Here is a 56,475-nt window from a genome sequence, read left to right on the forward strand (position 1 = left end):
CCTGTTCACTTGTTCCATACGCGACGACGCCGGAGCGCGCCGGACGGCGCAATCCCCGCCCCCTGTTCCACACGCGAGTCGCTGGGTCGGGCGAGTGGAACGTTTGAAACACCGTGAAACAGTTTTCATGACCCTGTTCACTTGTTCCATACGCGCTGACACCGGAGCGCGTCGGGCGGCGCAGACGGGGGTTCGGCCTCGGATTGGGCAGGATTGACGGATGGGTCGGGATTCGGGGCATGGGGAATCCGGCAAGGCATTAGGCTACAATTCCTAATCCAGCCTGACGCTCCCGGCAACCCCGCGCGGCGCATTGGGCGCCGCCCCTCTGTTTCGCCCTACTCAGCCGCCTGGGCGGCGCCGTCAGCCCCCAACAGGTAATCGATGTCGCCGCCGTCGAGCGCGCTGACCAGCCCGGTGCCTTCGATGGTGGCGGCGGACAGGCTGCCCTTGCGGCGTTGCAGTTCGATGATGCGCTCTTCCACCGAATTGGCGGCGATGAGCTTGTAGACGAAGACCGGTTTGTCCTGGCCGATGCGGTAGGCGCGGTCGGTGGCTTGATCCTCGGCGGCGGGGTTCCACCAGGGATCGTAATGGATCACCGTGTCGGCGGCGGTCAGATTCAGGCCGCGCCCGCCCGCCTTCAGGCTGATGAGGAAGACGGGAACCTCGCGGTTCTGGAAACGGTTGACCGGCGCGGCGCGGTCCAGGGTGCGCCCGGTCAGCTCGACATAGGGAATGTCGGCCTTCTCAAGCTCCACCTTGATGAGATCCAGCATGGTGGTGAATTGCGAGAAAATCAGGATGCGGCGGCCTTCCGGCACCATTTCCCGCACCATCTCGGTCAGCGCCTCCAGCTTGGCGCTTTCCTTCACCTTGGCGGCGGCGGGCATCTTCAACAGGCGCGGGTCGCAGCAGACCTGACGCAGCTTCAGCAGCGCGTCGATCACCGTGATGGCGTTGCGGCCCAGGCCGCCGCCCGCCGCCCCGCCGACGGCCAGCGCGGCGCGCACCGTCTCGTTCACCGACAGGCGGATCGTCTCGTACAAATCGCGCTGGTCGCGGTCCAAATCGATGCGGACCACCACCTCCGTCTTGGGCGGCAGCTCCTTGGCCACCGCCTCCTTGGTGCGGCGCAGCAGGAAGGGGCGGATGCGGCGCATCAGCAGATTGGCGCGCGTGTTGTCGCCGCGCTTTTCGATGGGCACGCGGTAACGCTTGCCGAACTCCTTGCGGTCGCCCAGCAGGCCGGGCATCAGGAAGGCGAACTGGCTCCACAGCTCGCCCAGATTGTTTTCCACCGGCGTGCCGGACAGGCAGAGCCGATGACGCGCCTGCAAGGCCGCGACGGCGCGGGTCGCCTTGCCGTCGGGATTCTTGATCGCCTGCGCCTCGTCCAGCACCAGCATGTGCCAAGTCAGCCGTTTCAGCAGATCGACGTCGCGCGCCACCACGCCGTAAGTCGTCACCACGATGTGGGCGCGGTCGAGGTCCGACAGCTTTTCGTGACGGTCCAGCCCGTGCAGCACCACCACCCGCAGATCGGGGGTGAAGCGCGCGGCTTCCGCCACCCAGTTCGGCACAAGGCTGGTCGGCACCACCACCAGACACGGGTCGGTCAGCCGCCCCTCATGCTCTTCCATGGCGATGTGGGCCAGAGTCTGCGCGGTTTTGCCCAGCCCCATGTCGTCGGCCAAAATCCCGGCGACGCTGTTGGCCCGCAGGCTTTGCATCCAGGCCAGACCGGCGCGTTGGTAATCGCGCAACTCGCCCTGGAAGCTTGGCGGGGGGTCCATGTCGCCCGGCGCCTCGCTGTCGCGCAGGCGCTTGAGGTAGCCGTCGATCTGCGCGGTTTCCTCGACCCGCCTTGCGATCAAATCGTCGATGTCGAGCAGCGAGTCGGCTTCCGCCAACGGAACCTTCAGCCGGTCGCCGACGGGCCGACCGGTCCCCAGCATGGCGTCCAGCACGCTCATCAAGCGCTCGACCCGCTCGGCGGGCAGCGATAGGACGTTGCCGTCGTCCAGCACGATGTGCGCCCGACCGTCGATGATCCGGGTGGCCGACAAGCCGCCGCGCTCGACCAGTTGGGCCAGAATCGGCAACAGCGGGCGGCGCTCCCCGTCGATCTCCACCCCGACGTCAAGATCGAACCAACCGTCGCCGGCGTCGCGAACGGCGACGTCCACGTCGGACCCCGGTTCGATCACCTTGGCGCCAAAATCGCTGCCGACCTCCACCACCCAACCGGCCTTGGTCAGGGCCGGAATCTCCGTGGTCAGGAAGGCTTTCCACCGTTCGTCAACGTCCCGTCCGGTCAGCCAGTGAACCCGCGTGCCGCGCCCGTTCAGCGTGCCTTTCGGCGGTTCGACGCGCGCCTGGGCGAAGCCAAGGCCGGACAGCCGGTCCAACGCCGCCTGCTCGGTCCGCTTGTCGCGGCGGACGAAGGTGACGTTGCCGCGCTCATCCTCGAACCGGGCGAACTGGCGCTGGTCGTCGGGTTCGATTTCCGCCGGTTCGCCGGGTTCGCCGTAATCAAAGGACAACCGCAGCACATCGACCAGCCCGTCGTGCGGCGTGACCACCCGGCCCAGCAGGGCCAGCACGCGCGGCGCCCGTTCAATGATGTCCGCCGCCTCGGCGGCGCCGCTGCGGATGCCGGGAATGGCGTTGTCGCGGAAGGACGGCGATTGGTTGGTCGCGTTGCGCAACGGGGCGAACAGCCGCGAAGGCGGCGGCGCGACGGCGGCGGGCGCCGCGATGGGCGGAACCGGCTTGCTCTTCGGCACCTCCACCACCTGGAGATCAACGGCGAAGACGCTGCCGCTGGCCGAATCCACGCACCAATAGGATTGCCCCTTGAACAGCGTGCAGCGTTCCGGCAACCCGGTCGGCCGCAGCTTGCGCGTCGCCGGATCGCGGAAGGCGCGCACGACGCGGCCCGGCGCCTCGGTCAAGGGGGTGCCGTCGCGCCAGACCAGCCGCCCGGTTCCCAGCAGACGGCGCAGCAAACGATCCACCGCCTCGCCCCGGCTCTTGGCGACGGGGGTGCGCAGCGTGCCGCCGCCGCCCAACAGCCGGGCGATGGCGCGGTCGGCGTCGCCGCTGATGTCGCGCGGGGCCTTGGCCAGCACGTCGCGCGGGGTGGCGGGTTCGGTGTCCGCCTGCCCGTCCGTCACGAAATCGGCGGAGACGCAACAGGCGACCTCGCCCTGCCCCGGCTCCAACGTCCAACGCAGGCTGCGTTCGCCCTCGGCCTTCGGGGTGGGGTTGGGCGTGGGCAGGCTGGAGGCGGTCGCCGTCGTCGGGGCCGCCGGAACCAGCGGCAGGATCGGCGGGGCGGTCTTCGGCGGCGTGGTCGGGCGCACGAGCGACAAGGTCGGCGGCGCCGCTTTCGCCGCAGAGGCTGGGGGCGTCGCAGGGGCCGTCGTGTTCGCCGCAGCGGGCGACGCCCGATCCGCCAGATCGAAGAGGGAGGCTTTGCGCCATTCCGGGCGGGTGTCCAGCGCCATCATCGCCGCCGCCGCCATATGGGCGCAGGCGTTGCGGCCACAGGTGCAGGTGCGTTCCAGCACGACGCCGCGCTTGCCCTGGATCGGCGTGACCACCACCGCCAGACGGCGGCCCAGATCGTTGACCTCGGCCTTGATGCGATTCGCGCCCGCGTCGGACAGGGTGACGGCGCCCGTCATAATCAGGGTGCGCCCGCGCTGCAAGGTTTTCGCCTCGAAAACGCGCGTCAGATCCTCCTGAGCGAAGGGGACGGCGACGCCAGCCTGGGAGCCGAGCGGCAAAGCATCAAAAAAGGACATGCGATCGGAACGCCGTTCAGCCAGAACAAAACAAAACGGGCCGCCGGAGCAACGGCGTCCGCCCATTCTCGCAAGCCATTACGGCCAAACGGCCCGCGTGCGAAAGACCGTGATAGCACAGGAATGGCGCTGCGGCATCATCAGGGTTGGGAAATCAGCCACGCGGACGAGAAAGGGCGGACGCGCGACCGACGCTCAGCCTTCGACATCGACCTGCGCGTCGGCGATGACGCAGTTGCGCCCGGCCCGCTTGGCCTCGTACAGCGCCTCGTCTGACCGGCGGATCAGCGTTTCCGCCGTGTCGCCCAGGCGACCGCCGACCGAGATGCCAATCGACACCGTCACCGAGATTTCTTCGGCGCCGGCGGCGGACACCGTGAAGGGAACGTCGGCGATGCGCTGGCGCAGACGTTCGGCGACGATCAACGCCGCTTCGCCGTCGGTGTCGGGCAGAATGACGATGAACTCCTCGCCGCCCAAACGCGCCACCAGATCGAAGGTGCGCAGATTGCGGCTGGCCCGCGCCGACACCTCGCGCAGCACCTCGTCGCCGATGGTGTGGCCGTGGCTGTCGTTGACCACCTTGAAATGGTCGATGTCGAACATCAGAACGGCCACCGGCTTTTGGCTGTCGATGGCGCGTTCCAGCAGGCGCGGCAGATGGGCGTTGACGTAGCGGCGGTTGAAAACGCCGGTCAGGCTGTCGGTCAGCGCCATCGACAGGCTTTGCTCGTAATTCGAGCGCAGCCGTTCCTGGTAGCGTTTGCGCCGGATCTGGGTGCGGGCGCGGGCCAGCAACTCGTTCCGGTCGATCGGCTTGATGACGTAATCGTTGGCGCCGAGTTCCAGCCCCTTGGCGACGTGGTTCAAATCCCCCTCGTCCACCATCAACAGGACCGGCACCTGCCGCGTCCGCTCGTGCGAGCGCAATTGCGAGCACAGGCGCAAGCCGTCCTCATTCGCCAAGGTCAGGCTGATGACGACCAGATCCAACTCGTTGGAGAGCGCCCGTTCCAGCGCCTTGGCCCCGGTGTCGGTCGCCATCACGCTGTTGTGGTCGCGTTGCAGGGTTTCCGTTACTTTGTCGAGGTCGAGCGCGGAATCCTCCAGAACCAGGATGCGGGCGCGCTCAAAGGATTCGTTCAGCAACGTGCCGCTGCGCTCGATCACCCCGAATTGGCCGGAGGTGTTTTCGCGCAAACGCCATTCGTCCATCATCATCTTGAGACGAACCAGCGAGCGGACCCGCGCGAACAGGGCGATGTCGTTGACCGGCTTGGTCAGAAAATCGTCGGCCCCAGCCTCCAGCCCGCGCACCCGGTCGGCGACGTCGGACAGGGCCGTGACCATCACGACGGGAATGTGCATGGTCGCGGGGTCGGAGCGAATGCGCTCGCACACCTCGAACCCGTCCATCCCCGGCATCATGACGTCGAGCAGAACGATGTCCGGCGATTCCCTGTGAACCATCTCCAGCGCGTCCGGCCCGTTGAAAGCCGTGATGACGTTGAAATACTCGCGCGTCAGCTTGGCCGCGAGCAGCTTCACATTCGGCAGAACATCATCGACGACGAGCACGCGCGCGGACATGGAGCGATGCGATCCTGTGAAGCTTCGGTTCAAAAAATCAGGCTAGAAAACGTCTAACCGTCTCAAGAAACTTAACCACCGAGATGGGCTTTGCAATGTAATCCTCGCAACCGCCCTGGCGAATCTTTTCCTCATCGCCCTTCATGGCGAAGGCGGTGACGGCGATGATCGGGATGCTTTTCAGCTCCGCGTCGTCCTTGATCCACCGCGTCACCTCAAGCCCCGACACCTCGGGCAGTTGGATGTCCATCAGGATCAAATCGGGGCGATGCTGACGCGCCAGCCGCATCGCCTCCATCCCATCGCGGGTTTGCAGAGTGCCGTAACCATGCGCTTCGAGCAGATCATGGAACAGCTTCATGTTCAGCTCGTTGTCCTCAACGATGAGGACTGTCTTGGCTGACGCGCCGTCGACCATGGTTGACCCACCCGGTTCCACCGACATGCACTCTCCACTCAAGCTTGGCGCCCTGGCTGGCCGCCGGAGAGGGCGTTGACCGGCGCGGCGCGATCAAAGCGACCACACCCCGGTATACCCCTTTTCCCAACAGGTCGCGACGGTTAAATTGCCGTTGACTCCAGGACGCCGACGGATCGGCCAAGGCGAACGCAGACGCCTGATCGGGCAAAACAAAACCGCCCGCAAAAGCGCGGGCGGCCTGTCCTAGTCCCCAGCCCAGTCCCAAGCGGCGACCATCAGCCGCTTACGCGGCGACGTCCGCCTGCGTGGTGGATTTCGTCTTGCGCTTGGCGTCCCGACGGCGGGCGCTTTTGGCCCCATACATCATGCTGTCGGCCCGCCGCATCACCTCGTCCTCCTGGTCTTCCGCACCATAGGGCTGGGTGCCGACCGAGAAGCGAACCGGCAGGGAAACCCCGCCCCATTCCGCGTGGCAGGCGTCGGCGAGCGCCGCCAGTTCGCTGGCGCGGGCCAGACCGCTGGTCACGTCGGTGTTGGTCAACAGCACCGCGAACTCGTCGCCGCCCAGCCGGGCCACCACATCCTCTTGCCGGACGCTGGACACGATCATCAGCGCGACTTGGCGCAGATAGCTGTCTCCGGCGACATGGCCATGGGTGTCGTTGATCGCCTTGAAACCGTCCAAGTCGATCATCACCAACAGACCGCCCGCCGTTCCGGTGCGCCGGGCCGAGGCCAGTTCACGCCGGAAGTGGCTGTAGAAGCCCCGCCGATTCAACAAGCCGGTCAGCTCGTCGGTCATCGTCAGGCTTTCCAGATAGGCGATGCGCTCTTGCTGTTGGGCGATGGTTTCCCGCGCTTCGGCCAGCAGGGCGATGGTCTCGTCAAGCGCCTGCCGCTCCGTTCCCCGCAGCAACCCAACCCGCGAAGCCAGCGCGACCGGATTCCAAACCATCTCGCCGTCGAAGCGATCGCAGGAGTGGGACGTCAGGTCCAAGGCGGCGACAATGGCGTTCATGGGGCGGCTCCTTACTGGAGGTCGATGCTCTTCGTCCCATCCCATGCAGATGATGTGCCAACCCGACAACCTAGGCGATTCCACGCTTTGCCATCCCTGCCGACCTGCGGATTTTTCCCCTCCCCCCTTTGCCGCCCGGCAGCTTCTGCCGCCGCCGGGCAATTTCGTCCTCCCGACCGCCCGCCTCACCCCACCCGGTCCGGCGGCTCCCGCCCGGACAACACCGCGTCGATGTTGTCCAACGCCTTGAAACCCATGGCGTTTCTGGTTTCGACCGTGGCGCTGCCCAAATGCGGCAACAAAAAACTGTTCGGCAGGTCACGATACTCCGCGAACAGGTTCGGTTCGTTCTCGAACACGTCCAACCCGGCGGCGGCGAGCCGCCCGTCGCGCAGGGCGGCGACAACGGCCCGGTCATCCACCACCGTTCCGCGCGCGGTGTTGATGAGGATGGCCCCCGGCGGCAGACGCGCGATCCGTTCGGCGTTCAACCAATGGCGGGTTTCCGCCGTGGCGGGGAAATGCAGCGACAGCACGTCGCTGACCGCCAACAGCGCGTCGGGATCGGAATGATAGACCGCGCCCTCCTCCAACTCCGGGGGCAGTCGCTTGCGGTTGCTGTAATGGATGGTCATGCCAAAGGCCCGCGCGCGCCGCGCCACCGCCTGGCCGATGCGGCCCATGCCGATGACGCCCAACCGCTTGCCGCCGATGTGGGTTCCCATCAATTGGGTGGGGGTCCAGCCGGTCCAGGCGTCGGCCCGGATCAGCCGCTCCCCTTCCGACGCCCGCCGGGCCGCGCCCAGGATCAGGAGCAAGGCGATGTCGGCGGTGGCGTCGGTCAGCACGTCGGGCGTGTTGGTCACGATCAGGCCGCGCGCCTTGGCGGCGGCCAAATCAATGTGGTCGGTGCCGACGGAAAAGGTCGCCAGCAGCCGCACCCGATCCGGCAAGGCGGCGATGGCGGCGGCGTCCAGCCGATCTCCGGCGCAGCACAGCACGGCGTCGGCCCCGCGTTCCGCCGCCCGCGCGGCGATGGCCAAACCGGACAGCGCCTCGTCCGTCGGGTTGAGGATCGCCGTGTAATCGCGCGACGCGCGCGCCTCCACCGCGTCGGGCAGGCGGCGGGTCAGCAGAACCACCGGGCGATTCTCCGCCGAATGGTCGTCTGCCGAACGGGGAATGGCGGAATCGGTGGGGTCTGTCATGCTGGGAATTCCTTTCCAATGATAGGAATTGCGGGTGGCGGGCCTTTCGGTCTGCGTTAAAAACACCCATAATCCAACCAGCGCCGACAATCACCTGTGGATCCCGCCTTGTCCAACCGCCGCACCGCCCACCGTTCCGCTGGTCGCCTGTTTCTGGGCAAGCTTCTGGGCGCGGCCATGGGCGTGGCCCTTGGCGTCGCCGTCACGCTGGTCGCCAGCGCCGACGCCCCCGCGTTGGCCGCCACCCTGCCCTCCGCCTTGCCCAGCTCCAGCGACGTGGCCGCCGCCATTCAACCGCATCGCGCGATCTACACCATGTCGCTGCTGTCGGCCCGCAACAGCTCCAAGGTCAGCGACGTGCGTGGACGCATGATGTTCGAGTGGGCCGACGCCTGCGACGGTTGGACCACCGAACAACGCTTTCAGTTGCGCTTCGTCTACAGCGAGGGCGACGAGATGGCGATGAACACCAATTACACGACCTGGGAAGCCAAGGACGGCCTGCGCTATCGCTTCAACGTCCGCAAGGTCATCAACGGCGAGGTGGATGACGACGTGCGCGGCGAGGCGAACCTGACGGCCAACGGCGGCGTCGGCACGGCGCAATTCTCCAAACCAGAGCCGCAGGAGATCGACTTGCCCGCCGGGGCGATGTTCCCAACGGCCCACACGCTGGCGGTCCTCGACCACGCCCGCCGGGGGGAGCATTTCTTCAGCCGCACCATTTTCGACGGCGCCGACGCCGAGGGCGCGACCGAAGTCTCCACCGTGATCGGCCAACCCAGCCCGGCCAAGAACGCCGCCAAAAGCGCCCTGCTGCGCGACGCCCAAAGCTGGCCGGTCCGCATGGCCTTTTTCCCCACCCACAGCGACTCGGCCCAGCCCGAATATGAAATGAGCCTGCGCCTGCTGCAAAACGGCGTCGCCGAATCCATGCAAATTGATTACGGCGATTTCATCGTCAACGCCATTCTGGAAAAGATCGAGGCTCTGCCCCGCTCCGGTTGCTGACCCGCATTTTGTGAAAATACTTAGGGGTTGATCGCGACTCGCGGCTGCGCTTAACTGTTCACCAGACACTGGTACAATGGACGGAGAAGACCCGCGTCAACGCCATCGGACGTTGCGGGCGCGTTTCCGTCGCAAGAGGGTTCCACCATGAGCAAGAAACACGTCCAGATCGGACAAGTCTTCCAGCCGGTCGGCGCGGCCAAGGGCCGCGCGTGGCGGGTGATGGGGACCGTCAATCTGCTCGGGATCCCGCACGCCCGCATCGTCAGCACGGAAGATGAAGGCGTGTCGAAGACGCTGAGCTGTTCGGTTCTCGTCGACACCGATCATTATCGGTTGATCGCCTCCGCGCCGATCGACGGCATGGCGGCGTAAACACCCCCCGGCCAACCCTGGGCTTCAACCCCGGGTTGGTTCTGGCGCAACCGGCAACGCCGCTGGGAGCATCGCTCCGGCGGCTTTTTGTGTTTCCAGAGACCGATGGTTCAGCCTCACCGGGAATTCCGCCGATGTCCTCCAGCCTTTTCGCCAACCAGGCGCCGCGACCGCTGGCCGACCGGCTGCGCCCCACATGTCTGGCCGATGTGGTGGGGCAGGATCATCTGCTGAAGCCCGACGCCCCCATCGGACGGATGGTCGCCGCGCGCGCCCTTTCCTCGATGGTGCTGTGGGGCACGCCCGGCTGCGGCAAGACCACCATCGCCCGCCTGTTGGCCGAAGCCACCGATCTGCATTTCGAGGCGATCTCGGCCCTGCAAAGCGGCGTCGCCGATCTGCGCAAGATGTTCGAGGCGGCGCGCGGGCGGCGCGCGGGCGGGCAAGGCACCCTGTTGTTTTGCGACGAGGTCCACCACTTCAACAAATCGGTTCAGGACATCTTCCTGCCCTATCTGGAAGACGGCACCATCACCCTGGTCGGCGCCACCACCGAAAACCCCAGCTTCGAGTTGAACGCCGCCATCCTGTCCCGCGTCCAGGTCTTCGTTCTGCACCGCCTGGACGAGAGCGCGCTGGCCGCCTTGCTGGAACGCGCCGAGTCCCATCTTGGCCATCCCCTGCCGCTGACGCCCGACGCGCGAACCGCGCTGCTCGCCATGGCCGACGGCGACGGGCGGTTCCTGCTGAACATGCTGGAGCAAATCAACGCGCTGGCGGCGGGGGAGCCGCTGGACGCGGCGGGGTTGGGACGGGTGTTGCAACGGCGCATGCCGTCCTACGACAAGGCCGGGGACGGGCATTACAATCTGCTCTCGGCCTTTCACAAAAGCCTGCGCGGGTCCGACGCCGACGCCGCGCTTTATTGGATGTGCCGGATGCTGGCGGCGGGGGAGGATCCGCGCGTCATCGCCCGGCGGATGCTGTGCGTCGCCAACGAGGATGTCGGGCTGGCCGATCCCAACGCCATCGTTCAGGCGTTGACCGCCTGGGAAACCTATGAGCGGCTGGGTCCGGCGGAGGGGGAACGGGCGCTGGCGCAAGCCTGCCTGTATTTGGCCACCGCCCCGAAATCAAACGCGGTCGAGGTCGCGTTGGGCGAAGCTCGCGCGCTGGCGCGCAAGACCGGCAGCGTCATGCCGCCGATGCACGCGGTGAACGCCCCGACTCGGGTGATGAAGGATCTCGGTTACAAGCAGGGCTACATCTACGACCACGACACCCCGGAAGGCTTTTCCGGCCTGAATTACTTTCCGCCCGGCGTGGAGCGCCACAGCTTCTACCGCCCGGTGGAGCGCGGGTTCGAGCGCGAGATCAAGAAGCGCCTGACCTATTGGGGGAATTTGCGGGGGCGGCGCTCCTGACCGGACGCGCCGCCAACCCGCGAAAACAGCTCAGCGTCCCCTACTCACCGAACGGCTCTCACCGGACGGTGTTGCAACGCTGGAAGCATTGCTTGAGTTGATAGCTGCAATTGTCCGACGGGGTGAAGGGACCACCGGCGTCCGGGCGTTCCAGACCACTCTGGGTGCGGGCGGCGACCGAATCCATGCACACGTTGTGGCCGCGCTCGCACTGCGCCCGGCAGGACCCGCCGCCGCTGGCGTCGCCGTTCAGGCGCAACGATTGATCGTCGGAGTTGCCCGCGTTGCTGGCCGGGGCCGGGGCAGCGCGCGGAACGGCGGGCTTTGCCGGTGTCTGCGACTGGGTGACGGCGGGCGCGGCCACCGAGGCGGCGCGCGGCGCGGGCTGGTCGGCGCAGGCCGTCAGACCGAGCAGCGCGACGGCAACCAACGGAGCAAAAAGGCGGATCGGACGGAACATGCCACACGGCTCCTGTTTTTCTTGGTACGAAGATGGTATCCGGCGGGGCGGAATGCCACGGTCACGGGTCCATCCCCGGATCGGTCCCAATATGCCGGGAACCAGCCTCAGAAGGGAATGACCCAAATGACACCCAACACCGGGAGCAAGCGCTCCCACCGCGCGCCACGGCTGTTGTTCGCCGGGTTGCTGTTCGCCGGATTGCTGATGCTGGTCGCCCGCACCGCGTCCCGGCCCGACGTCAGCCTCGGTGAAATGCTGATCCCCGCCCTTGGCGGGCTGGCGGTGCTCGCCGCCATCGCCGTCATCGTCCGCCAGGACCGCCGCGAGCGCGACGCTTTGCCGCCCGCCCAACGCGACCGCCAGGACCACGGCACGCCGAACTGACGCTCTCAAGCGCCTCATCGCCGCCCCGGCCACGCCGCCGGGGCAGGCGGCGGCGGGCGTCAGACGAATTTGAAGCTCAGCAAACCGCCGACCACGACGATCAGCAGCACGGTCGTCACCAGCATCAGGCGCTTTTCAATGATCGCCTGCACCTGCGCGCCATAAAAATGCATGAGAATCGCGATCATGTAGAATCGCGAGAAGCGCGCGACGATGGAGCAGAGGATGAACACCGTCAGATCCAGATGGGCGAATCCGGCGGTGATCGTCAGCAGCTTGTAGGGAATCGGCGTGACGCCCTTCAAAATCAGGAACCAGGGGCCGAATTCGGCGAACATGTCCTGAAAGCGCAGGAAGGATTCCTGCGCGTTGTAAAGGTCGATAATCATCCGCCCGACGCTCTCGAACAGATAATAGCCCAGCGCGTAACCGACCATCCCGCCCAGCAACGACGCCAGCGCGCAGATGTTGGTGTAAAACCACAGCTTTTTCGGCTGGGCCAGACACATCGGGATCAGCATCACGTCGGGCGGCAACGGAAAGAACGAACTTTCCGAAAAAGACACGGCGGACATCCACCACACCGCGTCCTTGCGAGCCGACAGGCGCTGAATACGGTTGTAAAGGGATCGTAACATTCCGCCTGCCACATATGAGAAGACCCTCCCACCGGGAAAATTCCCGGTGGGAGGGTCGATCAACACCCGGCATCCATCGGCGCCCGGGGATGAGCGCCGAGTCGATGGTCGGTTTTACTCGTCGCCAGCGCCTTCGGCGTCGTCAGCGGCGTCCTGCGTCGGGCCGGAATTCTGACCCTTGGCGGCGACGTCACGATCCACCAACTCGATGATGGCCATGTCGGCGGCGTCGCCGTAACGGAAGCCAGCCTTCAGAACGCGGGTGTAGCCGCCCTGACGGTCCTTGTAGCGGTCGGCCAGAACGGTGAACAGCTTCGTCACCATCTCGTTGTCGCGGAGCTGCGCGTAGGCGAGACGACGGTTGGCCAAACCGCCCTTCTTGCCGAGCGTGATGAGCTTGTCCACGATGGCGCGCATTTCCTTGGCCTTGGGCAAGGTCGTGGTGATCTGCTCGTGCTTGACGATCGCGTTCGCCATGTTCGAGAACATGGCCTTGCGGTGGCTCGAAGTCTTGCTGAGCTTACGTCCTGAAACGCCGTGACGCATGGCGGTCCTCCTTCATGGCTTGGCCCCCCTCGGGGAGCCGGTCGTGAACCCCGCCGCCCAGTCAAAGCGCTGGTACGGCACGGGGACGGGCGATTGCCCTTTGGTAGAAATTATTGCCCCCTCCCTAGCCCTCCCCCGCCGTCGGCGGTGGAGGGAACCTGCCCCCTCTCCCGCGAAGCGGGGGAGGGTTGGGAAGGGGGATAAGGCGATGCTTAGTACGGCTCTTCCAAACGCTTGGCCAGTTCCTCGATGTTCTCGGGCGGCCAGTTCGGGATTTCCATACCCAGGTGCAGGCCCATCTGGGACAGCACTTCCTTGATCTCGTTCAGCGACTTGCGGCCGAAATTCGGCGTGCGGAGCATTTCCGCTTCGGTCTTCTGAACCAGATCGCCGATGTAGACGATGTTGTCGTTCTTGAGGCAGTTGGCCGAACGGACCGACAGCTCCAACTCGTCCACCTTGCGGAGCAGGTTCTTGTTGAACGGAACCTCCTCGTGCTTCTCCTCGGAGACGGCGTGCGTCGGCTCCTCGAAGTTGATGAAGAGCTGCAACTGGTCCTGCATGATGCGGGCGGCGAGCGCCAACGCGTCATCCGGCTTCACCGACCCGTTCGTCTCGATGCTCATCGTCAGACGGTCGTAATCGGTGACTTGGCCGACGCGGGCGTTGTCGACCTTGTAGGACACCTTGCGGACCGGCGAGAACAGGGCGTCGACCGGGATCAGGCCGATGGGCGCGTCCTCGGGACGGTTCAGGCTGGCCGGGACATAGCCCTTGCCGGTCTCGACCGTCAGTTCCATGTTCAACCGCGCGCCGTTGTCCAGCGTGCAGATGACCAGATCGGGATCCATGATCTGGATGTCCGGGCCGGTTTCGATCATGCCGGCCGTGACCTCGCCCGGGCCGTCGGCGCGCAGGCGCATGCGCTTCGGGCCGTCGCCGCCCATGCGCAGACCCATCGTCTTGATGTTCAGGACGATGTCGGTCACGTCCTCGCGGACGCCGGGAATCGACGAGAACTCGTGCAGAACGCCGTCGATGTGGATCGCCGTGACCGCAGCGCCCTGCAAGGAGGAGAGCAGGATGCGGCGCAGCGCGTTGCCCAGGGTCAGACCGAAACCGCGTTCCAGCGGTTCGGCGACCACGGTCGCGGTGCGGTCGGCGTCATCGCCGGGCTGGATGTCCAGCTTGTTCGGCTTAATCAGCTCTTGCCAGTTCTTCTGAAGCACGGGGCAACCTCAACAGCCATCAGGTGAAAACGAACCCGCAGGAACCCTCCGCTCCCATGCTGAGGAGACCGCGATGGCTGCGGCCTCCTGTCCCGGAGCGGAGGATTCCTGCGGATGCGAAAACCAACAGATCAGACGCGGCGCTTCTTGGGCGGGCGAACACCGTTGTGGGGGATCGGCGTGACGTCGCGAATCGAGGTGATCTGAAAGCCGACCGACTGGAGGGCGCGCAGGGCGGACTCACGCCCCGAACCCGGACCCTTCACTTCGACTTCCAGGGTCTTCATGCCGTGTTCCTGGGCCTTGCGGCCAGCATCCTCGGCAGCCACCTGGGCGGCGTAGGGCGTCGACTTGCGCGAACCCTTGAAGCCCATGGTGCCCGACGACGACCAGGCGATGGTGTTGCCCTGCGCGTCGGTGATGGTGATCATCGTGTTGTTGAACGAGGCGTTCACATGCGCGACGCCAGCGGTGATGTTCTTACGCTCACGACGACGCAGACGCTGCGAGGCGGCGGACGGCTTGGCCATGGAAGGTAATCCTCTGTCTTACTTCTTCTTGCCGGCGATCGGCTTCGCCGGACCCTTGCGGGTGCGGGCATTGGTGTGGGTGCGCTGACCGTGGACCGGCAGGCCCTTACGGTGACGCAGACCGCGATAGCAACCCAGATCCATCAAACGCTTGATGTTCATCGCGACTTCACGGCGGAGGTCACCTTCGACGCGATAGTCGGCGTCGATGGTTTCGCGAATCTTCAGGATTTCGTCGTCGGTCAACTGATTGACACGGCGGTCAGCCGGGATGTCCAGCTTCGCGCAAAGTTCTTTGGCCTTGAAGGGGCCGATGCCATGGATGTAGGTCAACCCGATCTCCACACGCTTTTGCGCGGGGATGTTGACGCCAGCAATACGCGCCACGCCTGCTCTCCTCGATTCCCGTCGACCGCCCGCATGGGCGACCGATGATCCAAGCGTCCCGAATTCAGATCCCCCTGAAACCCGGCACGCAAAACGTCGTTCGTACCCGGATAGGGCACGAGAGGGTGCGACTATAGAAAAAGCCCGGAACTTGTCAAGGCCGAATACCGGCAACCGAGCCCCATTCGTCGCGACGCAAAGCCCTAAACGACCGCGCCGACGAACGCAAGCCCGACTCCGCCGCCAATCGACGTCCTTTCATCAAGCAGACTCTTGATCGCCGCATAATGATGGGCAACAACCACCTCAACGGATTGTTCGACACAACGAACGGCCACGGCGCACCAGTCTCTGCCCCATCACCACACGATCAACCTGCGAAGGCTTGCATTCATGACAACGACTGGCACGACGCCGACCGGCGCATCCCCGACTCCGACCGCCGCCGCGCACGGCGGCCCGGCCCATCCCCCGATCCGCCGCTCCCGCCTGACCAAGATCGTGGCGACCCTCGGCCCGGCCTCCACCTCGCCGGAGATGATCCGCAAGCTGTTTGAGACCGGCGTCGACGTGTTCCGCCTGAATTTCAGCCACGGCAGCCACGCCGACCACGGCGCCCGCCTGAAGACCCTGCGCGAGCTGGAGGCCGAGACGGGTCGCCCCATCGCCATCATGGCTGACCTGCAAGGGCCGAAGCTGCGCGTCGCCACCTTCGCCAACGGCCCGATCACCCTGACCGCCGGGCAGAGCTTCCGCCTGGATCTGTCCAAGGAACCCGGCGACTCGACGCGGGTCGGCATGTTCCACCCGGAGATCTTCGCGGCCCTGACGCCCGACACCGATTTGCTGCTGGATGACGGGCGCGTGCGCCTGCGCGTGGTCTCCTGCGGCCCCGACCACGCCGAGACGGTGGTGGTCTCCGGCACCAAGCTGTCGGACCGCAAGGGCGTCAACGTGCCCGGAGTCGTCCTTCCGCTGTCGCCGCTGACCAAGAAGGACCGCGAGGATCTGGCCTTCGCGCTGGAGATCGGCGTCGATTGGGTGGCGCTCAGCTTCGTCCAGCGGCCTGAGGACGTCGCCGAGGCCCGCCGCCTGATCGGCGGGCGCGCCTCTCTGCTGTCGAAGTTGGAGAAGCCGCAGGCGATCACCCATCTGGCGGAGATCATCGAACTGTCGGACGGCATCATGGTCGCCCGTGGCGATCTGGGCGTCGAGCTGCCCGCCGAAGACGTCCCCACCCTGCAAAAGCGCATCGTCCGCGAGTCGCGCCGGGCGGGCAAGCCGGTGATCGTCGCCACCCAGATGCTGGAATCGATGGTCGGCGCCCCCGCCCCGACCCGCGCCGAGGCGTCGGACGTGGCGACCGCCGTCTATGACGGGGCTGACGCGGTGATGCTGTCGGCGGAAACCGCGTCCGGCGATTACCCGCTGGAAGCGGTGTCGATCATGGACCGCATCACCCGCCGGGTGGAGCATGATCCGCTGTACCGCACCATCATGGACGCCCAGCACCCCGACCCGCAGCAGACCGCCGCCGACGCCATCACGGCGGCGGCCCGGCAGGTCGCCCACACGATCCAGGCGGCGGCCATCGTCACCTACACGACGTCGGGGTCCACCACGCTGCGCGCCGCTCGCGAGCGCCCGGAGCAGCCCATCCTCTGCCTGACCTCGGCGTTGGAGACGGCGCGGCGGCTGCAACTGGTGTTCGGCGTCCACGCCGTCCACACCTCCGACGTCGCCAACTTCTCCGAGATGGTGCAGAAGGCGACTCGCGCCGCCCACAAGGACGGCATCGCGCTGGAAGGCCAACGCCTGGTCATCACCGCCGGCGTGCCCTTCGGCACCCCCGGCAACACCAACATTCTGCGCATCGCCTGGGTCGAGGCGGAGTGATCCGCCCTTCCCCACCCGCTGATTGACACCAGCCCACCCGCCGCGCGTCCCCGCCCGGCGGGCGGTTCTGCGTCAGGCCGGTTCGGACACGCGCGCCGCCTCGGCGGCGGGCGCCGGTTCCAGGGGCGCGGCGGCCTCCGCCGGTTGCACGCGCGCCGACTCAGAGTCCGGGGGCGAATCAGACAGCAGCAAGGCCCGCTCGCGCCGGACATGGGGCAAATCAAAGCTCAGTTTCAACTCGATGTTGCGCCAGACCTGACGCAGCCGCTGGACGTGCAGATCCTCGCCAATCGCCCGGACCACCGACTCGAGATTGTCCAGCGTGACGCCGCGATCCTGCTGGACGATGGCCTTGCCGTCGGTTTTCGGCGTGTTCAGCGCCGCCAGCAGCAGCGGACGCGACTCCGGGCGCTCCATGAAGCGTTCAATGTCGAAGATCGTGCGGATGTTGATGGTCCGCAACGCCTCGATCTGGTCCAGATCCAGCGCCAGAATCAGTTGCGCCTGCGCCACCCAGTCCATTGTTTCATAAATGCCGTAGGGGGTTTCGACGAACAGCAGAATCGGATTCGCCGTCGCCAGATTTTGAACGTCCTCGATTTCAAACTCAGCCAAACGAAATTTGATCGCCGAGTCGATGCCCATAATCATGTCGATGGGGTATTCGCGAACGAAACCTTGGGCGCGCGGGTCGATCCGCCGGATTTGCAACTGCGGAACCCGGCTCAGGAGAGTTTGCAACCCCAGTTTGGGAAAGAACCCAATCAGAAAGGCGAGGATCAGTTCCGGCATCCGGTCGCCGACGGCGCTGGTCGGCGTCGCCTGCGCCATGTCCATATAGCCGTGATGAAGCGTGACCGAGGTGATGCAAGCCAGAATGATGTGCGCCGTCACCCGCAAAAAAGAAATCGGCGACAGGTCATAGTTGGAGATCCGCCGCACCAGATAATCGATGGACCAGACATAGGCGCCAAAGAAGGTGAAGGTCAGAACCGCGATGGTCTGCAACTGGTAATCCAGCATGGTCCGCAAACTGGCCGGATCCTGGGTGACGAGCGTCATGCCGCTGAACAGCGGCTGGAAATGCTCCAACCGCTCCTTGGTCAGCAGCGCGCCGCTGGCGGTGATGAAACCGCTGAACGTCACCATGATGAACACGAGAACGGGTAGAATATACGCCCGCCATTCTGACGGTTGTTTCCCTTCAATGTAATGCGGCAAGGCGCGGTATTTGTAAGCGGCGAATTCAAAGGATGGAATCAGCTTGTCCGTGTCGCTGTCGTTGATGCGGAACACGGTTTCCAGATCGGCGATGATCTTCTGGCGCACGGTCTTGATGTTGCTGCGTCCAATGAAGATCGTCAGCGGCAGCAGGAAGGACAGGCACAGCAAACCCATCATGCTGATGACCCGGAGTTCCCCGGCCATCTCAAAAAACGCCTGCGCCGTCATCCCACACCTTGCGTCTGGACGAAAACAAACACGCGAAAACGACGATTGAATCCGCCGTTCACGCGCTCTCGTTCATCGTTCTACGCTTATTGCGGGATTTTCAGAAGGGGTTTGCAAAAAAGCAGCCTGGTCGCAACGAAAGGATCTTACAAAGCGACCCCAACCCTCATCCGACGGATCCCGTCCGCCTGCTGACGAACCTTGTCGAGATGCGGGTTGATGGCCAGAGCCGCGTCGAACGCCCGCAGGGCGGCGGCGGGTTGATCCACCGCCAGATACACCAGACCAAGCTCGGTCAAGGCCCCGAAATGGCGCGGCTCCAAGCTCAGGGCGCGCCGCAGATCCTCCACCGCCGCCCGGTGATGACCCAACATGTAATGAGCGCTCGCCCGCTTGTTCCAACCTTCGGCGTAGGACGGATCCAAAGCCACCACGGTGTCGAACGCCGCCAAGGCCCCGGCGAAATCATCATCGTTGAAACTGAGCACGCCCGCCCGCATCACCCGGATCATCTCGGCGTTCGGGTTGTCGAGCCACAGATCCCAGATGTGTTCTTCCACCGATTCCGCGTAGGCGGCGTCGGTCGTCGCCCGTAGCGCCTTGAACAGCGGATCCAAACGCACGTTTCCCTGCCCCGCCCCGGCCGGGGCGCCGACGGTCAACAAGACCAAGGCCATCAAGGAAAGGAAGCGTCGGATCACCATTGCATAAATTTGCACCCGGATCCGATGGTTCGCCAATCCCTATTTGGTTACTGACTCTGTCTATTTTCGACAAAAGCAATGAAAAACCGTCACAGCAATCAATTTTGATGACAGAACAGACACAATCACAGGATTCCATGAGTCGCAGACGCGACGACGGCCAGCGGATTGCTCCGCTGGCCGTCGCCAATCACACGATCAACCGATCAAGAACGCCGATCAGCCGTTCTTGCTGCGGCCCGCCACGATTTCGTCGGTGACGTTGCGCGGCACCGGCTCGTAATGGCTGAACTCCATGGTGTAGGAGGCGCGGCCCGAGGTCATGCCACGGAGCTGGCCGATGTAGCCGAACATTTCGTTCAGCGGCACGGTCGCTTCGACGGCGATGTTGGAGCCACGCTCGACCTGACCGACGATGGTGCCGCGACGACGGTTCACGTCGCCGATGACGTCGCCCAGATAGTTGTCCGGGGTGACGACCTCGACCTTCATGACCGGCTCAAGCAGGATCGGACCACCCTTCGGCAGAGCCTCGCGGAAGCAAGCCTTGGCGGCGATTTCAAACGTGAGAGCGTTCGAGTCGACGTCGTGGTACTTGCCGTCCACCAGACGGGCGCGGAAATCGACCGTCGGATAGCCGGCGAGCACGCCGTCTTCCTTCTGGAGTTCCAGACCCTTCTTGACCGACGGGACATATTCGCGGGGAACCGTGCCGCCGACCGTTTCGTCGATGAACTCGAAGCCCTCGCCACGCTCGCGCGGCTCGAAGATGATCTTGACTTCGGCGAACTGGCCCGAACCGCCGGTCTGCTTCTTGTGGGTGTAGGTGTATTCGATCGGCTTGGTGATCGCTTCGCGGTAAGCGACCTGGGGCTTGCCCATGTTGCCTTCCACGCCGAACTCCGTGCGCATGCGGTCGAGCGTCACTTCCAGGTGCAACTCGCCCATGCCGCGCAGGATGGTCTGGCCGGTTTCACGATCGGTTTCCAGACGGAGCGACGGATCGGCGCGAACCATCTTGCCCAGCGCGATGGAGAACTTCTCCTGCTCGCCCTTGGTCTTCGGCTCGACCGAGACGCTGATGACCGGCTCGGGGAAGCGCATGCGCTCCAGGATGACCGGCGAGGAGGCTTCGCACAGGGTGTCGCCCGTCTCGGTTTCCTGCAACGAGACCAGCGCCACGATGTCGCCCGCGCGGGCTTCTTCCAGCGGGTTGGCTTCCTTGGCGAACATCTCGACCATGCGGCCGATCTTTTCGCGCTTGCCGCGAGTCGAGTTCAGGATCGACATGCCCTTCGTCAGCACGCCCGAATAGACGCGGATGAAGGTCATCGAGCCGTAGGTGTCGTTCAGCACCTTGAAGGCCAGCGCCGAGAAGGGCGCCTCGTCGGAGCTGTCACGCTCGCCGTTCGGGTTGCCGTCCTCGTCCACCGTCTTGATGGCGGGCACGTCGGTCGGGGCCGGCAGCAGATCGACGACGGCGTCGAGAACCTGCTGAACGCCCTTGTTCTTGTAGGACGAGCCGCACAGCACCGGGGTGAAGGAGCTGTTCAGCGTGCCCTTGCGCAGGCAGGCGCGCAGGACGGCCGGCGAGGGATCCTCGCCCGAATCGAGGTAGGCTTCCATCGCCACCTCGTCCTGCTCCAGCGCGGTGTCGACCAGATCGGCGCGCAGGGCCTTGATGCTGGCGACGTTGTCCAGGTCTTCCTTGACGGTCAGGTTGAGCTTTTCCGCGAGATCGTCGGTGATCTCCCAGATTTCCCACTTCGCGTCCTTGTCGTCCGAGAACCAGACATAGGCCTTCATCTCGATCAGGTCGACCATGCCACGGAAGTTGTCTTCCGAGCCGAGCGGAACCTGGATGCAGACCGGACGGGCGTTCAGACGGGTGCGGATCATGTCGACGCAACGACGGAAGTTCGCGCCCGAACGGTCCATCTTGTTGACGTAGCAGATGCGCGGAACGTCGTAGTTGTCGGCCAGCCGCCAGTTGGTTTCCGACTGCGGCTCCACGCCCGCCACGCCGTCGAACACCACGACCGCGCCGTCGAGCACGCGGAGCGAACGGTTCACCTCGATGGTGAAGTCGACGTGGCCCGGGGTGTCGATGACGTTGATCTTCTTGTCGCGCCAGAACACCGAAACGGCGGCGGACTGAATGGTGATGCCGCGCTTCTGTTCCTGCTCCATGTAATCGGTCGTCGTCGAGGTCTTGAGATCCTTCGTCTCATGGACGTCGATGATCGTGTGCTTGCGACCCGAGTAATACAGGATGCGCTCGGTCGTCGTCGTCTTGCCGGCGTCGACGTGGGCGATGATGCCGATGTTGCGGATGTCAGAAAGTGGCGTTTGGCGCGGCATGTTGCAGTTCCATTGCAGGTACGCGGCGACCGAGGCACGCCCCATCAGGGGGCGCACGCCTCGGCGGCAGAGGTTGGTCGGGGTTTTACGGGCGATCCGTTAAGGCGTCATTAACATTCCGTAATCCGACGGGCGTCCCGTCGGATTATTGAAGCGCGAGGCCCTCACAGCGTTTGGGCCACGCCGGCACACCCCAACCGAGGCTGCCGGGTTGCCCCGTTTCCCGCCGCCTTACTTGGCGGCAGTGACCTGAATTTCCACGAGATACTCGGGCGCGGCGAGCTTGGCCTCGACCGTGGCGCGGGCCGGCGGGTTGGCCGCGTCGACCCAGGCCTCCCAGGCCTTGTTCATCGCGCCGAAGCTGGCGATGTCCACGAGGTAGATGGTGGCCGACAGAAGCTTGCTCTTGTCGGAACCGGCCTCGGCCAGCAGGGCATCGATCTGGGCCAGGATCTGGCGGGTCTGATTCTCGACATCGGGCGTCGGTTGATCGGCAACCTGACCAGCGAGATAGACCGTGTCCTTGTGGACGACCATCTGGCTCATGCGCGGTCCGGTGTGGAAGCGCTGAATCGACATGACGAAAGGACTCCGGGTTCCGAGGCTAAAGACGCGGCTACCTCTATGCCATTCCCGGCCCAGCGCGAAGAAAAAAATGCGGGAAATCGCGTCAGAGCTGCCCGGCGCGCCCGCCCGCCCCCTCCAAACGGCTTGAATGACGGTTTCGCGACGGTCGGACGGATGCGAACAAAAGGAGAAAAAATCACGCCGAAGCCGTCGCGCGTTCTTGATCCGTTTCTCCGCATTGCGTATCCTTGCGCCATGGCGACCCTCATCATCACGGAAAAATCCAGTCAGGCGAAGGATCTGCGCGCCGCGCTCGGCGAGCGGTTTGGCCGCATCCTGCCCGCCGAAGGCCATCTGTTGCGGCTGGCCGAACCGGACGAGGTTGATCCGGCGTGGAAACGCTGGTCCTCCACCCTGCTGAAACCCGACGGGCTGTACCCGACCAAGCCGGACGGCGGCGGCAACAAGGCGGCCAAGCTTCAGGCGATCCAGGCGGCGTTGAAGGCGTGCGACCAGGTGATTCTCGCCACCGATTGCGACCGCGAGGGCCAATTGATCGGGCAAGAGATTTTGGAGCATGTCGGCTATCGCGGGCGGGTCCAGCGCGCCATCTTCACCGCCCAGGATCCCAAGACGCTGCGCGACGCCTTCGCCAAATTGAAGCCAAACGCCGAACTGCGCCCGGTGTATGAGGCGGCGGTGGCCCGCCAGCAGGCCGACCAGATTTTCAACCTGTCGCTGACCCGCACCGCCACCAAGACGTTGCTGGCCCCCGGCGCGCGCGGCGTCATCGGCGTGGGCCGGGTGAAGACGCCGACGCTCGCCATCGTCTGCCTGCGCGAGTTGGAAATCCGCAATTTCAAGCCGGAGGATTATTTCGAGGTGGTGGCGACGGCGACCGTCGCCTCCGGCGCCTTTCAGGTGCGCCACGCCCCCGCCCCGAAGGACCGGATCAAGGACCGCGCGCGGGCCGAGGCCATCGCCAAGGCCGCCGATCAGCATCGCGGCCCGCTGGCGGTGACGGTGGAGGAGAAACGGCAGGCCCCGCCCAAACTCTATGATTTGCCCGCCCTGCAAAAAACCTGCGGCCAGCGTTGGGGCTGGACCGCCGACCGCACGCTGTCGGTGGCGCAGGAACTCTATGACGGCGAAGGCAAGAAGCTCATCACCTACCCGCGCGCCGAGGCCCGCTATCTGGCGGAAAACCAAATCGCCGACGTTCCGGCGGTGGTCGGGACGCTGACCCGGCTGCGCGGCTTCGCCCATTTGGTCGAGCATATGGACGTCGCCCGCCCGGTGATCCGCAAAGGCAAATCCGGCCATTTCTGCGACCGCGCGCTGGAAGGCGTCTCGCACCACGCCGTCATTCCCAACGTCAATGTGCTGGACGATCTGGATTCGCGGTTGGTTCGGTTGAGCGATGATGAAAAGCGGCTGTTCGCCCTGATCTGCCGCTCCTACCTCGCCGCCGTCATGCCGGATTACGAGTATCGGCAGACCAGCGTCGGCATGGCGGTTCCGCTTGACGGCAAGCCGATTCCCTTCCGCGCGGTTGGCCGCATCCCGTTGAAGCTCGGCTGGAAAGCCGCCTTCGCCTCCGCCGAATCCGACGGCAAGCCGGAGGAGGAGGCCGAACAGACCCTGCCGCCCCTGACCGACGGGGAGGCCGCCGCCCTGTCCAACCCGAAGGTGGAGGCCAAACGCACCCAGGCCCCGCCGCGCTACAACGAAGGCACCCTGGTGGACGCCATGCAAAACGCCTGGCGCTTCGTCGAGGATCCCGCCCTGCGCGACCGGCTGAAGGAGGCCAAGGGCATCGGCACGCCCGCGACTCGCGCCGAGGTCATCAAAGGGTTGCGCAAACAGAATCTTTTGGGGGCCGACGGCAAATGGCTGACGCCGACGCCCGCCGGGCTGCAATTGTTTGAAACGCTGCGCGCCGCCGCCCCGGCGCTGGTCGATCCCGGCACCACGGCCCTGTGGGAAATGAAACTGGACGAGGTGGTGACGGGCCGCGCCGATTTCCGCGCGGTGATCGACGCCATCGCCGGAGAGGCCGACCGCCTGATCGGCGCCCTGGTCGGCCAGCGCGGCCAAACGGTCGATCTGGGCCTCCCCGCCGCGACGGGCCGTTTCGGGGCCAAACGCCGCAGCGCCGGGTTCGCCAGCCCGCGCGCCGCCACAACCGCCGCGCCGCGCAAACGCAGCCGGAAGGCCGCCAGCGCCCCGGCGACGGACGAAGCGATCGCCGCGCCCGCCAAGCCGCGCCGCGCCCGCAAGCCAAAGGCGGAACCCGCCGTCAGCGCGCCGGACAGCGCCAGCGCGCCTGTCGCGCCCGCCTCAGCGGCTCCGCGCCGCAAAGAGCCGACCGACAAGATGCTGGCCTTCGCCCGCAGCCTCGCCGACCGCAAGAAGATCGCGCTTCCTCCCGCCTGCTTGGGCGATTTCGACCAGTGCCGCCAGTTCCTCGACCAGCACGCGCGATGACGCGGCGGGCGGCGAACCGTCCCGGCGTCAGGCCAGATGCGGGTTCTTCAGATAATCCTCGGCCTGCATTTCCATCAGGCGGCTGACCGTGCGCTCGAACTCGAAGGCGTGCGTGCCTTCGGGGTAGAGCCGTTCCGGCGGCCCTTCGGCGGCGATCATCACGTTGACCCGATGCTCGTAGAGGGCGTCGATCAACGTCATGAAGCGCTTGGCCTCGTTGCGCAGCTCGTCCTTCATCGTCGGCACGCCGTCGATCAGCACCGTGTGGAAATGGGTGGCGATGGCCAGATAATCGGCGGCGCCGAAGGGCTTGCCGCACAAATCCCAAAAGCCGACCCAGGCGACGCCCTTGGCGGCCCGTTCGATCTCCACCCGGCGGCCCTGCACCAGCAGGTGATCCGCTTCGGCCTTCGCCCCGCCGGTCAGCGCGGCGAAGGCGTCGGCCATCGCCCGATCCGCCGTCGGCCCCAGCGGGTGGTGGTAGATCGGCACGCCCTTCAGCCGGTCCAGCCGGTAATCGGTCGGGCCGTCCAGCGACAGCACGTCCAGCTTCTCTTTCAGCAGAGCGATGAAGGGCAGAAACAGGTTCCGCTGCAAGCCGTCCTTGTAGAGCATGTCCGGCGGCCAGTTCGACGTCGCCACCACCACCACGCCCAGCTCGAACAGATGGGTGAACAGCCGCCCCAAAATCATCGCGTCGACGACGTTGGTGACGTGGAACTCGTCAAAGCACAGCAGCCACGCTTCCCCCGCCAGCGCGCGGGCCAGTTCGGGCAGGCTGTCGTCGGCCCCGCCCGCCTTCACCTTGCCGGATTGGCGGTGTTCGTGGATGCGCTGGTGAACCTCCAGCATGAATTCGTGGAAATGGACGCGGCGCTTGCGCTCCACCGGCGCGCTGTCGAAGAACAGATCCATCAGCATGGATTTGCCCCGCCCGACCCCGCCATAGAGATACAGCCCCTGCGGCGCGTCGGCGGCGACGTCGGGCGGCGGCGCCGTGCGCAGACGCCCCAACCCGAAACGGTCCAGCCAACCGCCGACCGCCGTCTTGGCCTCCCCTCCCGCCTGCGGCTGGTAGCCTTTCAGCGCGTGATACAGGCTCTGGAACTTTTCAGCGGCCAGTTCCTGGTCGGGGTCGGGGCGGAGTGTGCCGGTGCCGCGCCGGGCGCGGTACAGCGAAAGCGGACCTTCGGTCATGGGAAATCGCGCGCCTTGGCTGACAGGGGTCTCTTACCTAACCGATGCCATGCTGCGGAGCAACGACGGCATGGCTGACCAGCGGCGCCCCTGTCGGGCGCGGCGTCACCCTGCGACAAGGTTAAGCTTTCTTTACCGAATTCCCTCCTTTAATCAGTGCAGCGCTCCCTCCCTGTTTCCCGTTGCCCGCAGGACGCCGCGCCCTTATGGACGATCCCGGATCGACCGACACACCGCCGCCCCACCGGACCACGCGCCGGTTGCCGGTGCTGGGCGGGGCCTTGGGGTCGGTGCGCTTTTTGATGATGGCCTCGGGCTTCGCCTTCATCCTGGTCGTCAACAGCCTGATCGGATACGGCATACTCCAGCGCCATGGCAAATCGCTGGACGCTGGCGAACGCGCCACCCGCGATCTCGCCCGCATGCTGGAGGCGCAGACCCTGCGCACCGTGTTCGCGGTGGATCAGCTTCTCGCCGATCTGGCCTTCGCGCTGAACGCTCACCCACAGGGCCACAGCCGCGACGATCCGGCGATTCATGCGCATCTGCGCCAGCGCCGCGACGGATTTCCGCAGTTGGCCGATCTGGTGGTGATCGACGCGATGGGCCGTGCGCTGCACCATTCCGCCGACGCGCCGACGCCGCCCTTCCCCCTGACCGACCGCGCTTATTTCAACGCGCATCGGACACCGGGAGCCATCCTTTCCGACAGCGGGTTGTACGCCGGAGCGCCGCTGGCCAGCCGGGTGATGACGGGAACCAGCGTCATTCCCCTCAGCCGCCGCTGGTCGCGCCCCGATGGCGGCTTTGGCGGCGTTCTGGTCGCCATGATCGACCCGTCCCGCTTGGCGGCGACGTTGGAGTCGATGCGGATCGACCAGATGGGCAGCGTCACTCTGGCCCTGACCGACGGCTCCGTTCTGCTGGAACGCCACAGCCCCGACGAGCGCGCCAGCCTGACCCAACTGTCGGAATGGCCCGGCGTTGAGGCGGCGCTGGCGGGCAAGGACGACGCCACCATCCGCGCCCTCGCCCCTGACAAACAAGACAGCGTCATCAGCCTGCGGCGGGTGCCCGGATACCCCTTCATCGTCGCCGCGACTCTGCCGCGCGGCGACGCGCTGGCGGACTGGCGGCGCGACACCGCCGCCTGGACCGCCATCGGCGCGGCGATGACCATCGCCATCGCCCTGCTGACCGCCTTCGTCGTCCGCCAGCACGCCCGGTTGGAGGAGGATCAGGCCCAATTGGCCGCCGCCTCGCGCCACATCCGAGGCATTCTGGATTCCATGCTGGACGCCGTCGTCACCTTTGACGCCAACGGTCGGATCCTCACCTTCAACCACGCCGCCGAGCGCATGTTCGGCGCCAGCGAACGCGAGATGATCGGTCAACCGATCGAGGCGTTGATTCCCGACAGCCAGTCCAGCGCCAACGACCGCGATCTGACCGCGCTGCGGCGCGATGGCCACGCCTTTCCCATTGGCTTCATGGTCAGCGAGTTGCAGTTGGCCCAGCCGACGACCGAGGCGCCCGGCGGCGAAACCGACGGCGGCGTTCCCCATGTCTTCGTCGGCGTCATCCGCGACATGACCCGCCGCAAGAGGCAGGAGGCCGAACTCGTCGCCTCCAAAACCCAGGCCGAACTGGCCAATCGGGCGAAAAGCGAGTTCCTGGCGAACATGAGCCATGAGCTGCGCACCCCGCTCAACGCCATCATCGGCTTCGCCGAAATCCTGACCACCGATTTCTTCGGCACACTGAGCGCCCGACAGAAAAGCTGCGTGCAGGACATCCACGACAGCGGCGAGCATCTGCTGTCCATCGTCAACGCCGTGCTCGACATGTCGAAGATCGATTCCGGCCATTACGAGCTGCATGAGGAGGCGGTCGAGGCGCACGACGCGGTGGCGCAATGCCTGATGATGGTCCGTGACCGCGCCGCCGCCAACGGGGTGGAGCTTCACAACGAGGCGACCGCCGCCATCGCCACCCTGTGGGTGGACCGCCGCGCCTTCAAACAGGTGATTCTGAACTTGCTGTCCAACGCGGTGAAGTTCACCCCACGCGGCGGCAGCGTCCGGGTCGCCGCCGCGCGGGACGAGGATGGCGGGTTGCGGTTGACCGTGACCGACACCGGAATCGGCATTCCCGCCGACTTCATGGCCGATCTGTTCCAGGCCTTCCGCCAAGCGGAAAACAGCGCCAACCGCCGTTACGAAGGCACCGGGCTTGGCCTGTCAATCTCCAAGAATCTGCTGGACCTGCATGGCGGGTCGCTGAGCTGTCAGAGCGTGGTGGGCGGCGGCACGACGATGACGGTCCGTTTGCCGCCCGCCCGCATCCTCCCCCTTGGCGCGGCCAGCCACGGTCGCGGTCAGGCGGCGGCGTCCTAACCGCCGCTTGGCCCCGCCTCAGCGCAGACGGGTGGCGGCGAAGCGGCGGGGCGGGTTTACAAAGTCATCCTGCGCGGCGATCAATTGCAACTCACGCGTTCCCATCCGCCGGGTCGTCTCGAAGATGGCGTAGATCGCCGCCGCCGCCTGCTCCAAGGCCTCCGCCGGGTCAAAATTCTTCAGATAATGGGCGAGGAACAGCGCCGCCACCGCGTCGCCCGAGCCGTTGGGCGAGGGATCCAACGCCAGACGCGGAGTCGAGACCAGCCACGCGCCATCCCTGTCATCCACCAGCATTTCGATGCGGTCGGCGGCGGCGTCCTGGCGGGTCAGGCTCGTCACCAGCACCAGACGCGGGCCGCGCGCCCGCAAGGCCGCCGTGGCGGCCAGCGCGTCATCCAGCGTGTGGATCGAGCGGTCGGCCAGATATTCCAGCTCGAACTGGTTGGGCGTCAGCAGATCGGCGGCGAGGACCGCGTGGCTCTTGATGAAATCCGGCAGGCCGGGCCGCACGAAAAAGCCGCGCCCGACGTCGCCCATCACCGGATCGCAGCAGTAGATCGCCTGCGGGTTGGCGGCCTTGACCCGCGCCGCCGTTTCGACGATCACCTGCCCCAGCCCGACGTCGCCCATGTAACCCGACAGCACCGCGTCGCAGCGGGGCAGCACGCCGCGCGCGGCGACGCCATCGACCACGTCGGCGATGTGTTCGGCGCTGAAGACCTGTCCGGTCCAGGCGCCGTAGCCGGTGTGGTTGGAGAATTGGACGGTGTTCACCGCGACGGCGTCGATTCCCAACCGTTGCAGCGGAAACACCGCAGCCCGGTTGCCAACATAGCCGTAAGCGACGTGCGATTGGATCGAGAGGACGGTTTTCATGGGCGAAAGCCTATGCGACCCGCCGCCGCCGGTAAACCCATGGAGCGGGCGGGGAGATGGGCGGAAAGACGCATGGCTGCCATGCCATTGGCGCCGGGCATCCTGCGTGAGAAATCATTCTGATAGTCGAACGAAATATCTTTCTGAATGATTGTTTCGGTTTCTGACCAAATCAGCCGTTCCGACGATGACGGATTCGTCACAAAAAATTGTGCGCTGCAACAAATCATCGCTGGCTCACCGCCGCGCCACGACTTACCGTTTTTGTCATTCAATCACGGCAAAGGGGCGCGGCCATGGCGATCGAGTTCCTGCGGATGAAGCTGCGGCGCGCGTCGGGCGCCATCACCCTGCTGTCGGGCGGCGCAACGCTCCATCCCGATGGCATGATTGATCTTCACGGCGACGCCGCCGATCACGCCGACTCGATCGTTTCGATTCTCGAATCAGTCGCTCTCCACAACGCCGCCGATCCCCTGCCCCACGCCCGTGTTCTCGCCAACGATTGCGCGGGCTGCCCGTTGCTGGCCCGCGTCGGCGCGTCCTGCGCCTGCTTGCAAGTGGACCGTTTGCGCGTTGGCGACGCCGAATCCCTGACGCCGCTGCAACTCCGCCCCGGACGACCGCCCGCCGAACTGCGCGGGGGCCAGCGCGACCGCCCGCCGTCGCTGTGGCCGGACTTCGCCCGCTTCCGCATGGCCCGCGCGCGCGGCGCCGCCGCCACCCTGCTCCGCGAGTCGGCCTGCGCGGCGTAAACGCACCCCACGCGGGCTTGAGACCCTTCGCCCCATGGACAGCGCCGGGCGGCGCGGCTAATCCTGCCGCACCGCCGCTCATCCGCTTTCCGGGGAATCACCATGGCCATGACCGTCCGCCCGCGCCGCAGCGTCCTTTACATGCCCGGCTCGAACGCCCGCGCGCTGGAAAAGGGGCGCGCCCTGCCCGCCGACGGTCTGATTCTGGATCTGGAGGACGCCGTCGCCCCGGACGCCAAGGCGCTGGCGCGCGACACCATCGCCCAGGCCATCGCCGAGGGCGGTTACGGCGGGCGGGAGTTGATCGTCCGCAGCAACGGCCTCAACACCCCGTGGGGGTTCGATGATTTGCGGATGGCCGCGACCAGCGGGGCCGACGCCGTGCTGTTGCCCAAGGTGGAAAGCGCCGACGGGGTGCGCCAAGCCGAAGCCGTGCTGCGCGCCGCCGGGGCGCCGGAGTCCCTGCGGATCTGGTGCATGATGGAGACGCCGCTTGGCGTCCTCAACGCCAAGGAGATCGCCGGGGCCTCCCCCGCCTTGGGCGCGCTGGTGCTTGGCTCCTCCGACCTCGCCAAGGATCTGCACGCCGCCCACACCCGCGACCGGCTGCCGCTGTTGACCAGCCTTGGCCTGTGCCTGCTGGCGGCGCGCGCCTATGGGCTGGCGGCGCTGGACGGGGTGCATTTGGATTTGAACGACGACGAGGGCTTCGCCTTTTCCTGCGATCAGGGCCGCGCGCTGGGGTTTGACGGCAAGACCTTGATCCACCCAAAGACCATCGCCGCCTGCAACGCCGTCTTCGGCCCGAACGCGGACGAAATCGCCCACTCCCGCCGCATCATCGCCGCCCACGCCGACGCCGCCGCGCAGGGCAAAGGCGTGGTGCTGGTCGATGGCAAGCTGGTGGAAAACCTGCACGTCGAAAACGCCCGCCGTCTGCTGGCCCTGAACGAGGCCATCGCCGCCTTGGGAGCGGCGTAACCCCCACAGAAATAGGGTTGAGCGCCGCCGTCAGTCGGCGTTCAGCCCCATCAGGGATTTGGCGAAGGCGTCGGCGTCGAACGGGCGCAGGTCATAAACCCCTTCGCCGACGCCGATGGCGTGGACCGGCAGCTTGAATTTTTCGGCCAGCGAGACGAGAACGCCGCCGCGCGCCGAACCGTCCAGCTTGGTCAAAATCAGACCGTTGACGCTGACCATGTCGCGGAAAATCTCGACTTGGCTGTGGGCGTTCTGGCCGGTGGTGGCGTCCAGCGTCAACAGCGTGGTGTGCGGCGCCGTCTCGTCCACCTTCTTGATGACGCGGACGATCTTGCGCAGTTCGTCCATCAGCCCGGCCTTGTTCTGCAAGCGCCCGGCGGTGTCGATCAGCAGCACGTCCACCCCCTCGGCCCGCGCGCGCTCCACCGCGTCATAGGCCAGACCGGCGGCGTCGGCCCCGGTGTCGCGCGCCACGACCTCGCAGCCGGTGCGCTCGCCCCAAATCTTCAACTGGCTGACGGCGGCGGCGCGGAAGGTGTCGCCGGCGGCCAGCATGACGCTTTTGCCCTCCGCCCGGAATTGGCGGGCCAGCTTGCCGATGGTCGTCGTCTTGCCGGTGCCGTTGACGCCGACCAGCAGGATGACGTGCGGCTTGCGCGCCGGGTCGATCACCAGGGGCTGGGCGATCGGGCTGATGATCTTGGCGATCTCCGCCGCCAGAATGCCCTTGACCTCCTCCGGCGTGATTTCCTTGCCGAAGCGGGTGCGCGCCAGTTCCGCCGTCACCTTGGCCGCCGTGACCGGGCCAAGATCGGCGGTGATGAGCAACTCCTCCAGCTCCTCCAGCGCTTCGTCGTCCAGCTTGCGCTTGGTGAAGATGCCGGTGATGCCCTCGGTCAGCTTGGACGAGGATTTGGCCAAGCCTTCCTTCAGGCGGGAGAACCAGCCCTTCTTGGTCGGCGGCGGCTCGTCGATCACCGGCTCAGGCTCCGGCGCGGCGGCGGGTTCCGGTTCGACGAAGGCCGCGACCTCCGGTTCGGGAGTCGCGGATTCGACGGCGGATTCACCGGGGGCCACGGCCGCCGCCTCATCCAAACGCTCATCGTCGGAAGGAAGAGAATCCGCCGGAGCGTCGGGCTTGCGGGCGTCGTCTTCGGGCTTCTTGCGACCGAACCAGCGCAAAATCATGGGATGTCCGCTTTACAAAGGGGTGCCGGTCAGCGCGCCGTTCGCCACGCCGGTGATGGTGGCGCGCACCAGCGATCCGGGGGGAAGGGCGACGCCCAGGCGGATTTCCGCGAAATGTTCGGTGCGGCCCAGATCGTCCTTTTCGACCAGAACCGACGCGACGCGGCCAACCAGGGTGCCCAGCATCCGCGCCTCGGCCTCCGCGCCAAGGGCGCGCAGACGGGCGGCGCGCTCCTTGCGGACGGCCCCGTCCACCTGCGGCATCCGCGCGGCGGGCGTGCCGGGGCGCGGGCTGTAGGGGAAGACGTGAAGCCAGGTCAGGCCGCAATCCTCGACCATCTTCAGGGTGTTGGCGAACATCTCCTCGGTCTCCGTCGGGAAACCGGCGATGAAGTCGGCGCCGAACACGGCGTCGGGCCGCAGGCTGCGCACGCGCTGGCAAAAGGCGACGGCGTCGGCGCGGCTGTGGCGGCGCTTCATCCGCTTCAAGATCATGTCGTCGCCCGCCTGGAGCGACAGATGCAGATGCGGCATCAGGCGCGGCTCATGCTCGATCAAGCGCCACAGATCCTCGTCCATCTCGATGCAGTCGAGCGAGGACAGGCGCAAACGCGGCAGTTCCGGCACGCAGGCCAGCAGGCGGCGGACCATCTGCCCCAGCGTCGGCGATCCCGGCAAATCCGGGCCGTAGCTGGTGATGTCCACGCCGGACAGCACCACCTCGTTGTAGCCCGCCTTGACCAGAGCCTGAACCTGCTCCACCACCGCGCCGATGGCGACCGAGCGGGACGGCCCGCGCCCGAAGGGGATGATGCAGAAGGTGCAGCGATGGTCGCAGCCCTGTTGCACCTGAACGAAGGCGCGGGCGCGGTCCTCAAAGCCGCCAATCAGATGACCGGCGGTTTCCTTGACCGACATGATGTCGTTGACGAGCACCTTTTCCGTCGGTGGCAGCCCCCAGCTTTCGGCCTGAAGCTTTTCCTGATTGCCGATCACCTGATCGACCTCCGGCATCGCCGCGAAGCGCTGCGGGTCGATCTGGGCGGCGCAGCCGGTGACGACGATGCGAGCGTCGGGCCGTTCCCGCCGCAGCTTGCGGATGGTCTGCCGGGCCTGCCGCTCCGCCTCCGACGTCACCGCGCAGGTGTTGACGATGACGACGTCCTCCAACCCGGCGTTGCGGGCGTGGGCGCGCATCACCTCGGACTCGTAGGTGTTCAGGCGGCAGCCGAAGGTGACGATTTCCGGGTCGCGCGCCGCGATCAGCGGGGCGGTGTCGTCGCTCATTCCGCAACCTGTTCAGCCGACAGCCGTCCGCTGAAGCTGACGGCCACCGGGCCGGTCATCAGGACGTGGTTGTCTTCGGTCCATTCGATGGTCAGCGTGCCGCCGTCCAGGATCACGTCGGCCTTGCGTTCGGTCAGGCCCCGGCGCACCGCCGCGACCTGGGTCGCGCAGGATCCGCTGCCGCAAGCCTGGGTGATGCCCGCCCCACGCTCCCACACCCGCATGCGGATGCTGGTGGGGGACAGGATTTGGGCGAATTCGATGTTGGCGCGTTCGGGGAAGAAGGGGTGATTCTCCAACGCCGCGCCGATGTCCTCCAGCGGAACCGCGTTCACGTCGTCCACGAAAAAGACGGCGTGTGGGTTGCCCATGCTGACGGCCACCGGCCCGGCGTATCCGGCGTGCGCCACCGCCTCGACCCGCAGCGTGTCGGCGGGACCGGCAAGCGGCACCTCCGACCAATCGAGCCGCGCCGGTCCCATGTCCACGGTGATGCGACCGTTGTCGGCGCGGCTGGCGTGGAGAAGCCCGGCGGCCGTCTGGAAGGTGACGCGGTCGCCGCCGCTTTCCTCCATCAACAGCCAGCCGACGCAGCGCGAGGCGTTGCCGCAGGCCCCAACCTCGCCGCCGTCGGCGTTGCGGATGCGCATGAAACCACTGGCGCCGGGCGCGTCGGAGGGTTCCAGAACGATGAACTGGTCACAGCCCACCCCGGTCCGCCGGTTGGCGATCGCCCGCACCTCGGCCTCGCTGGGCTGATAGGGCGTGTTGCGGGCGTCGATCACGACAAAGTCGTTGCCAAGCCCATGCATCTTCAGGAATTCGCGCGTCATGACAGCCCTTATATGGCGAGCGGCGGGCAAGAGTCCATATCGGCAAGCCCGTTCGCCGATCCGGCGCCGGAGCGTCTCCCATGCCAAAACGCGGGGTCGTCGCGCCCGGAGTCCGGCAACCCGCCGCCGCGACAGCAAATCCGTCACACAGCCGGCCTATAAACGGCGCGCCTTTCCCATCACGCCTTTCCCGTCACGCTTGTCCAGGGAGCCGTCGGCATGCCGTCGTTCGTGTCCAACGATGTCGATCTGATCTGCGGCTATCACATTCCCCTGAACGGTCGGGCGACGCCCATCCGCATGGACGACGTGCCGGAGATGCTGGCCCGACCGGACGGGCTGCTGTGGCTGCATTTCAACCTCGCCAGCCAACGGGCGCGCCATTGGCTGGCGGCGCAGGACTGGTTGGACGAGTTCGTCCGCGAGGTTCTGTTGGAGGGCAAGGACACCCGCACGCGGGTGGAAAGCGTCGATGACGGGCTGCTGACCGTGCTCAGCGACATTCATTATGATTTGAAATACGAGCCGACCGACATCGGCACCCTGCGATTGTTCGTCAACGCCCGCCACATCATCAGTTGCCGCCGCCACCCGCTGAAGGCGACCGACCGTCTGCGCCGGGCGCTGGACGACGGCCAACAATTCGACAGCACCGCCGAGTTGCTGGCCGATTTGGTCGAGTATCTGGCCGACACGCTGAACAGCGTGTCCGACAAGCTGGCCGAAGAGGTTGACCGCACCGAAGACGCCATCCTCGCCGAACGTTTCCACACCGGGCGCGGCAGCTTGGGGCAGGTCCGCCGCATGGTGGTGCATCTGCGCCGCCACGTCGCCCCGCAACGGCAAGCGTTGGGCCGCGTCACCCAAGCCCAAATTCCGTGGGCGGGCGAGGACGGCATGGCCCGGATGCTGAACGCCACCGGCAAGCTGGGCGACGTGCTCTACGACATCGAAGCCTTGCAGGACCGCACGAAGGTGTTGCAGGACGAATTGTCCGCCCGCATGGCGGAGGAGCAGAACCGCAGCCTGTTCGTCCTGTCCTGGGTGACGGTGGTCTTCGCGCCAATGACGCTGATTTCCGGCGTCTTCGGCATGAACGTCGCCGGGGTTCCCGGCGTCAGCGGTCATGAATCGGCGTTCTGGTGGGTGATGGCGCTGATCGTCGTGTCGGGGATCGGCATGTGGTTTCTGGTCAAGCCACGCCGGTGAAGCGCTCAGGCTTGCCCCCCGCCCGCTTCACGCCCTGCCCGCTCACGCCCCTTTGAACACCAGATGCTTGGACGCGGCGAAGTTGAAGAACATGCCCGCAATGGACCCGGCGGCCACCGCCAGGAAGGGGTGGGCGGCGACCACATCCACCCCGGCCTCCAGCCCGACCGACACGCCGTAATTGACCACGCCGCCAAAGGCGTTGGCGGCGATGAATTTGGCCCATTGCCGACGCAGCGGCTCATCCGCCGCGCCTTTGAAGGTGAATCGACGGTTCAGAATCCAGGTGGCCGTCGCGGCGGCGAAGAAGGACGGGACGCGGGCGGCGAAGAACTCCAAGCCAACCGCCAACCCGGCGTACAACACCGCCGTGTCCACCAACAGGCCGACGACGCCGACGGCGCCGAACTTGCCGAACTGAACCGCCAAGCGTCCAAGCGGGCTGTCGAGAAGCCCGGCGATCACGGCGCGCGGCCCCCGCCGTTCGCGGCCAGCGGCGGGTGATTCCCCGGCGCCGGAATCGACAGATAGCGCATGCGCTTGGCCTCGCGCCGCCCCAACGTGACGGTGTCGAGGATCAAGCCGCAGGTCAGGCTGAGGAAGGCCAGCAGCATCAGGCCCATGGACAGAACGGCGGTGGGCAAACGCGGCACCAGTCCGGTGTGGGCGTAGGTCATCATCAAGGGCCAGGCCAGAATCAGCGCCAGAAGGGCGAACAGGCCGAAGATGCCGACGAAGAAGGGAATCGGCCGTTCCTCCTTCACCAGAATGATGATGGTCTTGAGGATGCGGACGCCGTCGCGGATGGTGTTCAGCTTGCTGTGCGAGCCGGGCGGTCGATCCTTGTAGGGGGTCTTGACCTCGGCGATGGGCATGCGCAGTTCCAGCGCGTGGACGGTCAACTCGGTTTCCGTCTCGAACCCGCTGGCCAGCGCCGGGAAGGATTTGATGAAGCGGCGCGAGAACACCCGGTAGCCCGACAGCATGTCGCCGATGCGGTTGCCGAAGATGTTGGCGACCATGCCGGTCAAAACCAGATTGCCCAGCCGGTGGCCGGGGCGGTAGGCGGCGACGATCTCCGTCACGCGGGCGCCGTTGACCATGTCGAGCTGATCGTCCCACAGGCGTTTGACCATCTCCGGCGCCGAGGCGGCGTGGTAGGTGTCGTCGCCATCGACCAGCACATAGACGTCGGCCTCGATGTCCGAGAACATCCGGCGCATCACGTTGCCCTTGCCCTGCAACGGCTCGCTGCGGACCACGGCCCCGGCGGCGCGCGCCACCGCGATGGTCCGGTCGGACGAGTTGTTGTCATAGACATAAACCGTCGCGTCGGGCAACGCCGCGCGGAAGTCGCGCACCACCGACGCGATGGCCGCCTCTTCGTTGTAGCAGGGGATCAGAACGGCGACGGTCGGCGACGGCGAGGCGGAACGGTCAGTGTCGGTCAAGGCGAGGCTCATGGTGCGGAACGCTTCGGACGATGGCGGTGACGGGATAAACAGCACAAAGCGAAGGCTTATTCCACCGCAACCCGCGCAACCGCGCAAAGGTTCAGCGTTTCGCCCAGATTGTTCGGCGCCGGGCGGCAGCTTTCCGGGTCCAGGCGCAGGCCAAGCCGCAAGGCCGCCTTGGCCGCGCCCGGCGTGTCGGGAATCGTGCTCAGCATCAGGAAGGCCCCGCGATGGGAGGCGATCTTGTCCTTCAGGATGGCGAGATAGCCGTTGCCGACCGAATCCGGCTGCAAGAAGTTCGACTGGATGCGGACAAAGCTCAACCGCGCGGGAAACGACGGGATGACGTGGGAAATCGCCCAATAGCCGCCCATCAGCACCATGGTTGAATCCGGGTCTTCGATGGGCGGAACCTCCGCCGTCACCCAGCGGCCAGGGCCGTCCGGGTCGGGCCACGCCACGCGGCCCCAGTCCGCCGGTCGCGCCGTGACCTGCACCACAAGCAACAGAAGGATGGCGAGGCGGATCGCCCAGCGGCGGGACAGCGGCAGCATACCAACCGCCATCACCAACGCCAGCGGCGCCAGCATCTCCACCGGCACGAGGTAGCGGTAGATGCAGAACATCGCCACCCACAGCGCGTAGGTGACGGCCAACGCGGTCAGCAGGAAGCGGGTCGCGGGCGCTTCGGTCAGCCACGCGCTCGCCGGGCGGATGCGGCGGATCGCCAGCGCGGCGACGGTCCCCAGCGGGATCAGCACGAACAGCGCCAGAACCCGCAGATCGAACCACGGCACTTCGCCCACCGTCAGCGGGGCGAAGGTGAAGGTGAAGGGAAAGAACAGCCGCTCCCAGCGCGACGGCGGGAAGAAGCTGACATTCACATAGTCGGAGATCGCGGCGAAGGGGGAGCGGAACAGGTGATTCATGTGCGGGAACACCGGATTCCCATAATCATGCCACAGATGCGCCATCCAGAAGCCGCCGCCCAGCCCCAGCCCGGCCAACACGCCAAGGCCAAAAAAGAAGGCCAACCACAGGCGGCGCCAGGGATGGACGGGCAGCGCCAGAAAGGCCAGACACAGGCCGACCGCGTAGATCACCGTCGGATTCTTCAAGCCCATCGCCACCCCGGCGAACAGCCCGGCCAGCGCCACCCGGCCAAAGCTTGGGGCCAACCGCCCGCTCAACAGCCCCGGCAAACCGCGCGCGACGATGACCAGGGCCGCCAACACGCCCAGACTGACCAGATTGTCGTGAAAGGTCGTGCCGATCAGACCCAGCGTGCCGCCGCCCAAGCCCCCCATCGCCGCCAGCAACATCGCCGCGACCACGTGGCGGAGCGGCGAGTCCCCGCGCAGGCAGGCCAGCGACAGCAGGAACAGCAAGGACAGGTTCACGCCCTGGATCGCGCCCCAGACGAACCCGGCGACGCGCGCGGGCAAGCCGTTGGCCAGCGTGTAAAACAGCGCGTCCAACGCCGGGTTGTAAAAGGTCGGCATCTGCGCGGGCAGCAGATCGCCGTCGATCCGCCCGGTCAGCAGGGCGTAGCCGTTGTACCAATGGTAATTCCGCAAATCCCAATTGGCGTCCATGCCGAACGCCAGCGTCAACGCGCCATAGGCCAACGGGGCGAGAAGCAAAAACAGCCTGCCGATCAGGCGGGCGCGGCGGGCGTCGGCGTCGGGCGGAACCAGGGGCTGCATGATGGCGCGGACGCGGGCTGTTGCGGCTGCCCCCTTGGTAGGCCACCGACCATCCCGCCGCAAGCCCGCCGTGCTTCAGGCGGGGCTGCGCCGGGTTCGTCGGATGGGGGCCGTCCTACCGCCGCCCGCGCGCCAACCACAGAATCGCGGCCCCCGCCAGGAAAGACGGCAGCCCCAACGCCAGCAGGATCATGACGAACGCCTCGCCGCCCTTGCCGTCGCTGTAGGCCCAATATCCCCAGACGGTCAGCGCGCTGAAGACCAGCAACGCCCCGCCCAGCAGCCGGGCCACAATCCGCCCGATGGACCGCTTCACCGCCGCCATGCCCGCCGCTCCCGTTTGTGGACCCGAATGATCCGCCCGCCGACGCCCCCCGTCCAGCGCTCCTTCGACGCCGCCAGCCTGACCCAAAAATCAGCGGGCGGCGTCCGCCCTTGGCTCCCCATTGTCGCAAACGGACGAGATCGCCGCCGCAATCCTGCGAGGATCGCCGCGCTGCGGACAACCCGCTCGCCGCGCGCGCGGCGTGGAATCACACGCAGCCTTTTATCAGGGAGCGCCAGATGACCAACACAATCAAAGAACTCGGCACGATCAAGAAATTCGGCCTCAAGGCCGCGACGCCCAGCGACCGCGACATCGACGGCTGGAAGAAGGTCGCGGGCAACCCGACCATGAAAACCTGGGTTGAATACACGGCGGAGGATGGCTCCTCGGTGTCCGGCTGGTGGAGCGCGACCCCCGGCACCTATCACGCCACCTACAGCGATCTCGAATTCGTCCACATGATCGAGGGGGATATCGTCATCACCCCGGACGGCGGCGCGCCCGTCACCGTGACGGCGGGCGACGCGTTCGTCGTCGAAAAGGACTTCGTCGGAACCTGGGAGATCAAGAAAGAGGTGTTCAAGCACTTCACGATCAAGGTGTCGTAAGGCGCAACCGGACGGCGTTGTGGGGCGATCCGTTCCACACCGCCGCCATCGCGCCCCAGCGTCCGCGCCGAGGGAAAGCGTCACGCAAAGGCCCCCAGCGCGGGTTGATCCGCCTGCGCCCGCAGCCAACCCAGAAACTCCGGGGCGTCGGTGCGGTCGGGTTGGCGGCTTTCAAGCAGATGATAGCGCCCGGACACCACCGGCGGGCAGCCGGGAACCACCACCAACCGGCCCATCGCCAGCGACCGTTCGATGAACAGCAGCGGAATCAGGGCGACGCCCAAACCGTCCTTGGCCGCCTGGATGGCGAAATAGGTGTGGTCCACCTCCAACCGGCCGCCCAACGCGTCCAACGCCACGCCGTTCGCTCCGCACCAGCGCGGCCACAGATCGGGCCGGGCGCGGATGGCGATGATCGGCGCGTCGGTCAACGCGGCGGGAAAAGGCCGACCACCCACGCTTCGTTCCGCCAACAGGCGCGGGCTGCACACCGGGGCGCTGCGTTCGGTCATCAGCGGGTGCGGGGTCAGCCCGGCGAAATGTTCGGGATCGCGGCGGATGGCGTAATCCAGGCGACGCGACTGGTCGATGCGGTCGGGCGCGGTGAACAGCGACAGTTCCAGATCGGGACAGCGCGCCTTGAAATCCGGCAAGCGCGGCAAGAGCCAATGCATGGCGAAGGTTGGGATGCAATCCAGATGCAGGACGCGCCGCCCGCTCTCCTCGCCCAGGGCGTCGGTCGCCGTCGCCAACCGCTCGAACAGATCGGCCACCCGCGCGAAATAGCGCGCGCCCACCGGCGTCAAGCGGACCTGCCGTTGCGAGCGGTCGAACAGGGTGTGGCCGATCCGCTCCTCCAACAGCTTGATCTGACGGCTGACCGCGCCGGGCGTGACGCACAGCTCCTCGGCGGCCAAGCGGAAATTGCTGTGGCGGGCGGCGGCGACGAAGGCGCGCAGCGCGTTCAGGGGGGGAAGCGGCGAGGACATCCATTGACTTTTTCTCAACAGACGCCGCAAAACAAGTCGTTTTGCCGCAGTCCGGCCTCGGGTCTAGCCTTGCCTCCTCATTTCGCGGGCGGGAACGGCGTTGGATCACATGTCGCGGCGGTTGGTGGTGGCCTTGGGCCTGTCGCAGCTTTTGTGCTGGGGCGTCTCTTATTATGTGATTGGGCTGTTTGGCGGGGTGATGGCCGCCGATCTGGGGCATGGGCTGACGGCGATTCACGGCGGCTTCACCGTGGCCTTGACCGTTCAGGGGCTGGTCTCCAGCCGGGTCGGACGGGCGATCGACCAGCATGGCGGGCGCCCGGTGATGGTGGCGGGATCCGTGGTGATGGCGGTCAGCCTTCTGGGTCTGGCCGCCGCCCGCGAATTGATCGGCTATTACGCCGCCTGGATCGGCTTGGGGCTGGCGATGCGAATGACGCTGTACGACGCCGCCTTCGCCGCGCTGGCCCGCATCGGCGGGCGGGAGGCGCGGCGGCCCATCGCCCAGATCACCCTGCTCGGCGGCTTGGCCTCGTCGGTGCTGTGGCCGGTCGGGCAGGCGCTGGCCGACGCTTTGGGCTGGCGCGGAGCGCTGTGCGTCTACGCCGGAATCGCGCTGTCCACCATCCCGCTGCACCGGCTGATTCCCGACCACCGCCACGTCGTCGCGCCCGCGCCGGAAAACGGCGGGGACGACGGCCCAGCTCCACGCCCGGCGGGGGCCTCCCCCGCCGTCGCGGGCGTTCTGTACGCCGTGATGGTCGCCTTGACCGGCCTGCTGAATTCGGGACTGTCGGCCCACATGATCGGGTTGATGGCCGGGCTGGGGTTGGCCCCCGCCCTGGCGGTGTGGGTGTCCACCCTGCGCGGCGTCGGTCAGTCGGCGGCCCGGTTGGCGGAGGTTCTGTTCGGCGCGCGGCTGTCGCCCTTTGGTTTGGCGACGTTGGCCAGCGCCCTGTTGGCCTCCTGCTTCCTGACGCCTTTGTTCGGCATGACCGCGTTGATCGGCGTCGCCTTCGCCCTGCTGTTTGGCGCGGGCAACGGGCTGCTGACCATCGTGCGCGGAACCTTGCCGCTGGCGCTGTTCGACCCGGCCAGTTACGGAAGCGTCGTCGGGCGGCTCATCACGCCGGGATTCTACGTCGCCGCGCTGGCCCCGATGCTGTACGCTTTTGTGATCGAGCGGTATGGCGAAACGGCGGCGCTGTGGCTTTCGCTGGGCTGCGCGGTTCCCGTGCTGTTGGCCGCGCTGCTGTTGAAAGGTCTGTTTCATCGTTGATCGGCGGGCGCGCGGCGCGCAAGATTGCTGCGTCGTTCGCGGCAAACGCATGCCTGTTCGCTCGGCTCCGGGCGGCGAGACGGCAAGCTTCCGCTGGCAATGGCCGGTCTGGTCTGCTATTCAGCGACACTCCGCATGCGCACGCTTGCGCCTTCTTGCGCGACAGGATTTTTGGCGATGGAAAAGTTTACGGTTCTCTCCGGCGTCGCGGCGCCGTTGCCGATGATAAACATCGACACCGACATGATTATCCCCAAGCAGTTCCTGAAGACCATCAAGCGGACGGGACTGGGCAAGCATCTGTTCGACGAGATGCGCTACACGCCCGAAGGCGGGGAAATCGCCGAGTTCGTGCTGAACAAGCCGGCCTACCGTCAATCCAAGATCCTGGTGGCGGGCGACAATTTCGGCTGCGGCTCCTCGCGCGAACACGCGCCGTGGGCGCTGGCCGATTTCGGCATCCGCTGCATCATCGCCCCCAGCTTCGCCGACATCTTCTACAACAACTGCTTCAAGAACGGCATCCTGCCGATCAAGCTGCCCAAGGAGCAGGTGGACCTGCTGCTCGACGACGCGTCGCGCGGGTCCAACGCCGTGGTCACGGTCGATCTGGAAAACCAGACCATCACCGGCCCGGACGGCGGTTCCATCAGCTTTGACCTGGAACCCTTCCGCAAGCATTGCCTGCTGAACGGTCTGGACGACATCGGCCTGACGCTTCAGGAAGTGTCGCGGATCGACAGCTTTGAAGGCAAGCGCCGGGCCGAACAGCCCTGGTTGGCGCTCTAACCTCCACCGGATCGCGGGGGTCGGCTTGACCGCCCCCCGTTCCGTTTCCTCTGTTTCGACGTCAGTGTTTGGGAGTGCGCGCGCCATGCCCGCCAATAAGAAGCTTCTGTTCCTCCCCGGCGATGGTATCGGTCCGGAAGTCATGCGCCAGGTCCGTCGGGTCATCGATTGGATGGACCGCAAGCGCGGCGTGACCTTCGACGTGTCGGAAGGTCTGGTTGGCGGCGCGGCCATCGACGCCTATGGCGTGCCGCTGAACGACGCCACGCTGGCCGAGGCGCTGGCCGTGGACGCCGTCATGCTGGGCGCCGTCGGCGGTCCGAAATGGGACAACCCGACCGACTACACCAAGCGCCCGGAAGCCGGTCTGCTGGCTCTGCGCAAGGAACTCGGTCTGTTCGCCAACCTGCGCCCGGCGGTGGTGTTCGACGCGCTGGTCGACGCCTCGACCCTGAAGGCCGACGTCATTCGCGGCCTGGACATCATGATCGTCCGTGAATTGACCGGCGGCGTCTATTTCGGCGAGCCGCGCGGCATCACCGACATCGGCAACGGCGAACGTCGCGGCGTGAACACCCAGGTCTACACGACCTCGGAAATCCGCCGCGTCGCCCGCGTGGCCTTCGAGTTGGCGCGCAAGCGCAACAACAAGGTCCACTCGATGGAAAAGGCCAACGTCATGGAATCCGGCCTGCTGTGGCGGCAGGAAGTGACCAAGCTGCACCAGGAGGAATACTCCGACGTGACGCTGGAGCACATGTACGCCGACAACGGCGCCATGCAGTTGCTGAAGAACCCCAAGCAGTTCGACGTCATCGTCACCGACAATCTGTTCGGCGACATCCTGTCGGACGAAGCGTCGATGATGACCGGCTCGCTCGGCATGCTGCCCTCGGCCTCGTTGGGCGCGCCCGACGCCGACGGCAAGCGCAAGGCGATGTATGAGCCGGTCCACGGCTCGGCCCCGGACATCGCCGGTCGCGATCTGGCGAACCCCTGCGCCACGCTGCTGTCCTTCGCGATGGCCCTGCGCTACTCGTTCGACCTGGACGAGGACGCCAAGCTGATCGAAAAGGCCATCCAGAACGTGCTGGGCGGCGGCATGCGCACCGCCGACATCATGGCGCCGGGCATGGCCCGCTGCTCCACCACCGTCATGGGCGATTCGATCCTGCGCGAGCTGGACAAGGTCGCCTCCTGATCGGTTGATCGGCTTTTAAGAAACAAAGGCCCGTCCTCCGCGCGAGGGCGGGCCTTTTTTCTTGAGACGACGGGGCGCGCGCCAAGACGACGCGAAAGAAACCACTAAATTTGTGGTTATCGCCAATTGCGGGAGCATCGGGCTTTTGCTGTTGCGGCGCTGTGGACGGGTGTCCAAGATTACGGACCTTCGCGACGCCGTGAGCCGATCAAACGCCATGCCCCTGCCCCCGCTTCCCCCCGGCCCGGTTGGCCAGTTCACCGACGCCAAAGCCGCGCTCGCCTGCCTGCGCGACATTTACGACCGCAACACCGGCTTTCTGCGCGACCGCTTCACCGCCTACACCCAGGGCGACGAGGAGGGCGGTCCCAACCGCGCGCATTACCCCTATGTGCGGCTGACCACCCGGTCCAGCGCGGCGGTGGACACGCGGCTGGCCTATGGCTTCGTTGACGGTCCCGGCGCCCACGCCACCACGGTGACGCGGCCCGACCTGTATGAGCGCTATCTGTCGGAACAATTGACGCTGCTGCTGCGCAACCACGGCGTTCCACTGGAAATCGGCGTCAGCGACGAGCCGATTCCCATCCATTTCGCCTTCCCCCAGGGGCTGTATGTCGAAGGCGATCTGCCGCCCGACCGTTTGACCCGCCTGCCCGACCTGTTCGACCTGCCCAATCTGGCGCGGATGGACGACACCATCGTCAATGGCGTCGAGGATCTGGGGCCGGACGCGGTCAAGCCGCTGGCGCTGTTCACCGCGCCGCGCGTCGATTTCTCGCTGCACCGGCTGCGCCACTACACGGCGACGGCGCCCGAGCATTTCCAGAACTTCGTCCTGTTCACCAACTACCAATTCTATGTGGACGAGTTCATCCGCCTGTCGCGGGAGGTGATGGAGCCGACCGACGACCCGACGCTCGCCGCCTACCGCGCGCAGTATGACCGCTTCGTCGAGCCGGGCGAGGGCGTCACCCACAGCCGCAACCGGGGCGACGCGCCGGAGGACGCGGCCCCGAAGCTGGCGCGGATGCCGCAGATGCCCGCCTATCACCTGACGCGGCCCGACGGCAACGGCATCACCCTGGTGAACATCGGCGTCGGCCCGTCCAACGCCAAGACCATCACCGACCACATCGCCGTGCTGCGCCCGCACGCCTGGATCATGCTGGGCCATTGCGCGGGGCTGCGCCACACCCAACGGCTGGGCGATTACGTGCTGGCCCACGGCTATGTCCGCGAAGACCATGTGCTGGACGCCGATTTGCCGCTGTGGGTGCCGGTGCCGCCGCTGGCCGAGGTGCAGCGCGCCCTGGAAACGGCGGTGGAGCGCGTCACCGGCCTGTCGGGCTATGATTTGAAAAGCATCATGCGCACCGGCACGGTGGCGACCATCGACAACCGGAACTGGGAGCTGCGCGACCACCGCGAACCGCTGATGCGCTTCAGCCAGAGCCGCGCCATCGGTCTGGACATGGAAAGCGCCACCATCGCCGCCAATGGCTTCCGCTTCCGCGTGCCCTACGGCACCTTGCTGTGCGTGTCCGACAAGCCGATGCACGGCCAGTTGAAGCTGCCCGGCATGGCCGACCGCTTTTACCGCGAGCGGGTGGACCAGCATCTGAAAATCGGCGTGCTGGCGATGGAGCTGCTGCGCGAACACGGAATGGAGACGCTGCATTCCCGCAAGCTGCGCAGCTTGGCGGAAGCGGCGTTTCAATAGGGGGCGACGCGCTTATTCCGCCGCATTCGACAGGAGCAAGGTCCCTTGCGCGGCCTTGCTTCGGTGCGCGGTGAGTTCCAGATACGTCTGCTCCAAACCAAGCTGTCGCGCCACCATCCTAAGATCAACTCTCTTCAACAACTCCACCGTGATCGGTCGTTTGTCATGCCAAAACACCATCGATTCCAGAAATTCCTGCGTCTCCTTCGCCATCAACAAGCGATGAAGAAAGCGCGCCTCTTGCTCCGACCCGCAGGGTAGAAAATACACAGTGTCATCAAAAACAACAGGTTTGCCGTCCTGCGGGCCAATCACTCGAAAATCAAAACCCCGATAAAACCCAGAAATCGCTATTTTCCAGAGCGAAAAACTGTAATCTCCAACACCAAAGATTGAAAATTCTGGCTTTCCTTTATAAATGGAACTTCCACGCGCTGAAAGCGCTCCTGCATTTTCTCGCAGATACGCCCAGGTCTTTGGAGCCACATTCGCAATCCCCGACGTGGATTCACCAATCGACCTCTGTGGCACAAGCATAAGCATCTGCCGTTCCCGCTTTCTCTTTCCTCCCAAATCAGAGCTTTTAAGCAACGGGTAGAGAAAGCGATCTTCAATCGACACCGTCGCGCCGTAGCCATTGACCAAAACCGAATCGGCGAGCGTCAACTCCATCACCTTGGAGCAATCATGTTTGATGCCGGAACGCCAAACGCAGTGTGAATCCGTCCCACGCAAGGAGCGGTGGCGCACATATCGACCGACGTCGGACACCACCAACCCGTCATGGTAGCCAAACATCCCAGATGGTTCATCATCTTCAAGATTGCTGTAAAACGCGCACTCTCGCGAGTTCCCGCCCGGAGCAAGCTCCAGAACGAAAAAACAAGCGTCCACAGCGGCGCCAAAATGCTTCATCGCATCAATCGCGTGGAGGCTGGCGCGCCGAATCGGCAAATCGGCTTTCCAGGCGTGAATAAGGATTTTGCGCGCAACCGCCACCTTGCACAGCATGGCGATGACGCCCGTCCGCCCAGAAAGCCAGTCAAGATTGCGCAGCAGCATCCACTCGGATATGTCAAAGTTGCTTTTGCCCATCAAGGCTTCAAGACCGACATACCCATGAAAATTTGACTTTCCCGGAAGGTTTGCGCTTCCCAACGCACCCAATGCAGCGTTCGTTACCCACGGATAATTTCCAGCGATCAAAACAGGCTCAGGAAGCCGAGCCACCTCAGCACCCCAATCCGTTTGAAAGAAATCAGCGTGCCGCAGTTGGACCCCCCGCTCACCGCCGCCAATCGCCGACAAGCGGCGGTCAAGCTCATCAAGGTGATCGCGGTTGATGTCCCCCCCAAGAACAGGAACCGAGGGGAAGGCCTTCCTTGCAGCCAGAACAAACGCCCCTCGGCCACAGGTTGGCTCCAACACAGACCCTGGCGCCATGCCCATACGCTGCAACACAACCATCGCGCGAACCGCCAGCGCTTCCGGGGTTTGAAAATCCCCAAATTCGCAAACGGGTTTCACTTTTCTCGGGGGCATGCCAAAAATCCTAACGGATACGTCGGACGCCATCAACGACGCCAGCGCAGTCAATGACCCTTTTGTACTGCAACCGCCATTGCAAAGCGTTTGAGATCGTCAAATAACCTATTTCCGGGCGTTTTTGCATCAATTCTCCTGCAATGCGTTGCGCTTCGATGTCATCAATTGGCAGATTCCTGTCAACCATGAAGGCGATCAAATCCTCCTCGTTTCCATCATGATCCAGAATCTCGCAAAGACCTCGGGTCATTTGGTAATCCGCCGTTCGATCTCGATGAACAAAAATCGTATGGCGCATATCAAGACGCCCAGTGCGCACCTCGGCGTCATCAAATTTCTCATAGACAAAAACAATCAGATGATACCCAAGTCCGAAAATTTTCTGGCGAGCGGATTTGTAAGGGCAGGATGATTGAGGTTGTTTGACGCTCGTCACCTTCATGTCGATTTCAAGTTCTGGAAAATCGATTCCAGCCGCAGAGTTCCCTTGATTGAATTCATATCTCTCCAAAAGAAAATTGGTGAATTTATGTTCGAGATAAGTCCCAACGGCCTTGCCATCCGTCACGCCGAACAGGGATGGCTCATCAAACGTGCTTTCCCTCGCCGCAAAAAGCGCCGCCTCCTCCCACAAAGCGTCAAGGCTGAGCGTTGGTTTCTCTGGGTAACGCAACATGATTGAACAACTCCAGCTCGTGGAAGCGCATTATTTAGGAAGTTCCTCCTCATCCGCCCTTACAGAAACGGCAACGGGTACGCCAGCGTGAAGCCGTCGATGGCCAGCGCCAGCCCGACCGCCGCCAGCGCCCGGCTGACCCACAGGATGAAGCCCATGTTGGTGATGGCGAAGACCGAGGCCAGGACGATGGCCAACTGCAACAGCCCCTCGGCGAAATCGAAATAGGGGTCTTGCGTCGCCGCGTGGTCGCGCTTGGCCTCCGCCGCCTTGGCCTTGGCCAGCAGATCCTTGCGGCTGTTTTTGCCGTCGTCGGCTTCCATCTTGTCGGCGTTCAGGCGGTATTCGGCGGATTTCTTCAACGCGCGGGCTTGGCCTTCGGCGGGCATCCCCGCGCTCAACAGCTCCAGTTCGTCCGCCGCCAGCCGCAGGCTGATCTGCCGTTGGGTCTTCGCCTGATAATAGGCGAAGCTGTCCGACGCCTCGATGGCGCTGGCCATCATGTCCTTGCCCGCGTTGGAACCGGCGACGCTGACGATGGCCAGAACCGCCGCCAGCATCGAAATATAGACGGCGGTCGAAATTTTCAGCCCGCCGTCGCCGTCGTCATGCCCGCGCTTGTGGCGCTCATGCTCGTGAGCCTCGTCGATCAATTCTTTGACTTCCGCCGCGTCCATGACCGCTTGCCTTTGTTGGTTTGAATCCTTGCCGAAGAGTTAGACGAGCGACGCGGCAAAGGAAAGCCTTCGCAAAACCGTCACGCGATCCCGCGCCGATGATCGTTTTCGCCCCTTTCACGACGGCCCGGTTCGGGCTATGTCAGGGGCATGAATCCGCTCGTTCGCCTGCTGACGGAGGCCGGCCCGCTCGCCGCCTTCTTCATCGCCAATTCCCAAGCCGGCATCATGACCGGCACCGCCGTCTTCATGGTCGCGATCACCATCGCGCTGACCGTCTCCTGGCGTCTGGAGCGCCGGGTGCCGATCATGCCGGTGGTCGGCGCGGGATTCGTGCTGATTTTCGGCGGGCTGACCCTGTGGCTGCAAAATGATCTGTTCATCAAGATCAAGCCGACGCTGGTCAATCTGCTGTTCGCCGCCGTGCTGTTCATCGCCCACGTCACCCGCCGCAACGTGATGAAGCGACTGCTTGGCACGGTGCTGGCTCTGAGCGATCAGGGCTGGCGGACCTTGAGCGTCCGCTGGGCGTGGTTCTTCCTGCTGCTGGCCGTGGTGAACGAGGTCGTCTGGCGCAGCATGGACACCGACGCCTGGGTGAATTTCAAGGTGTTCGGCATCATGCCGCTGACCTTGCTGTTCAGCGCGCTGCAAACCCCGCTCATCATGCGCCATCAAATCCCGGAAACCGCTGCGGAGACCGCCACGGAATCGGCGCCGAACGGCCCGTCTCCCTGACCTCCCCCTTGTCGGCGGAGGCGCGCCCCCTCACATCCGGGGCGTGTCTTCGCCGCACACCCACCACAGACCGCTCGACCACAGAGGTTTCACGCTCATGGGCAGTTTCAGCATCTGGCATTGGATCATCGTTCTGCTGATCGTCCTCCTCCTGTTCGGCGCGGGCAAACTGCCCGCCGTGATGGGCGACATCGCCAAGGGCGTGAAGGCCTTCAAGGCTGGCATGAAGGACGAGGAGGACGCCGCCGCCTCGCCGCCCGCCACCACCAGCCATGCGGCGGCCCCCGCGCAACCGCAGGCCCAGCCGCCGGTTCAACCGCAGCCGGCAGCCGCGCCCGCCGATCCGGCGAAGCCGCACCAGGGCTGAGGTCCCGTCTTTCTCACGGGCTGCGACCGCATAGCGGTTTGATCGCCCGAGGAAATACGATAGAAAGATGGGGCTGTCCCGCAGCTTGCGTTTGCGCAAGACTGGGGACAGCCCCTGTTCCTTTCGGGATGCGTTGCTCGCCGTGACGTTCAAAGATCAAATGAAGGCCGCCGGCAAGTCCTCGGACGCGCCCACCCCGGAGAGCGAGGACATCGCCAAGCTGCTCCGCGCGCTGAACGACGACTTGAAGGCCGATCCCATCGACGACGTCGCCGATCTTGAGGACGATGACGAGGAGCCGAAGGCCGCCTCCGGCGGGCTGCCATTGGGCAAAATCGCCGCCGCTTTGATCGCCGCCGCTGGAATTGGGTTCGCCGTGGTGATGCTGGATCCGGGCGGCAGCCCGCCCGGCGATCCGTCCGCGACCACCTCCTTGGTTCCGCCCGCCCCGGCCATCACCCGCGCGCCCGCCGCCAACACGGCCAACCCCGCCCCGGAATCGCTGATCGCCCGCGCGCCCGTCGCCTCGGCCCTTCCCGTCCCGCCGCCCGCCGCGCCGCCGCCGACGCCGCCCGCCGGGGCCGCGCCAATGGCCCCGCCGCCCGCGCTGAAGGCGCCCGAACCACCCGCTTTGCCGCCGACCGCCGCCCCGGCCTCCGCCGCAAGACCCGCGCCGGTCGCCAAACCGGCGGAACCGCCACACGCCGCCCCGCCCGCGCCCACGCCAGCCTCCCAAGTCGCCGCCGCCCAAGCCGCCGCCGCGCCAACGCCAGCGGAGGCGCCCGCGCCCAAGGCGGCTGAGGCGCCTCCCGCCAAGCCCGCCGAACCGCCCGCCCCAAAGGCGGCGGAGACCGGCGCCTTGCAAGCCATGCTGGCCCCGCCCAAAGACCCGCGTGAGGTCGCCAAACGCCCGCCGCCCCCCGCCAAACCGGCGGAGACCAAGGCCGCAGACGCAAAGCCGACCGTCAAGACGCCGCCCCAACCGGCGGCCCCGCCCCCGTCCGGCGACGCGGTCCCGAACGGTCGCTATTCCGTGCAGGTCGGCTCCTATCAGGTCGCCGAAAACGCGGCGATTCAGGTGCAGAAGCTGAAGAAAGCCGGTTACGCCGCCTTTGGGCTGGAATGGACCGACAGCGCCAATAAGACGTGGCACGCGGTGCGCGTCGGCGGTTACGCCGACAAGGCCGCCGCCCAACAGGCCGCGAACGATCTGAAAGCCAAGATGGGCGTGCCCGCCTACCCGGTATCGGCGCGCTGAGAACAAAGCGGACGGTCGCCCGAATTTCACCGCCGACCGTCCGCGCCCGGTTGTCGCCGCTGCGGCATACTGTCATCCCCCTCGCGGTTTTTTTGCGGAAACCGCGCTTTTCCTTGGTGGTTTCACCCCCCTGACTTTGGTCGCCCCTCCCGGCGCGCCGCTTGATCCGTGCTTCTGCTTGCTCGTACCATGGACATTCCAGGGCGCACGCAAAACAGACAAGTCGGCACCAGACCGACGAGCCGGAGGAAGCCCCACCATGAAGCCGACCATCCTGGTCGTCGACGACGAGTCAAGCATCGTCCTGTCGCTCCAGGTCCTGCTGCAACGCGCCGGATTCGACGTACGCGTCGCCCGCAATGGGGAGGAAGCGATCCAGTCGGTCGAATCCTTCACCCCCGACTTGATTTTGCTCGACGTCATGATGCCCAAGCGCGACGGTTTCGACGTCTGCCAGACGTTGCGCGTCAACCCGGATTGGAAATCGCTGCCGATCATCATGCTGACGGCGAAAAGCCGCGACGTGGAGCGGCAAAAGGGCATGGCGTTGGGCGCCACCGACTTCATCACCAAGCCATTCTCGACCCGCGACCTTCTGGCCACCGTCCGCCGCCATCTGGGCGTCCCGGCGGAGTCCCCCCCGGAATCGGCGCTGGGGCGCGGTCGATGACCATGCCCAACGCCGACGCGTCGCCACGCGTCGCCCCGACCCATCCGGCGAACAGCCCGGCCCCGCGCCGGATGGTGCCGTTGATCTTCCGCGCCGTCGGCCTTGGGCTGGTCGCCTTGTCCATCGGGCTGGCCGTGGCCGTGCGCGATTCCGCCGCCGCCGACCCGCTGTTGACCTACGCCGTGGTGATGACCGGGGCGCTGGCCGCCGGGGTGTGGGGGCTGTGGCTGACGGTGGACCGCTTCCTGCTGCGCGCCGCCGAAACGCTGAGCCGCGAGGCCGGGCTGATCGCCCATGGCAACGCCGAAGGCGCGGTGGGCGGACGGGTGCCGCTGGCCCGTTACGGCGATCTCGTGCCCATCGCCCGCGCGGTCAACGAGCTGTCCGACAAGCTGGCCCTGGTCCGCCGCGACATCGCCCACACCGTCGCCGAATCGACGGCCAAGGCGGAGGAACAGAAAACCCGCCTCGCCGCCGTGCTGCGCGACCTGCACGAGGGCGTCATCGTCTGCAACACCAAACACCAAATCCTGCTCTACAACCAGACCGCCTTGGACATCCTGCATCTGACCGGCGATCTGGGGCTGGGCCGCTCCCTGCTGCATTTCGTGGTGGCGGAGCCGGTGACGCACACGCTGGAACGGCTGACCCTGCGCGTGCGCGAGGGGCGGCACGTCGATCACGAACACGGGACCACCGCGCAATTCATCGGCTCCACCACCGACGGGCGCATCCTGTTGGAAGGCCGGATGAGCGCCGTGTTGCAAGAGAACGACGACGCCGACGACGAGCCGCCGACCATCACCGGCTACGTCGTCACCCTGTCCGACGCCACCCGCGAGTTGGCGGCGTTGGGCCAACGCGACGCCCTGCTGCGCGAAGCGACGGAGGGATTCCGCGCGCCCATCGCCAATCTGCGCGCGGCGGTGGAAACGCTCTACGACAACCCCGATCTGGGGCCGGGCGACCGCGCGGCGTTTGAAAGCGCCATGATGGAGTCCACCGGCGCCCTGTCCCAGCGCCTGGAGCGCGTGACCGCCGCCTACCGCGACGTCGTCACCGGCAGTTGGCCGATGAGCGACATCCATTCCAACAACCTCATCAATCTGGTCCGCCACCGCGTCGGCGGCGAGGCGGCCACCATCGTCACCCTGACCGGCCTGCCGCAATGGGTGCATGGCGACAGCTACACGTTGGTCGTGCTGTTCGGTCATCTGATCGGATCGGTCCATGCCTTGACCGGAGCCACCGCCTTCGATCTGGCGGCCGAGGCCGGGGACCGCTGGGTCTATCTGGATCTGGTCTGGCGCGGCGCCACCGTGCCAAGCGCCACGCTGGACGATTGGCTCGACCAGCCGCTGCCCGGCGGCTTGGGCGGCTTGACCGTCGGCGACGTGCTGCAACACCACCGCAGCACCGTCTGGTGCGAGCCGGTGCCGGAGCGCGAGGGCTTCGTCCGCCTGCGCATGCCGTTGCCGCCCGCCCTGTCGCCCCCGTCGGCCCACACCCACATCAAGCCCAGCGCCCGCCCGGAATTCTTCGATTTCGGCCTGCTGCACCAGCCTCTGGCGACCAGCGAGTTGGGGCGGACGCCGCTCGACCGCCTGCATTACGTGGTGTTCGACACCGAAACCACCGGCCTGTCGCCCAGCACCGGCGACGAAATCATCCAGATCGCCGCCGTCCGCGTCGTTGGCGGGCGCATTCTGACCGGCGAGACCTTCAACACGCTGGTCAACCCGAAGCGGCCGATTCCCGCCGAATCGATCCCCTTCCACGGCGTCACCGACGCCATGGTCGCCGACAAGCCGACGGTGGACAAGGTGTTGCCCCAGTTCCGCGCCTTCGTCTCCGGCGCGGTCATGGTGGCGCACAACGCCGCCTTCGACCTGAAATTCCTGAAAATGAAGGAACGCGCCAGCGGCGTGGCTTTTGACGGGCCGGTGCTGGACACCATGCTGCTGTCGCGCATGCTGTTGGGCAACGATGGCGACCACACGCTGGACGGCATCGCCGAACGGCTGGGCATCGCCGTGGTGGACCGGCACACCGCGCTGGGCGACAGTCTGGTGACGGCGGCGGTGTTCCTGCGCATGGTCGAGATGCTGCGCGAACAGGGCGTGGCCACGCTGGACGACGCCATTCGCGGCGCGAACATCCTGGTCGAGCTGGCGGCCCGGGAGCGCGCCTTTTGACCCCCGCGCCGGAGGCCGCCAAGCCGCCGCGCCGCGACCGCATGGTCGGGCTGTTCCTGCTCGCCCTGTTCCTGTTCAACCCGCCGCTGCTCCGCCTGCTTGAGGGCGACGGCGCGCTGTTCGGTCTGCCGCCGCTCTACGCCTACATCCTGGCCGCGTGGGCGGCGGTCATCGCGCTGGCGGCGCTGGCGGCGGAACGGCGATGAACTCTTCGCGCCCGGGAGGTTGAGCGATGGCCTGGACCAGCGTCCTGTTCGTTTCGCTCGCCTACCTGTTGGCGCTGTTCGCCATCGCCCATTGGGCGGATCGGCGGGCGGCGGCGGGGCGCAGCGTCATCGCCTCGCCCACCATCTACGCCCTGTCGCTGGGGGTCTATTGCACGACCTGGACCTTTTACGGGTCGGTCGGTCGGGCGGCGTCGCTGGGCATCGGCTTTCTGCCGATCTATCTCGGCCCCACCCTGCTGATGCTGTTGGCGCCGCTGCCGCTGCGAAAAATCCTGCGGATCGCCAAAAGCCAACGCATCACCTCCATCGCCGATTTTCTGGGAAGCCGCTATGGCCGCAGTCCCCTGTTGGGCGGGCTGGTCGCGCTGACCGCCGTGGTCGGCGTCACCCCCTACATCGCCTTGCAATTGAAGGCGGTGGCGGTCAGCTTCGACGCGCTGACCGGAATCGGGACGGGAACCGGCGAGCATGCGCCCTTCCTCGACAACGGCTTTCTGATCGCCGCGACGATGGCGCTGTTCGCCATCGTCTTTGGCGCGCGCCAGATCGACGCCGCCGAGCATCACCCCGGCATGGTCGCCGCCGTCGCCTTTGAATCGTTGGTCAAGCTGGTGGCCTTTCTCGCCGTCGGCGGCTTCGTCGTCTGGGGCCTGCATGACGGGTTGACCGATCTGTTCCGCGCCGCCGCCGCCCGCCCCGACATCCAGCGCCTGTTTTCCGTTGAACTGGCGCTGGGCGGCGGGGCCTGGACCGCCAGCACGGCGCTCGCGGCGGCGGCGGTGCTGTGCCTGCCCCGGCAATTCCAGGTCATGGTGATCGAGAATGTCGACGAGCGGCACCTGAACCGCGCCCTGTGGCTGTTTCCACTCTACATGCTGCTCATCAACCTGTTCGTGCTGCCGGTGGCGGTGGCTGGGCTGCTGCGCTTCGGCGGCGCCACCGACCCGGACCTGTTCGTCCTGGCCCTGCCGATGGCGGGCGGGGCCGAAGGGTTGGCGCTGCTGGCCTTCCTCGGCGGGCTGTCCGCCGCCGCCGGCATGATCGTCGTCGAATCGGTCGCCCTGTCCACCATGGTGTGCAACGATCTGGTGATGCCCGCGCTGTTGCGTCTGCGTCATCCGGCGCTGGAACGCTCGACCGACCTGTCGCCGCTGCTGCTGGCCATCCGCCGGATCGCCATCGCCGCCATTCTGCTGCTTGGCTATGTCTATTTCCGGGTGGCGGGATCGGCCTACGCCCTGGTCTCCATCGGGTTGATTTCCTTCGCGGCGGTGGCGCAATTCGCCCCGGCGCTGATCGGCGGGCTGTATTGGAAGGGGGCCACCCGGCGCGGCGCGCTGGCCGGAGTCGCCGCCGGAACGCTGGTGTGGGCCTACACGTTGCTGCTGCCCAGCTTCGCCCGGTCGGGTTGGCTGCCCGCGTCCTTCATCGAGTTTGGCCCGTGGGGCGTGACCGCGCTGCGGCCCTACGCCCTGTTCGGGCTGGAGGGGTTCGATCCGCTGACTCACGCCCTGTTCTGGAGCGCGTTGGCGAACATCGGCCTGTATGTCGGCCTGTCCCTGTTCGACCGCCCCGATTCGGCGGAGCTGGCCCAGGCCGCCGCCTTTGTCGATGTGTTCGAGCGCGCCGATTCGGCGGACGCCATCGCCGATTGGCGCGGCGCCGTCCGCGTCAGCGACCTGTCCCGCGTCGTCGCCCGCTTTCTCGGGCCGCAACGGGCCGAACACGCCTTCGCCGGGGATGACCCGAACGCGTTGGCCGGGCCGAAGCGGTTGCGGCTGGCCGAACGGTTGTTGGCCGGAGCCATCGGCGGCGCGTCCGCCCGCGTCGCCTTGGCCTCCGTCGCGCCGGGCGGGGCGGTCGGCACAGCGGAATTGCTGCGGATGCTCGATGAAACCAGCCATGTCATCGCCCACAGCCGGGCGTTGGAACTCAAAACCGCCGAGTTGGAGCGCGCCACCGACGCGCTGCGCGCCGCCAACGAACGGTTGACCGCGCTGGACCGGCTGAAGGACGAGTTCCTGTCCACGGTGACGCACGAACTGCGCACGCCGCTGACCTCGATTCGCGCGCTCAGCGAGATTTTGCACGACGATCCCGGCATCGAGGCCGACCAACGCCGCGAGTTTTTGGCCATCGTCATCGCCGAAAGCGAGCGGCTGACCCGCCTCATCAACCAGGTCCTCGACATGGCGAAGATCGAAGCCGGGGAAATGGATTGGACCATCGGCCCGCTCGATCTGGCCACAGCCTTGGAGCAAGCCGCCGCCGCCGCCGCCGGGCTGCTCCAGGAACGCGGGGTGACGCTGGACACGGCGATTCCGCCTGATTTGCCGCCGGTGCGGGCCGATCAGGATCGGCTGGTTCAGGTCGTCGTCAATCTGCTGTCCAACGCGGCGAAATTCACGCCCCACGGCGGTCGGGTGACGCTGTCCGCCGAACGGCGGGACGATGTCCTGCGCGTCGCCGTCACCGACACCGGCCCCGGCCTGGCCCCGGAACACCACGAGGTCGTCTTCGACCGTTTCCGTCAGGTCGGCGATCCGATGATCGACAAACCCGCCGGAACCGGGCTGGGATTGGCCATCTGCAAACGCATCGTCGAACATCTGGGCGGCCGAATCGGCGTGGTCAGCGCCCCCGGCGCGGGCGCTTCCTTTTGGTTCACAGTGCCGCTGGCCGACGCTCAGGACTGACGCCTACAGGCAATCCAGACATGTCAATGTGCAAACACCCCACTCCACAGGCCGAAAACGCGTGTTAATATGGTCCCCACGTCATGCCGCGCGATGCTGTTGGAAGGGATAAGTCTTGCGG

The 56,475-nt window shown here is 65.9% G+C and carries 51 protein-coding genes; 22 read left to right on the forward strand and 29 right to left on the reverse strand.

Annotated features, from left to right (window positions below; all coding sequences use genetic code 11):
- Positions 1-338: 338 nt before the first annotated feature.
- From ACODS4_RS24565 to ACODS4_RS24585, 5 genes are all read right to left on the reverse strand, one after another.
- Entirely contained in the window at positions 339-3,812 is a 3,474-nt protein-coding gene (locus ACODS4_RS24565) for an SNF2-related protein (protein WP_488868301.1), read from the reverse strand.
- A 195-nt stretch (positions 3,813-4,007) separates the two neighbouring features.
- Positions 4,008-5,402 carry a PleD family two-component system response regulator gene (locus ACODS4_RS24570; protein WP_488868302.1) on the reverse strand — a complete coding sequence of 465 codons (1,395 nt, stop codon included), beginning with the start codon at positions 5,400-5,402 and terminating at the stop codon, positions 4,008-4,010.
- Positions 5,403-5,439: 37 nt separating this feature from the next.
- On the reverse strand, positions 5,440-5,847 hold the full coding sequence (locus tag ACODS4_RS24575) for a response regulator (protein ID WP_274379610.1): 408 nt from the start codon (positions 5,845-5,847) through the stop codon (positions 5,440-5,442).
- 259 nt (positions 5,848-6,106) lie between these two features.
- A complete protein-coding gene (locus tag ACODS4_RS24580) occupies positions 6,107-6,841 on the reverse strand; it encodes a GGDEF domain-containing protein (protein ID WP_488868303.1) in 735 nt (244 codons plus the stop codon).
- A 185-nt stretch (positions 6,842-7,026) separates the two neighbouring features.
- Complete coding sequence (locus tag ACODS4_RS24585; protein WP_488868304.1) at positions 7,027-8,049, reverse strand: 2-hydroxyacid dehydrogenase; 1,023 nt, start codon at positions 8,047-8,049, stop codon at positions 7,027-7,029.
- A gap of 108 nt (positions 8,050-8,157) precedes the next feature.
- Here ACODS4_RS24585 and ACODS4_RS24590 point away from each other — a divergent pair, with 108 nt between their 5' ends.
- The 3 genes from ACODS4_RS24590 to ACODS4_RS24600 all read left to right on the forward strand — a co-directional run bounded on the left by ACODS4_RS24590 (position 8,158) and on the right by ACODS4_RS24600 (position 10,859).
- On the forward strand, positions 8,158-9,060 hold the full coding sequence (locus ACODS4_RS24590; protein WP_488868305.1) for a cell envelope integrity EipB family protein: 903 nt from the start codon (positions 8,158-8,160) through the stop codon (positions 9,058-9,060).
- Between the two features lie 147 nt (positions 9,061-9,207).
- Complete coding sequence (locus ACODS4_RS24595) at positions 9,208-9,435, forward strand: hypothetical protein (RefSeq protein ID WP_119829997.1); 228 nt, start codon at positions 9,208-9,210, stop codon at positions 9,433-9,435.
- A gap of 134 nt (positions 9,436-9,569) precedes the next feature.
- On the forward strand, positions 9,570-10,859 hold the full coding sequence (locus ACODS4_RS24600) for a replication-associated recombination protein A (RefSeq protein WP_488868306.1): 1,290 nt from the start codon (positions 9,570-9,572) through the stop codon (positions 10,857-10,859).
- A 58-nt stretch (positions 10,860-10,917) separates the two neighbouring features.
- On the opposite strand, the gene ACODS4_RS24605 is transcribed toward ACODS4_RS24600, so the two are convergent.
- Complete coding sequence (locus ACODS4_RS24605; protein WP_488868307.1) at positions 10,918-11,319, reverse strand: hypothetical protein; 402 nt, start codon at positions 11,317-11,319, stop codon at positions 10,918-10,920.
- A 126-nt stretch (positions 11,320-11,445) separates the two neighbouring features.
- Between ACODS4_RS24605 and ACODS4_RS24610 the strand changes: the two genes are divergently transcribed.
- Entirely contained in the window at positions 11,446-11,706 is a 261-nt protein-coding gene (locus ACODS4_RS24610) for a hypothetical protein (RefSeq protein WP_488868308.1), read from the forward strand.
- Between the two features lie 59 nt (positions 11,707-11,765).
- Here the strand turns inward: ACODS4_RS24610 and ACODS4_RS24615 are convergent, their stop codons facing one another.
- The 5 genes from ACODS4_RS24615 to rpsM form a co-directional block, all read right to left on the reverse strand.
- A complete protein-coding gene (locus tag ACODS4_RS24615; protein WP_488868309.1) occupies positions 11,766-12,344 on the reverse strand; it encodes a YqaA family protein in 579 nt (192 codons plus the stop codon).
- A 114-nt stretch (positions 12,345-12,458) separates the two neighbouring features.
- On the reverse strand, positions 12,459-12,890 hold the full coding sequence (gene rplQ, locus ACODS4_RS24620) for a 50S ribosomal protein L17 (protein ID WP_488868310.1): 432 nt from the start codon (positions 12,888-12,890) through the stop codon (positions 12,459-12,461).
- A gap of 212 nt (positions 12,891-13,102) precedes the next feature.
- On the reverse strand, positions 13,103-14,119 hold the full coding sequence (locus ACODS4_RS24625; RefSeq protein WP_488868311.1) for a DNA-directed RNA polymerase subunit alpha: 1,017 nt from the start codon (positions 14,117-14,119) through the stop codon (positions 13,103-13,105).
- A 131-nt stretch (positions 14,120-14,250) separates the two neighbouring features.
- Positions 14,251-14,649: a 30S ribosomal protein S11 gene (gene rpsK / locus ACODS4_RS24630; RefSeq protein ID WP_119830003.1), complete on the reverse strand. Its 399-nt coding sequence runs from the start codon at positions 14,647-14,649 to the stop codon at positions 14,251-14,253.
- Positions 14,650-14,667: 18 nt separating this feature from the next.
- Positions 14,668-15,036 (reverse strand): 30S ribosomal protein S13, encoded by a 369-nt coding sequence (gene rpsM, locus ACODS4_RS24635; protein WP_488868312.1) that lies wholly within the window; start codon positions 15,034-15,036, stop codon positions 14,668-14,670.
- A gap of 393 nt (positions 15,037-15,429) precedes the next feature.
- On the opposite strand from rpsM, the gene pyk reads away from it, so the two are divergent.
- Positions 15,430-16,932, forward strand: a complete 1,503-nt coding sequence (pyk, locus tag ACODS4_RS24640; protein WP_488868313.1) for a pyruvate kinase — start codon at positions 15,430-15,432, stop codon at positions 16,930-16,932.
- A 72-nt stretch (positions 16,933-17,004) separates the two neighbouring features.
- On the opposite strand, the gene ACODS4_RS24645 is transcribed toward pyk, so the two are convergent.
- From ACODS4_RS24645 to ACODS4_RS24660, 4 genes are all read right to left on the reverse strand, one after another.
- Positions 17,005-18,360 carry a hypothetical protein gene (locus ACODS4_RS24645; RefSeq protein WP_488868314.1) on the reverse strand — a complete coding sequence of 452 codons (1,356 nt, stop codon included), beginning with the start codon at positions 18,358-18,360 and terminating at the stop codon, positions 17,005-17,007.
- A 170-nt stretch (positions 18,361-18,530) separates the two neighbouring features.
- Positions 18,531-19,061: a tetratricopeptide repeat protein gene (locus ACODS4_RS24650; protein WP_488868315.1), complete on the reverse strand. Its 531-nt coding sequence runs from the start codon at positions 19,059-19,061 to the stop codon at positions 18,531-18,533.
- Positions 19,062-19,307: 246 nt separating this feature from the next.
- Entirely contained in the window at positions 19,308-21,449 is a 2,142-nt protein-coding gene (gene fusA, locus ACODS4_RS24655) for an elongation factor G (RefSeq protein ID WP_488868316.1), read from the reverse strand.
- Positions 21,450-21,680: 231 nt separating this feature from the next.
- Positions 21,681-22,028 carry a RidA family protein gene (locus ACODS4_RS24660; RefSeq protein ID WP_488868317.1) on the reverse strand — a complete coding sequence of 116 codons (348 nt, stop codon included), beginning with the start codon at positions 22,026-22,028 and terminating at the stop codon, positions 21,681-21,683.
- Positions 22,029-22,271: 243 nt separating this feature from the next.
- On the opposite strand from ACODS4_RS24660, the gene ACODS4_RS24665 reads away from it, so the two are divergent.
- Positions 22,272-24,503 (forward strand): DNA topoisomerase, encoded by a 2,232-nt coding sequence (locus tag ACODS4_RS24665; protein WP_488868318.1) that lies wholly within the window; start codon positions 22,272-22,274, stop codon positions 24,501-24,503.
- 27 nt (positions 24,504-24,530) lie between these two features.
- Here ACODS4_RS24665 and zapE read toward each other — a convergent pair whose 3' ends face one another.
- Positions 24,531-25,700: a cell division protein ZapE gene (gene zapE / locus ACODS4_RS24670; RefSeq protein WP_488868319.1), complete on the reverse strand. Its 1,170-nt coding sequence runs from the start codon at positions 25,698-25,700 to the stop codon at positions 24,531-24,533.
- 206 nt (positions 25,701-25,906) lie between these two features.
- On the opposite strand from zapE, the gene ACODS4_RS24675 reads away from it, so the two are divergent.
- Entirely contained in the window at positions 25,907-28,096 is a 2,190-nt protein-coding gene (locus tag ACODS4_RS24675; RefSeq protein ID WP_488868320.1) for an ATP-binding protein, read from the forward strand.
- 18 nt (positions 28,097-28,114) lie between these two features.
- Here ACODS4_RS24675 and pdxY read toward each other — a convergent pair whose 3' ends face one another.
- Both pdxY and ACODS4_RS24685 read right to left on the reverse strand, forming a co-directional pair.
- Complete coding sequence (gene pdxY, locus ACODS4_RS24680; RefSeq protein WP_488868321.1) at positions 28,115-28,975, reverse strand: pyridoxal kinase PdxY; 861 nt, start codon at positions 28,973-28,975, stop codon at positions 28,115-28,117.
- Positions 28,972-29,205: a hypothetical protein gene (locus tag ACODS4_RS24685; protein WP_488868322.1), complete on the reverse strand. Its 234-nt coding sequence runs from the start codon at positions 29,203-29,205 to the stop codon at positions 28,972-28,974. The genes pdxY and ACODS4_RS24685 overlap by 4 nt, the downstream gene beginning before the upstream one ends.
- Before the next feature lie 66 nt (positions 29,206-29,271).
- Between ACODS4_RS24685 and ACODS4_RS24690 the strand changes: the two genes are divergently transcribed.
- Both ACODS4_RS24690 and ACODS4_RS24695 read left to right on the forward strand, forming a co-directional pair.
- Positions 29,272-29,730: a hypothetical protein gene (locus ACODS4_RS24690; RefSeq protein WP_488868323.1), complete on the forward strand. Its 459-nt coding sequence runs from the start codon at positions 29,272-29,274 to the stop codon at positions 29,728-29,730.
- A gap of 102 nt (positions 29,731-29,832) precedes the next feature.
- On the forward strand, positions 29,833-30,711 hold the full coding sequence (locus tag ACODS4_RS24695) for an HpcH/HpaI aldolase/citrate lyase family protein (protein ID WP_488868324.1): 879 nt from the start codon (positions 29,833-29,835) through the stop codon (positions 30,709-30,711).
- A 30-nt stretch (positions 30,712-30,741) separates the two neighbouring features.
- Here ACODS4_RS24695 and ftsY read toward each other — a convergent pair whose 3' ends face one another.
- The 3 genes from ftsY to dapF are packed head-to-tail and all read right to left on the reverse strand — an operon-like array spanning position 30,742 to position 34,019.
- Complete coding sequence (gene ftsY / locus ACODS4_RS24700; RefSeq protein WP_488868325.1) at positions 30,742-31,899, reverse strand: signal recognition particle-docking protein FtsY; 1,158 nt, start codon at positions 31,897-31,899, stop codon at positions 30,742-30,744.
- Between the two features lie 12 nt (positions 31,900-31,911).
- Positions 31,912-33,186, reverse strand: coding sequence for a tRNA (N(6)-L-threonylcarbamoyladenosine(37)-C(2))-methylthiotransferase MtaB (gene mtaB / locus ACODS4_RS24705; RefSeq protein ID WP_488868326.1), 1,275 nt, complete (start codon positions 33,184-33,186; stop codon positions 31,912-31,914).
- On the reverse strand, positions 33,183-34,019 hold the full coding sequence (gene dapF, locus ACODS4_RS24710; RefSeq protein ID WP_488868327.1) for a diaminopimelate epimerase: 837 nt from the start codon (positions 34,017-34,019) through the stop codon (positions 33,183-33,185). The genes mtaB and dapF overlap by 4 nt, the downstream gene beginning before the upstream one ends.
- Positions 34,020-34,238: 219 nt before the next feature.
- Here dapF and ACODS4_RS24715 point away from each other — a divergent pair, with 219 nt between their 5' ends.
- Positions 34,239-35,228: a CorA family divalent cation transporter gene (locus tag ACODS4_RS24715; RefSeq protein WP_488868328.1), complete on the forward strand. Its 990-nt coding sequence runs from the start codon at positions 34,239-34,241 to the stop codon at positions 35,226-35,228.
- Between the two features lie 42 nt (positions 35,229-35,270).
- Here the strand turns inward: ACODS4_RS24715 and ACODS4_RS24720 are convergent, their stop codons facing one another.
- The 4 genes from ACODS4_RS24720 to ACODS4_RS24735 all read right to left on the reverse strand — a co-directional run bounded on the left by ACODS4_RS24720 (position 35,271) and on the right by ACODS4_RS24735 (position 38,713).
- A complete protein-coding gene (locus ACODS4_RS24720; protein WP_488868329.1) occupies positions 35,271-35,693 on the reverse strand; it encodes a GtrA family protein in 423 nt (140 codons plus the stop codon).
- The gene (locus ACODS4_RS24725; RefSeq protein ID WP_488868330.1) at positions 35,690-36,691 is read right to left on the reverse strand and encodes a glycosyltransferase family 2 protein; all 1,002 of its coding nucleotides are present in this window, start codon (positions 36,689-36,691) and stop codon (positions 35,690-35,692) included. Before ACODS4_RS24725 ends, ACODS4_RS24720 begins: the two co-directional genes overlap by 4 nt.
- Before the next feature lie 56 nt (positions 36,692-36,747).
- A complete protein-coding gene (locus ACODS4_RS24730; protein ID WP_488868331.1) occupies positions 36,748-38,388 on the reverse strand; it encodes a hypothetical protein in 1,641 nt (546 codons plus the stop codon).
- A gap of 115 nt (positions 38,389-38,503) precedes the next feature.
- Positions 38,504-38,713, reverse strand: coding sequence for a hypothetical protein (locus ACODS4_RS24735; protein WP_488868332.1), 210 nt, complete (start codon positions 38,711-38,713; stop codon positions 38,504-38,506).
- Between the two features lie 239 nt (positions 38,714-38,952).
- Between ACODS4_RS24735 and ACODS4_RS24740 the strand changes: the two genes are divergently transcribed.
- Positions 38,953-39,324 carry a cupin domain-containing protein gene (locus ACODS4_RS24740; protein WP_488868333.1) on the forward strand — a complete coding sequence of 124 codons (372 nt, stop codon included), beginning with the start codon at positions 38,953-38,955 and terminating at the stop codon, positions 39,322-39,324.
- An 80-nt stretch (positions 39,325-39,404) separates the two neighbouring features.
- On the opposite strand, the gene ACODS4_RS24745 is transcribed toward ACODS4_RS24740, so the two are convergent.
- Positions 39,405-40,313, reverse strand: a complete 909-nt coding sequence (locus tag ACODS4_RS24745) for a LysR substrate-binding domain-containing protein (protein WP_488868334.1) — start codon at positions 40,311-40,313, stop codon at positions 39,405-39,407.
- Between the two features lie 109 nt (positions 40,314-40,422).
- Here ACODS4_RS24745 and ACODS4_RS24750 point away from each other — a divergent pair, with 109 nt between their 5' ends.
- From ACODS4_RS24750 to ACODS4_RS24765, 4 genes are all read left to right on the forward strand, one after another.
- A complete protein-coding gene (locus ACODS4_RS24750; RefSeq protein ID WP_488868335.1) occupies positions 40,423-41,592 on the forward strand; it encodes an MFS transporter in 1,170 nt (389 codons plus the stop codon).
- Positions 41,593-41,769: 177 nt separating this feature from the next.
- Positions 41,770-42,381, forward strand: a complete 612-nt coding sequence (gene leuD / locus ACODS4_RS24755; RefSeq protein WP_488868336.1) for a 3-isopropylmalate dehydratase small subunit — start codon at positions 41,770-41,772, stop codon at positions 42,379-42,381.
- Between the two features lie 85 nt (positions 42,382-42,466).
- A complete protein-coding gene (leuB, locus tag ACODS4_RS24760) occupies positions 42,467-43,582 on the forward strand; it encodes a 3-isopropylmalate dehydrogenase (RefSeq protein ID WP_488868337.1) in 1,116 nt (371 codons plus the stop codon).
- Positions 43,583-43,799: 217 nt separating this feature from the next.
- Positions 43,800-45,305 (forward strand): AMP nucleosidase, encoded by a 1,506-nt coding sequence (locus ACODS4_RS24765; protein WP_488868338.1) that lies wholly within the window; start codon positions 43,800-43,802, stop codon positions 45,303-45,305.
- Positions 45,306-45,317: 12 nt separating this feature from the next.
- Here the strand turns inward: ACODS4_RS24765 and ACODS4_RS24770 are convergent, their stop codons facing one another.
- Genes ACODS4_RS24770 through ACODS4_RS24780 form a run of 3 tightly spaced genes read right to left on the reverse strand, consistent with a single transcriptional unit; the run spans position 45,318 to position 48,203 of the window.
- Positions 45,318-46,847, reverse strand: a complete 1,530-nt coding sequence (locus ACODS4_RS24770; protein WP_488868339.1) for a class I SAM-dependent methyltransferase — start codon at positions 46,845-46,847, stop codon at positions 45,318-45,320.
- A 10-nt stretch (positions 46,848-46,857) separates the two neighbouring features.
- A complete protein-coding gene (locus ACODS4_RS24775) occupies positions 46,858-47,526 on the reverse strand; it encodes a type II restriction-modification system restriction endonuclease (RefSeq protein WP_488868340.1) in 669 nt (222 codons plus the stop codon).
- 59 nt (positions 47,527-47,585) lie between these two features.
- Positions 47,586-48,203 (reverse strand): DUF4337 family protein, encoded by a 618-nt coding sequence (locus ACODS4_RS24780; protein WP_488868341.1) that lies wholly within the window; start codon positions 48,201-48,203, stop codon positions 47,586-47,588.
- Between the two features lie 150 nt (positions 48,204-48,353).
- Here ACODS4_RS24780 and ACODS4_RS24785 point away from each other — a divergent pair, with 150 nt between their 5' ends.
- From ACODS4_RS24785 to ACODS4_RS24815, 7 genes are all read left to right on the forward strand, one after another.
- Positions 48,354-48,941: a septation protein A gene (locus ACODS4_RS24785; protein ID WP_488868342.1), complete on the forward strand. Its 588-nt coding sequence runs from the start codon at positions 48,354-48,356 to the stop codon at positions 48,939-48,941.
- Between the two features lie 97 nt (positions 48,942-49,038).
- The gene (locus tag ACODS4_RS24790) at positions 49,039-49,308 is read left to right on the forward strand and encodes a twin-arginine translocase TatA/TatE family subunit (protein ID WP_488868343.1); all 270 of its coding nucleotides are present in this window, start codon (positions 49,039-49,041) and stop codon (positions 49,306-49,308) included.
- 142 nt (positions 49,309-49,450) lie between these two features.
- On the forward strand, positions 49,451-50,566 hold the full coding sequence (locus ACODS4_RS24795) for an SPOR domain-containing protein (RefSeq protein WP_488868344.1): 1,116 nt from the start codon (positions 49,451-49,453) through the stop codon (positions 50,564-50,566).
- Positions 50,567-50,825: 259 nt separating this feature from the next.
- Positions 50,826-51,236, forward strand: a complete 411-nt coding sequence (locus ACODS4_RS24800; protein WP_488868345.1) for a response regulator transcription factor — start codon at positions 50,826-50,828, stop codon at positions 51,234-51,236.
- Positions 51,233-53,431 (forward strand): 3'-5' exonuclease, encoded by a 2,199-nt coding sequence (locus ACODS4_RS24805; RefSeq protein ID WP_488868346.1) that lies wholly within the window; start codon positions 51,233-51,235, stop codon positions 53,429-53,431. The genes ACODS4_RS24800 and ACODS4_RS24805 overlap by 4 nt, the downstream gene beginning before the upstream one ends.
- Positions 53,428-53,637: a hypothetical protein gene (locus ACODS4_RS24810; RefSeq protein WP_488868347.1), complete on the forward strand. Its 210-nt coding sequence runs from the start codon at positions 53,428-53,430 to the stop codon at positions 53,635-53,637. Before ACODS4_RS24805 ends, ACODS4_RS24810 begins: the two co-directional genes overlap by 4 nt.
- Positions 53,638-53,663: 26 nt before the next feature.
- Positions 53,664-56,354: an ATP-binding protein gene (locus ACODS4_RS24815; protein ID WP_488868348.1), complete on the forward strand. Its 2,691-nt coding sequence runs from the start codon at positions 53,664-53,666 to the stop codon at positions 56,352-56,354.
- Positions 56,355-56,475: the final 121 nt, after the last annotated feature.

This window comes from Azospirillum sp. FG154, from assembly GCF_057809575.1.

What these genes read in the sequence shown, in the direction of transcription:
- ACODS4_RS24565 (WP_488868301.1), bottom strand. Translation starts at nt 3,812, where the DNA reads ATGTCCTTTTTTGATGCTTTGCCGCTCGGCTCCCAGGCTGGCGTCGCC.
- ACODS4_RS24570 (WP_488868302.1), bottom strand. Translation starts at nt 5,402, where the DNA reads ATGTCCGCGCGCGTGCTCGTCGTCGATGATGTTCTGCCGAATGTGAAG.
- ACODS4_RS24575 (WP_274379610.1), bottom strand. Translation starts at nt 5,847, where the DNA reads ATGTCGGTGGAACCGGGTGGGTCAACCATGGTCGACGGCGCGTCAGCC.
- ACODS4_RS24580 (WP_488868303.1), bottom strand. Translation starts at nt 6,841, where the DNA reads ATGAACGCCATTGTCGCCGCCTTGGACCTGACGTCCCACTCCTGCGAT.
- ACODS4_RS24585 (WP_488868304.1), bottom strand. Translation starts at nt 8,049, where the DNA reads ATGACAGACCCCACCGATTCCGCCATTCCCCGTTCGGCAGACGACCAT.
- ACODS4_RS24595 (WP_119829997.1), top strand. Translation starts at nt 9,208, where the DNA reads ATGAGCAAGAAACACGTCCAGATCGGACAAGTCTTCCAGCCGGTCGGC.
- ACODS4_RS24600 (WP_488868306.1), top strand. Translation starts at nt 9,570, where the DNA reads ATGTCCTCCAGCCTTTTCGCCAACCAGGCGCCGCGACCGCTGGCCGAC.
- ACODS4_RS24605 (WP_488868307.1), bottom strand. Translation starts at nt 11,319, where the DNA reads ATGTTCCGTCCGATCCGCCTTTTTGCTCCGTTGGTTGCCGTCGCGCTG.
- ACODS4_RS24610 (WP_488868308.1), top strand. Translation starts at nt 11,446, where the DNA reads ATGACACCCAACACCGGGAGCAAGCGCTCCCACCGCGCGCCACGGCTG.
- ACODS4_RS24615 (WP_488868309.1), bottom strand. Translation starts at nt 12,344, where the DNA reads ATGTTACGATCCCTTTACAACCGTATTCAGCGCCTGTCGGCTCGCAAG.
- rplQ (WP_488868310.1), bottom strand. Translation starts at nt 12,890, where the DNA reads ATGCGTCACGGCGTTTCAGGACGTAAGCTCAGCAAGACTTCGAGCCAC.
- rpsK (WP_119830003.1), bottom strand. Translation starts at nt 14,649, where the DNA reads ATGGCCAAGCCGTCCGCCGCCTCGCAGCGTCTGCGTCGTCGTGAGCGT.
- pyk (WP_488868313.1), top strand. Translation starts at nt 15,430, where the DNA reads ATGACAACGACTGGCACGACGCCGACCGGCGCATCCCCGACTCCGACC.
- ACODS4_RS24645 (WP_488868314.1), bottom strand. Translation starts at nt 18,360, where the DNA reads ATGGCCGGGGAACTCCGGGTCATCAGCATGATGGGTTTGCTGTGCCTG.
- ACODS4_RS24650 (WP_488868315.1), bottom strand. Translation starts at nt 19,061, where the DNA reads ATGGCCTTGGTCTTGTTGACCGTCGGCGCCCCGGCCGGGGCGGGGCAG.
- fusA (WP_488868316.1), bottom strand. Translation starts at nt 21,449, where the DNA reads ATGCCGCGCCAAACGCCACTTTCTGACATCCGCAACATCGGCATCATC.
- ACODS4_RS24660 (WP_488868317.1), bottom strand. Translation starts at nt 22,028, where the DNA reads ATGTCGATTCAGCGCTTCCACACCGGACCGCGCATGAGCCAGATGGTC.
- ACODS4_RS24665 (WP_488868318.1), top strand. Translation starts at nt 22,272, where the DNA reads ATGGCGACCCTCATCATCACGGAAAAATCCAGTCAGGCGAAGGATCTG.
- zapE (WP_488868319.1), bottom strand. Translation starts at nt 25,700, where the DNA reads ATGACCGAAGGTCCGCTTTCGCTGTACCGCGCCCGGCGCGGCACCGGC.
- ACODS4_RS24675 (WP_488868320.1), top strand. Translation starts at nt 25,907, where the DNA reads ATGGACGATCCCGGATCGACCGACACACCGCCGCCCCACCGGACCACG.
- pdxY (WP_488868321.1), bottom strand. Translation starts at nt 28,975, where the DNA reads ATGAAAACCGTCCTCTCGATCCAATCGCACGTCGCTTACGGCTATGTT.
- ACODS4_RS24685 (WP_488868322.1), bottom strand. Translation starts at nt 29,205, where the DNA reads ATGATTTGTTGCAGCGCACAATTTTTTGTGACGAATCCGTCATCGTCG.
- ACODS4_RS24690 (WP_488868323.1), top strand. Translation starts at nt 29,272, where the DNA reads ATGGCGATCGAGTTCCTGCGGATGAAGCTGCGGCGCGCGTCGGGCGCC.
- ACODS4_RS24695 (WP_488868324.1), top strand. Translation starts at nt 29,833, where the DNA reads ATGGCCATGACCGTCCGCCCGCGCCGCAGCGTCCTTTACATGCCCGGC.
- ftsY (WP_488868325.1), bottom strand. Translation starts at nt 31,899, where the DNA reads ATGATTTTGCGCTGGTTCGGTCGCAAGAAGCCCGAAGACGACGCCCGC.
- mtaB (WP_488868326.1), bottom strand. Translation starts at nt 33,186, where the DNA reads ATGAGCGACGACACCGCCCCGCTGATCGCGGCGCGCGACCCGGAAATC.
- dapF (WP_488868327.1), bottom strand. Translation starts at nt 34,019, where the DNA reads ATGACGCGCGAATTCCTGAAGATGCATGGGCTTGGCAACGACTTTGTC.
- ACODS4_RS24715 (WP_488868328.1), top strand. Translation starts at nt 34,239, where the DNA reads ATGCCGTCGTTCGTGTCCAACGATGTCGATCTGATCTGCGGCTATCAC.
- ACODS4_RS24725 (WP_488868330.1), bottom strand. Translation starts at nt 36,691, where the DNA reads ATGAGCCTCGCCTTGACCGACACTGACCGTTCCGCCTCGCCGTCGCCG.
- ACODS4_RS24730 (WP_488868331.1), bottom strand. Translation starts at nt 38,388, where the DNA reads ATGCAGCCCCTGGTTCCGCCCGACGCCGACGCCCGCCGCGCCCGCCTG.
- ACODS4_RS24735 (WP_488868332.1), bottom strand. Translation starts at nt 38,713, where the DNA reads ATGGCGGCGGTGAAGCGGTCCATCGGGCGGATTGTGGCCCGGCTGCTG.
- ACODS4_RS24740 (WP_488868333.1), top strand. Translation starts at nt 38,953, where the DNA reads ATGACCAACACAATCAAAGAACTCGGCACGATCAAGAAATTCGGCCTC.
- ACODS4_RS24745 (WP_488868334.1), bottom strand. Translation starts at nt 40,313, where the DNA reads ATGTCCTCGCCGCTTCCCCCCCTGAACGCGCTGCGCGCCTTCGTCGCC.
- ACODS4_RS24750 (WP_488868335.1), top strand. Translation starts at nt 40,423, where the DNA reads ATGTCGCGGCGGTTGGTGGTGGCCTTGGGCCTGTCGCAGCTTTTGTGC.
- leuD (WP_488868336.1), top strand. Translation starts at nt 41,770, where the DNA reads ATGGAAAAGTTTACGGTTCTCTCCGGCGTCGCGGCGCCGTTGCCGATG.
- leuB (WP_488868337.1), top strand. Translation starts at nt 42,467, where the DNA reads ATGCCCGCCAATAAGAAGCTTCTGTTCCTCCCCGGCGATGGTATCGGT.
- ACODS4_RS24765 (WP_488868338.1), top strand. Translation starts at nt 43,800, where the DNA reads ATGCCCCTGCCCCCGCTTCCCCCCGGCCCGGTTGGCCAGTTCACCGAC.
- ACODS4_RS24770 (WP_488868339.1), bottom strand. Translation starts at nt 46,847, where the DNA reads ATGCCCCCGAGAAAAGTGAAACCCGTTTGCGAATTTGGGGATTTTCAA.
- ACODS4_RS24775 (WP_488868340.1), bottom strand. Translation starts at nt 47,526, where the DNA reads ATGTTGCGTTACCCAGAGAAACCAACGCTCAGCCTTGACGCTTTGTGG.
- ACODS4_RS24780 (WP_488868341.1), bottom strand. Translation starts at nt 48,203, where the DNA reads ATGGACGCGGCGGAAGTCAAAGAATTGATCGACGAGGCTCACGAGCAT.
- ACODS4_RS24785 (WP_488868342.1), top strand. Translation starts at nt 48,354, where the DNA reads ATGAATCCGCTCGTTCGCCTGCTGACGGAGGCCGGCCCGCTCGCCGCC.
- ACODS4_RS24790 (WP_488868343.1), top strand. Translation starts at nt 49,039, where the DNA reads ATGGGCAGTTTCAGCATCTGGCATTGGATCATCGTTCTGCTGATCGTC.
- ACODS4_RS24800 (WP_488868345.1), top strand. Translation starts at nt 50,826, where the DNA reads ATGAAGCCGACCATCCTGGTCGTCGACGACGAGTCAAGCATCGTCCTG.
- ACODS4_RS24805 (WP_488868346.1), top strand. Translation starts at nt 51,233, where the DNA reads ATGACCATGCCCAACGCCGACGCGTCGCCACGCGTCGCCCCGACCCAT.
- ACODS4_RS24815 (WP_488868348.1), top strand. Translation starts at nt 53,664, where the DNA reads ATGGCCTGGACCAGCGTCCTGTTCGTTTCGCTCGCCTACCTGTTGGCG.